At 37.5% G+C, this 57,671-nt stretch carries 58 protein-coding genes (1 of these 58 cut by a window edge); 16 read left to right on the top strand and 42 right to left on the bottom strand.

All coding sequences use genetic code 11. From position 1 onward, the window contains the following. Nucleotides 1-1,212: the 3' portion of a B12-binding domain-containing radical SAM protein gene (locus tag AC3A54_RS07930; RefSeq protein ID WP_487654073.1), read on the top strand. 525 nt of this gene lie to the left of the window's left edge; 1,212 of the gene's 1,737 nt are visible here — the last part of the coding sequence; its start codon lies off the left edge, out of view; its stop codon occupies nt 1,210-1,212. Nucleotides 1,213-1,234: 22 nt separating this feature from the next. Here the strand turns inward: AC3A54_RS07930 and AC3A54_RS07925 are convergent, their stop codons facing one another. Next, entirely contained in the window at nt 1,235-1,354 is a 120-nt protein-coding gene (locus tag AC3A54_RS07925) for a hypothetical protein (RefSeq protein WP_487654072.1), read from the bottom strand. After that, entirely contained in the window at nt 1,351-1,515 is a 165-nt protein-coding gene (locus AC3A54_RS07920) for a hypothetical protein (protein ID WP_308080386.1), read from the bottom strand. Before AC3A54_RS07920 ends, AC3A54_RS07925 begins: the two co-directional genes overlap by 4 nt. Nucleotides 1,516-1,648: 133 nt before the next feature. Here AC3A54_RS07920 and AC3A54_RS07915 point away from each other — a divergent pair, with 133 nt between their 5' ends. Next, nucleotides 1,649-2,005, top strand: a complete 357-nt coding sequence (locus AC3A54_RS07915; RefSeq protein ID WP_335527288.1) for a DUF3905 domain-containing protein — start codon at nt 1,649-1,651, stop codon at nt 2,003-2,005. A gap of 112 nt (nt 2,006-2,117) precedes the next feature. Beyond that, on the top strand, nt 2,118-2,321 hold the full coding sequence (locus AC3A54_RS07910) for an alpha/beta-type small acid-soluble spore protein (RefSeq protein ID WP_335544050.1): 204 nt from the start codon (nt 2,118-2,120) through the stop codon (nt 2,319-2,321). Nucleotides 2,322-2,362: 41 nt separating this feature from the next. Here AC3A54_RS07910 and AC3A54_RS07905 read toward each other — a convergent pair whose 3' ends face one another. From AC3A54_RS07905 to AC3A54_RS07890, 4 genes are all read right to left on the bottom strand, one after another. Then, the gene (locus AC3A54_RS07905; RefSeq protein WP_487654071.1) at nt 2,363-3,421 is read right to left on the bottom strand and encodes an anti-sigma factor domain-containing protein; all 1,059 of its coding nucleotides are present in this window, start codon (nt 3,419-3,421) and stop codon (nt 2,363-2,365) included. Continuing rightward, nucleotides 3,418-4,164 carry an RNA polymerase sigma factor SigI gene (sigI, locus tag AC3A54_RS07900; RefSeq protein ID WP_308080390.1) on the bottom strand — a complete coding sequence of 249 codons (747 nt, stop codon included), beginning with the start codon at nt 4,162-4,164 and terminating at the stop codon, nt 3,418-3,420. The genes AC3A54_RS07905 and sigI overlap by 4 nt, the downstream gene beginning before the upstream one ends. 295 nt (nt 4,165-4,459) lie before the next feature. Beyond that, nucleotides 4,460-4,933 carry a hypothetical protein gene (locus AC3A54_RS07895; protein ID WP_487654070.1) on the bottom strand — a complete coding sequence of 158 codons (474 nt, stop codon included), beginning with the start codon at nt 4,931-4,933 and terminating at the stop codon, nt 4,460-4,462. A 155-nt stretch (nt 4,934-5,088) separates the two neighbouring features. After that, nucleotides 5,089-6,669, bottom strand: coding sequence for a peptide chain release factor 3 (locus AC3A54_RS07890; RefSeq protein ID WP_487654069.1), 1,581 nt, complete (start codon nt 6,667-6,669; stop codon nt 5,089-5,091). A gap of 346 nt (nt 6,670-7,015) precedes the next feature. Here AC3A54_RS07890 and AC3A54_RS07885 point away from each other — a divergent pair, with 346 nt between their 5' ends. The 3 genes from AC3A54_RS07885 to AC3A54_RS07875 all read left to right on the top strand — a co-directional run bounded on the left by AC3A54_RS07885 (nt 7,016) and on the right by AC3A54_RS07875 (nt 9,859). Then, nucleotides 7,016-7,267, top strand: coding sequence for a hypothetical protein (locus AC3A54_RS07885; RefSeq protein ID WP_335544046.1), 252 nt, complete (start codon nt 7,016-7,018; stop codon nt 7,265-7,267). A gap of 133 nt (nt 7,268-7,400) precedes the next feature. Beyond that, on the top strand, nt 7,401-9,140 hold the full coding sequence (locus tag AC3A54_RS07880; protein WP_487654068.1) for an AAA family ATPase: 1,740 nt from the start codon (nt 7,401-7,403) through the stop codon (nt 9,138-9,140). A 296-nt stretch (nt 9,141-9,436) separates the two neighbouring features. Beyond that, complete coding sequence (locus tag AC3A54_RS07875) at nt 9,437-9,859, top strand: YkvA family protein (RefSeq protein WP_487654067.1); 423 nt, start codon at nt 9,437-9,439, stop codon at nt 9,857-9,859. 10 nt (nt 9,860-9,869) lie between these two features. Here AC3A54_RS07875 and AC3A54_RS07870 read toward each other — a convergent pair whose 3' ends face one another. From AC3A54_RS07870 to AC3A54_RS07860, 3 genes are all read right to left on the bottom strand, one after another. After that, entirely contained in the window at nt 9,870-10,421 is a 552-nt protein-coding gene (locus AC3A54_RS07870; RefSeq protein ID WP_487654066.1) for a cell wall hydrolase, read from the bottom strand. A gap of 166 nt (nt 10,422-10,587) precedes the next feature. Further along, entirely contained in the window at nt 10,588-10,731 is a 144-nt protein-coding gene (locus AC3A54_RS07865) for a YjcZ family sporulation protein (RefSeq protein ID WP_308080397.1), read from the bottom strand. A gap of 22 nt (nt 10,732-10,753) precedes the next feature. Next, complete coding sequence (locus AC3A54_RS07860; protein ID WP_308080398.1) at nt 10,754-10,858, bottom strand: YjcZ family sporulation protein; 105 nt, start codon at nt 10,856-10,858, stop codon at nt 10,754-10,756. Nucleotides 10,859-11,106: 248 nt separating this feature from the next. Between AC3A54_RS07860 and AC3A54_RS07855 the strand changes: the two genes are divergently transcribed. Next, entirely contained in the window at nt 11,107-11,916 is an 810-nt protein-coding gene (locus AC3A54_RS07855; protein WP_487654065.1) for a glycerophosphodiester phosphodiesterase, read from the top strand. Between the two features lie 44 nt (nt 11,917-11,960). On the opposite strand, the gene AC3A54_RS07850 is transcribed toward AC3A54_RS07855, so the two are convergent. Together AC3A54_RS07850 and AC3A54_RS07845 are read right to left on the bottom strand one after the other, a co-directional pair. Then, nucleotides 11,961-12,791, bottom strand: a complete 831-nt coding sequence (locus AC3A54_RS07850) for an undecaprenyl-diphosphate phosphatase (RefSeq protein ID WP_487654064.1) — start codon at nt 12,789-12,791, stop codon at nt 11,961-11,963. A 195-nt stretch (nt 12,792-12,986) separates the two neighbouring features. Beyond that, nucleotides 12,987-14,168 (bottom strand): response regulator transcription factor, encoded by a 1,182-nt coding sequence (locus tag AC3A54_RS07845; RefSeq protein ID WP_487654063.1) that lies wholly within the window; start codon nt 14,166-14,168, stop codon nt 12,987-12,989. Nucleotides 14,169-14,650: 482 nt separating this feature from the next. Here AC3A54_RS07845 and AC3A54_RS07840 point away from each other — a divergent pair, with 482 nt between their 5' ends. The 3 genes from AC3A54_RS07840 to AC3A54_RS07830 all read left to right on the top strand — a co-directional run bounded on the left by AC3A54_RS07840 (nt 14,651) and on the right by AC3A54_RS07830 (nt 16,324). After that, the gene (locus AC3A54_RS07840; protein WP_335544039.1) at nt 14,651-15,256 is read left to right on the top strand and encodes a DUF6230 family protein; all 606 of its coding nucleotides are present in this window, start codon (nt 14,651-14,653) and stop codon (nt 15,254-15,256) included. A 106-nt stretch (nt 15,257-15,362) separates the two neighbouring features. Then, nucleotides 15,363-15,731 carry a DUF6114 domain-containing protein gene (locus AC3A54_RS07835; protein ID WP_487654062.1) on the top strand — a complete coding sequence of 123 codons (369 nt, stop codon included), beginning with the start codon at nt 15,363-15,365 and terminating at the stop codon, nt 15,729-15,731. Between the two features lie 26 nt (nt 15,732-15,757). Continuing rightward, a complete protein-coding gene (locus tag AC3A54_RS07830; protein ID WP_487654061.1) occupies nt 15,758-16,324 on the top strand; it encodes a hypothetical protein in 567 nt (188 codons plus the stop codon). 155 nt (nt 16,325-16,479) lie between these two features. Here the strand turns inward: AC3A54_RS07830 and AC3A54_RS07825 are convergent, their stop codons facing one another. Together AC3A54_RS07825 and phaQ are read right to left on the bottom strand one after the other, a co-directional pair. Further along, the gene (locus AC3A54_RS07825) at nt 16,480-17,079 is read right to left on the bottom strand and encodes a hypothetical protein (protein WP_487654060.1); all 600 of its coding nucleotides are present in this window, start codon (nt 17,077-17,079) and stop codon (nt 16,480-16,482) included. Next, nucleotides 17,060-17,500, bottom strand: a complete 441-nt coding sequence (gene phaQ, locus AC3A54_RS07820; RefSeq protein ID WP_487654059.1) for a poly-beta-hydroxybutyrate-responsive repressor — start codon at nt 17,498-17,500, stop codon at nt 17,060-17,062. Before phaQ ends, AC3A54_RS07825 begins: the two co-directional genes overlap by 20 nt. A 148-nt stretch (nt 17,501-17,648) precedes the next feature. On the opposite strand from phaQ, the gene AC3A54_RS07815 reads away from it, so the two are divergent. Next, entirely contained in the window at nt 17,649-18,431 is a 783-nt protein-coding gene (locus tag AC3A54_RS07815; protein WP_487654058.1) for an alpha/beta fold hydrolase, read from the top strand. Nucleotides 18,432-18,487: 56 nt separating this feature from the next. On the opposite strand, the gene AC3A54_RS07810 is transcribed toward AC3A54_RS07815, so the two are convergent. The 9 genes from AC3A54_RS07810 to AC3A54_RS07770 all read right to left on the bottom strand — a co-directional run bounded on the left by AC3A54_RS07810 (nt 18,488) and on the right by AC3A54_RS07770 (nt 31,556). Beyond that, the gene (locus tag AC3A54_RS07810; RefSeq protein WP_487654057.1) at nt 18,488-19,567 is read right to left on the bottom strand and encodes an alpha/beta fold hydrolase; all 1,080 of its coding nucleotides are present in this window, start codon (nt 19,565-19,567) and stop codon (nt 18,488-18,490) included. 17 nt (nt 19,568-19,584) lie between these two features. Beyond that, a complete protein-coding gene (locus AC3A54_RS07805) occupies nt 19,585-20,151 on the bottom strand; it encodes a polyhydroxyalkanoate biosynthesis repressor PhaR (protein ID WP_487654056.1) in 567 nt (188 codons plus the stop codon). Nucleotides 20,152-20,171: 20 nt separating this feature from the next. Next, nucleotides 20,172-20,840: a hypothetical protein gene (locus AC3A54_RS07800; RefSeq protein ID WP_487654055.1), complete on the bottom strand. Its 669-nt coding sequence runs from the start codon at nt 20,838-20,840 to the stop codon at nt 20,172-20,174. Nucleotides 20,841-20,970: 130 nt separating this feature from the next. Continuing rightward, on the bottom strand, nt 20,971-22,602 hold the full coding sequence (locus tag AC3A54_RS07795) for a long-chain-fatty-acid--CoA ligase (RefSeq protein ID WP_487654054.1): 1,632 nt from the start codon (nt 22,600-22,602) through the stop codon (nt 20,971-20,973). A 43-nt stretch (nt 22,603-22,645) separates the two neighbouring features. Beyond that, nucleotides 22,646-25,249 carry a bifunctional acetaldehyde-CoA/alcohol dehydrogenase gene (adhE, locus tag AC3A54_RS07790; RefSeq protein WP_487654053.1) on the bottom strand — a complete coding sequence of 868 codons (2,604 nt, stop codon included), beginning with the start codon at nt 25,247-25,249 and terminating at the stop codon, nt 22,646-22,648. A gap of 262 nt (nt 25,250-25,511) precedes the next feature. Next, nucleotides 25,512-28,268, bottom strand: a complete 2,757-nt coding sequence (gene ppc, locus AC3A54_RS07785) for a phosphoenolpyruvate carboxylase (RefSeq protein ID WP_487654052.1) — start codon at nt 28,266-28,268, stop codon at nt 25,512-25,514. 145 nt (nt 28,269-28,413) lie between these two features. Then, on the bottom strand, nt 28,414-29,499 hold the full coding sequence (locus AC3A54_RS07780; protein ID WP_487654051.1) for a cadherin-like beta sandwich domain-containing protein: 1,086 nt from the start codon (nt 29,497-29,499) through the stop codon (nt 28,414-28,416). Between the two features lie 308 nt (nt 29,500-29,807). Continuing rightward, nucleotides 29,808-30,260: an SRPBCC family protein gene (locus AC3A54_RS07775; RefSeq protein ID WP_487654050.1), complete on the bottom strand. Its 453-nt coding sequence runs from the start codon at nt 30,258-30,260 to the stop codon at nt 29,808-29,810. A gap of 102 nt (nt 30,261-30,362) precedes the next feature. Continuing rightward, nucleotides 30,363-31,556 (bottom strand): LL-diaminopimelate aminotransferase, encoded by a 1,194-nt coding sequence (locus AC3A54_RS07770; RefSeq protein WP_487654049.1) that lies wholly within the window; start codon nt 31,554-31,556, stop codon nt 30,363-30,365. A gap of 190 nt (nt 31,557-31,746) precedes the next feature. On the opposite strand from AC3A54_RS07770, the gene AC3A54_RS07765 reads away from it, so the two are divergent. After that, nucleotides 31,747-32,400, top strand: coding sequence for a YczE/YyaS/YitT family protein (locus AC3A54_RS07765; protein ID WP_487654165.1), 654 nt, complete (start codon nt 31,747-31,749; stop codon nt 32,398-32,400). 132 nt (nt 32,401-32,532) lie between these two features. Here AC3A54_RS07765 and AC3A54_RS07760 read toward each other — a convergent pair whose 3' ends face one another. The 11 genes from AC3A54_RS07760 to AC3A54_RS07710 all read right to left on the bottom strand — a co-directional run bounded on the left by AC3A54_RS07760 (nt 32,533) and on the right by AC3A54_RS07710 (nt 43,845). Next, complete coding sequence (locus AC3A54_RS07760; protein ID WP_487654048.1) at nt 32,533-33,651, bottom strand: acyltransferase family protein; 1,119 nt, start codon at nt 33,649-33,651, stop codon at nt 32,533-32,535. Nucleotides 33,652-33,747: 96 nt separating this feature from the next. Then, nucleotides 33,748-34,932: an MFS transporter gene (locus AC3A54_RS07755; protein WP_487654047.1), complete on the bottom strand. Its 1,185-nt coding sequence runs from the start codon at nt 34,930-34,932 to the stop codon at nt 33,748-33,750. A gap of 137 nt (nt 34,933-35,069) precedes the next feature. Then, nucleotides 35,070-36,539 (bottom strand): CehA/McbA family metallohydrolase, encoded by a 1,470-nt coding sequence (locus AC3A54_RS07750; RefSeq protein ID WP_487654046.1) that lies wholly within the window; start codon nt 36,537-36,539, stop codon nt 35,070-35,072. Nucleotides 36,540-36,554: 15 nt separating this feature from the next. Then, nucleotides 36,555-37,856, bottom strand: a complete 1,302-nt coding sequence (locus AC3A54_RS07745; protein ID WP_487654045.1) for an ABC transporter substrate-binding protein — start codon at nt 37,854-37,856, stop codon at nt 36,555-36,557. A gap of 15 nt (nt 37,857-37,871) precedes the next feature. After that, on the bottom strand, nt 37,872-38,702 hold the full coding sequence (locus AC3A54_RS07740) for a carbohydrate ABC transporter permease (RefSeq protein WP_487654044.1): 831 nt from the start codon (nt 38,700-38,702) through the stop codon (nt 37,872-37,874). Between the two features lie 19 nt (nt 38,703-38,721). Next, complete coding sequence (locus AC3A54_RS07735; protein ID WP_487654164.1) at nt 38,722-39,576, bottom strand: carbohydrate ABC transporter permease; 855 nt, start codon at nt 39,574-39,576, stop codon at nt 38,722-38,724. A gap of 276 nt (nt 39,577-39,852) precedes the next feature. Beyond that, on the bottom strand, nt 39,853-40,623 hold the full coding sequence (locus tag AC3A54_RS07730) for a nucleotidyltransferase domain-containing protein (protein ID WP_487654043.1): 771 nt from the start codon (nt 40,621-40,623) through the stop codon (nt 39,853-39,855). Nucleotide 40,624: 1 nt separating this feature from the next. Continuing rightward, nucleotides 40,625-41,491, bottom strand: a complete 867-nt coding sequence (pabC, locus tag AC3A54_RS07725) for an aminodeoxychorismate lyase (protein WP_487654042.1) — start codon at nt 41,489-41,491, stop codon at nt 40,625-40,627. A gap of 1 nt (nt 41,492) precedes the next feature. After that, entirely contained in the window at nt 41,493-42,086 is a 594-nt protein-coding gene (gene pabA / locus AC3A54_RS07720) for an aminodeoxychorismate/anthranilate synthase component II (RefSeq protein WP_487654041.1), read from the bottom strand. 6 nt (nt 42,087-42,092) lie between these two features. Then, nucleotides 42,093-43,484, bottom strand: a complete 1,392-nt coding sequence (locus AC3A54_RS07715; protein ID WP_487654040.1) for an anthranilate synthase component I family protein — start codon at nt 43,482-43,484, stop codon at nt 42,093-42,095. Nucleotides 43,485-43,650: 166 nt separating this feature from the next. Then, the gene (locus AC3A54_RS07710; RefSeq protein ID WP_335527214.1) at nt 43,651-43,845 is read right to left on the bottom strand and encodes an IDEAL domain-containing protein; all 195 of its coding nucleotides are present in this window, start codon (nt 43,843-43,845) and stop codon (nt 43,651-43,653) included. A gap of 208 nt (nt 43,846-44,053) precedes the next feature. Here AC3A54_RS07710 and AC3A54_RS07705 point away from each other — a divergent pair, with 208 nt between their 5' ends. Next, nucleotides 44,054-44,902 (top strand): alpha/beta fold hydrolase, encoded by an 849-nt coding sequence (locus AC3A54_RS07705; RefSeq protein WP_308080432.1) that lies wholly within the window; start codon nt 44,054-44,056, stop codon nt 44,900-44,902. 49 nt (nt 44,903-44,951) lie between these two features. On the opposite strand, the gene AC3A54_RS07700 is transcribed toward AC3A54_RS07705, so the two are convergent. Both AC3A54_RS07700 and AC3A54_RS07695 read right to left on the bottom strand, forming a co-directional pair. Beyond that, complete coding sequence (locus tag AC3A54_RS07700; RefSeq protein WP_309865617.1) at nt 44,952-45,551, bottom strand: response regulator; 600 nt, start codon at nt 45,549-45,551, stop codon at nt 44,952-44,954. Next, nucleotides 45,548-46,687 (bottom strand): sensor histidine kinase, encoded by a 1,140-nt coding sequence (locus AC3A54_RS07695; RefSeq protein WP_487654039.1) that lies wholly within the window; start codon nt 46,685-46,687, stop codon nt 45,548-45,550. Before AC3A54_RS07695 ends, AC3A54_RS07700 begins: the two co-directional genes overlap by 4 nt. Nucleotides 46,688-46,895: 208 nt before the next feature. Here AC3A54_RS07695 and AC3A54_RS07690 point away from each other — a divergent pair, with 208 nt between their 5' ends. Beyond that, on the top strand, nt 46,896-47,675 hold the full coding sequence (locus AC3A54_RS07690; protein ID WP_487654038.1) for an alpha/beta fold hydrolase: 780 nt from the start codon (nt 46,896-46,898) through the stop codon (nt 47,673-47,675). Between the two features lie 82 nt (nt 47,676-47,757). On the opposite strand, the gene AC3A54_RS07685 is transcribed toward AC3A54_RS07690, so the two are convergent. The 6 genes from AC3A54_RS07685 to AC3A54_RS07660 all read right to left on the bottom strand — a co-directional run bounded on the left by AC3A54_RS07685 (nt 47,758) and on the right by AC3A54_RS07660 (nt 53,049). After that, nucleotides 47,758-48,825 (bottom strand): alpha/beta fold hydrolase, encoded by a 1,068-nt coding sequence (locus AC3A54_RS07685; RefSeq protein WP_487654037.1) that lies wholly within the window; start codon nt 48,823-48,825, stop codon nt 47,758-47,760. Nucleotides 48,826-48,844: 19 nt separating this feature from the next. Further along, entirely contained in the window at nt 48,845-49,411 is a 567-nt protein-coding gene (locus tag AC3A54_RS07680) for a polyhydroxyalkanoate biosynthesis repressor PhaR (protein ID WP_487654036.1), read from the bottom strand. A 13-nt stretch (nt 49,412-49,424) separates the two neighbouring features. After that, nucleotides 49,425-50,042, bottom strand: coding sequence for a hypothetical protein (locus AC3A54_RS07675; RefSeq protein ID WP_487654035.1), 618 nt, complete (start codon nt 50,040-50,042; stop codon nt 49,425-49,427). Then, nucleotides 50,026-50,505 carry a hypothetical protein gene (locus AC3A54_RS07670; protein WP_487654034.1) on the bottom strand — a complete coding sequence of 160 codons (480 nt, stop codon included), beginning with the start codon at nt 50,503-50,505 and terminating at the stop codon, nt 50,026-50,028. Before AC3A54_RS07670 ends, AC3A54_RS07675 begins: the two co-directional genes overlap by 17 nt. Before the next feature lie 112 nt (nt 50,506-50,617). Beyond that, complete coding sequence (locus AC3A54_RS07665) at nt 50,618-51,397, bottom strand: SDR family oxidoreductase (protein ID WP_487654033.1); 780 nt, start codon at nt 51,395-51,397, stop codon at nt 50,618-50,620. 17 nt (nt 51,398-51,414) lie between these two features. Continuing rightward, nucleotides 51,415-53,049 (bottom strand): long-chain-fatty-acid--CoA ligase, encoded by a 1,635-nt coding sequence (locus AC3A54_RS07660; protein ID WP_487654032.1) that lies wholly within the window; start codon nt 53,047-53,049, stop codon nt 51,415-51,417. Nucleotides 53,050-53,586: 537 nt separating this feature from the next. On the opposite strand from AC3A54_RS07660, the gene AC3A54_RS07655 reads away from it, so the two are divergent. Beyond that, a complete protein-coding gene (locus AC3A54_RS07655; protein WP_487654031.1) occupies nt 53,587-54,366 on the top strand; it encodes an alpha/beta fold hydrolase in 780 nt (259 codons plus the stop codon). Between the two features lie 93 nt (nt 54,367-54,459). Continuing rightward, nucleotides 54,460-55,263 (top strand): alpha/beta fold hydrolase, encoded by an 804-nt coding sequence (locus AC3A54_RS07650; protein WP_487654030.1) that lies wholly within the window; start codon nt 54,460-54,462, stop codon nt 55,261-55,263. Between the two features lie 59 nt (nt 55,264-55,322). Here AC3A54_RS07650 and AC3A54_RS07645 read toward each other — a convergent pair whose 3' ends face one another. After that, entirely contained in the window at nt 55,323-56,963 is a 1,641-nt protein-coding gene (locus AC3A54_RS07645) for a long-chain-fatty-acid--CoA ligase (protein ID WP_487654029.1), read from the bottom strand. Nucleotides 56,964-57,671: the final 708 nt, after the last annotated feature.

The following is a 57,671-nucleotide window of genomic DNA, read 5'->3' as shown; positions in this document are numbered from 1 at the left end:
CGGGTAACTTATATAGAAACTAGTAGAGGATGTCCATTTAGCTGCCAGTTTTGCCTCTCATCCATTGAGGTAGGGGTAAGGTATTTTGATAGAGAAAAAATTAAAGCTGATATACGGTATCTAATGGAAAACGGAGCAAAAACGATTAAATTCGTTGACCGTACCTTTAATATAAGCCGTAGCTATGCCATGGAAATGTTCCGTTTCTTAATTGATGAACATCTACCTGGAACAGTTTTTCAATTTGAAATAACTGCCGATATTATGAGGCCGGAAGTAATTGAATTCCTTAACCAAGAGGCACCAAAAGGTCTTTTCCGATTTGAAATCGGGGTTCAGTCTACAAATGACTATACGAATGAATTAGTCATGCGGAAACAAAACTTTGCCAAGCTTACCAGAACGGTAACAATGGTAAAGGAAGGAAACAAAATCGATCAGCATCTGGATTTAATTGCAGGATTACCTGAAGAGGATTATGCATCTTTCCGAAAAACCTTTAACGATGTTTTTGAGATGAGGCCCGAGGAATTACAATTAGGATTCTTAAAAATGCTTCGCGGCACTGGAGTTCGATTGCGTGCTGAACAACATCAATATGTATACATGGACCATTCTCCATATGAAATTCTAAGCAACAACGTCCTTTCCTTTGACGATATTGTAAGGATTAAACAAGTTGAAGATGTACTAGAAAAATATTGGAATGACCATAGGATGGATCATACAGTTGAATACTTGGTCAAAAATGTTTTTCCTTCTCCATTTGATTTCTTTCAAGAGTTTGGCAGCTATTGGGATGAACGCGGCTGGTCAAGAATTGGTCATCAGCTAGAGGACTTATTCCGTAGGTTATATTCTTTCCTTGAACAAAAAGAAGTGAAGAACCTTGATGTAGTTGCAGATTTAATGAAATATGATTATTTAATCAATCATAAATACAAACCAAGAAAACCTTGGTGGGAAGCAAGCTATGATAAAAATAGTCGAACAGAGTTATATAAAAAGTTTATTGAGAACCCTAACCTCTTAGGAAAAGATTTTATTGATTTAAACCTTGAGGAAAAGGAATTATTTAAACACACGATGCTGGAAGAAATTTCCTTAGATTTAAAAGGTTATTTAGCAACGGGCGAAATCAAAAAACAGCCTTCCTGTTTATTGGCTTATTTCGACCCTACAAAAAATCGAACGCTTATATTTACAACCTAACGATAAGCCGGGAGAACCCGGCTTATTTATTTTTTTTATTGGACTTTTTTGTTTCGTAAAGCGACTTCCCATTTACGTCTCCATATTCAACACTAAATTCCTCAACTGGTATACGCGGAGGAGTTTTTCTACGACTTTTCATTCACTTCTACCCTTCTTGCCTTGTTTAGAATTGCGATTTGCTCCTCTAATTGCGTTGTTGTTGTCGGCAAATTCAGCTGAGAATTCACTTTCCTGAACATTTTTATGAGGTGTTTTAGAATATTTGGTAACAGCATCAAATTCTGCTTTACGCTTTGCCATACAGAAACCCTCCTAAAAGTTAATTAGTACAGATATAGTTTTAACAAAATACGTTCATTCCTTTCCTTCCTTATTTTTCATAAATAAAAAAAAACTACAGGCAGAAAATAATAGTTAAAAGGAGTGATGAGTGATGAAACATTCTAAAGATACAAAACCGTCAATTGAAGACGTTGCAATTAACGAAACCATGCCACATCAAATAAATGCTCCAAGCTTTGAAGGAACTGGAATAAAGATGGAGGACCCCTTTGTCAACAAACATGGCGTTACGATCGGAGACAGTTTATACGCTTCTAAAAACTCACCATTAGAAAATTGGTCCAAGGATACAGACCCATCAATTATGGCTGGTGATGAATGGGTTCACCCAACGAATGATATTGGGTGGAATACAACCGAAAATCGGGAATTACTGGAAAGTAAACGAAAGCCACAGGCTGTTCCATTTATGCACCCTTCAAAGGATGTAAGTAAAGGGACAGACTAGAATTTAATATCCAATTACGAAAAACATTTCCACTCATGAAAACGATAAAAAAATTAAATAATACTTTTACAGAGGAAAGAAGCCTCTGGAGAAAAGAAGGAGTTGAATTGGAATGGCTAACAGCAGCAATAAACTACTAGTACCTGGAATTGAACAGTACCTAGATCAGGTTAAATATGAAATAGCTCAAGAGTTTGGCGTTCAATTGGGTTCAGATACAGTTTCAAGAGCAAATGGTTCCGTTGGCGGAGAAATTACTAAAAGGCTGATTCAACAAGCACAAGCCCAACTTTCCGGAAATTTCACGAAAGAATAATTTCATACAAATGGAAAAAAGTCCGGTTTTAATACCGGACTTTACTTATTTTTATTATTATTATTTTTATTGCTGTCATTATTACCATGATTATTACTATGATAATTTTCCTTTTCTCTCTGACTTGATTCCTTTTGCTCTTTAGTCTTGCCCTGTGTATTCGTTTGTTTCTTGTATTGACCTTGATTTTGCTTTAACTTTTCCTCTTCTACCCTTTTCAGATATCCAGGAGAAATCGCGTTTTTACCCAAATTACTCTTTTCACTTACATTACCATTAACAGACTCGTTAACGCTATTTTCTGTTTGCTTTTTTTGTTGTCCTGGAGGCATAGAATTATTAACAGTTGGAGATTGAGCCGGTATATTACTTTTTTCTTTTGTACCTTCTTTAGTCTTTACATTATCTAGCTTGGAATGATCTCTATAGGTCTGAAGTTTTTCTTCTTGGTACTTCCCAGCAGTCATACCTTGCTTATGCGCTTTTTGTAATTGCTTTTCAGTGGCCGTTAAAACTATTACTTCTACCTTTTCTTTATTAACAGTTTCTTCAATCTTATCTAATTTCCTCTGAAGTTGATCCTCTACTTTTTGTTCAGGTTGTTCAATTCGAACAGTAGAAATAAGGACTTGGTGATGTTCTTCTAAATATCCAGCCTTTTTCATTTCAGAAAGAATAGCCTTTGTTATTTCAGAAACATCCTCTTTCTTCCAATCTTTAAGGTGTGAAATAATCTCTTTTCCCTCTTTATTGTAGCCAGTTAGTTCCACAACCTTCATTTGTTTGTTCACACCAAGTTCAACACTTGGATTTACATCAATAGACATGTAGGCATAGGCCTTATTATTTTGATACGAAGGAATAAATGTTCCGATAAAAAGGAAAAGTGCTGCCATAACGGCCCATGCAGTTTTTAACTTAAACATATTTTTAATTGAACGTTTTGTTTTAAATCCAATCACACTTTCAATCGGAAAAAAATAAATTTCTTCTCCCAGAGAATAGGGCTGATTTTGTTTTCTTGATTGTAAAAACTCACCTTCGGGGGTTAAAAGCGTTAAAAAGCCTTCATTTATTTCCATTATAATTCCCTTTTTCATGTCTCTAACACCCCCTTAATATAATCCTTCATGTAAACATAATCACTCGATAAGATAAGAGCAATTGCTATAATATATTTCCTATTCCGCTCGATTGTCTTTCTGCTCACATTAACCATTGTTTCAAGTTGCTTAATAGGAAGACGTTTCTTTTCAAGTAAAAAATTCTTTAATTCCTGGTCAGCTACTAACAATTTGGCTGCGAGGATGGCATTCCTCCTGGCATCCACATGCTTCGGAGAATTTTCAACTAAATCACTAAAACTTAAATCAAAAGTTATTAATAGGTTTTGAAAATGAATAATTTCATCTTTTCTTAATTGTTCATCATTCTTTTTATGATAATCATCAAGAGAAAGCTCATTAACAATAATGGTTCCTGCTGTTTCCTCATCTTGGGCTGAATTAGTTAAATCAATACTAATATGTTGATTTTTAGTTTGTTTACGTATATAGTCAATGACTCTTCTTTTAATGATTACTTCAGAAAAACTTAACAACGAGCTTCCACGTTCTGGGGAATATTTTTCAATCGCTTCATTGAATGCAATAAGCCCTATGCTAAATTCATCATCAGTTTCATAGATATATCGTCTACATACGGAAGATACAGTCTTTGCAATAAAAGGTTTGTAGGCATCAATAATTTCGTCCAGTAGATACTGGTCGCCCTGTTGAATTTGAAGGACGGTTTCCTCCAAGGTTCTTTTTTTCTTCTTGGCCATAAACAATAAACTTAGCATTTGCTCACCTCTATTCGACCAATTATAACATACGAACGTTACCTTGGACTTTATGGGGGTAAAGCAATGTCAAAAAGATAACTCCAAGAATGGCTATCTTTTCCTTACTTATTGTTTAGGCTGGAACATAGTTATTATGTTAAATACGATCTGAACATCCCTCATTCTTTCGTTTATTGCGATCGCCTTTTCACTACATTATTACGTGACAGCTTAGACAGTTTTGGGGGTTTATTAAAAAATTTTCCCAAATAAAAAGCTTTAAATCAGATTATGCTGATCTAAAGCTCGTCCATTAACCCATTTGATTTTTGTTAAAAAAAGCCAATAAGTATTTAAAAAGAAATCCAACTAGTAACCCAGGAATTAAAAACAGCATTGGTAAAAAAACTGGACCGGGATGAATTTGAAAAATGGATACTTTAGGTGACACCATTAAACCAACCGTGACAAAATAAGCACAAGATACAAATGGCAAAAAAGAATATCTTTCATTATCAGGCATCGCAGAACGGTAGCCATCCCACATAGAAAACATATAAATACATGGATAGAACATAAGCCATTGATAGTCTATAACCGCTTCAGCCTTTTTGATTTCACCTAGGAAGCTGTACATAATCGCTCGGTTAAATCTGCTCATAACATTCACAACTATTTCTAATATGACAAACAACACGCCTTTAAAATATTGACCAATGATTAATTGGCTGAAACCTGGAAACGCTATATTCCATAAAACGGCCTCTAATCTGCTCAACTTTTTCATAGTGATATCCCGCTTCTTTAGGCTTTTTTTAAGTAAATAACTGTTCAATATAGCTTATCCAGTCTGATGCCAAATTAACAGGCTTGAACATAGATTTTCCCAACTTTATGTAAAAAACAGCGTGGATTATTTTCCCGCTGCTTTTTGAGTTTATTCTATTCGTGTTGATCCATAGGATTATATAATTTAACCGTAGGATTTTTCTCTTGGAACCATCTAAGGGCAAAGTCATTTTCAAATAAGAATACATAATGATCAAAGCGATCTTTTACCAGCATACTCCGTGAGCTTGATAAATTTTCATCCACTACATCACCCTCTACCCAACGGGCAATCTTTGAACCCACTCGTTCCATCAATACCTCGGCATTATATTCATTTCTCATCCGATGTTCAAAAACCTCAAATTGTAACTGTCCAACTGCACCTAGAAGGTACTCTTCCATCCTAACTGTTTTAAATAGCTGGATCGCACCTTCTTGAACAAGTTGCTGAATACCTTTATAAAAGGATTTTTGCTTCATTACGTTTTTGGCTGAAACCCTGACATACAATTCTGGTGTAAATTGAGGCAGTCTTTCATATTGAAAATTGTCCTTACCTGTTGTAAGGGTGTCACCAATCTGGTAGGTCCCTGTGTCATACAGCCCAATAATATCACCACTAACTGCCTCATCAACTGTATTTCTTTCTTCAGCCATAAATGAGGTAGATTGAGAAAGCTTGAGTTGTTTTCCTAAGCGCGGTATATTAACGGTCATTCCCCTTTCAAATTTACCAGAACACACGCGGATAAAGGCAATCCTATCCCGATGTGCTGGATTCATGTTTGCTTGAATTTTGAAAACAAAACCTGAAAATTGTTCTCCTAGCGGATCAATTTCTCCTACCGAAGAATTACGTGCTTTTGGTGGTGGCGCAAATTGCAAGTAAGACTCTAGAAACGTCTGTACACCAAAGTTTGTTAATGCACTTCCAAAGAACACTGGCGTCAGGGTTCCATCTGCAATTTTCTCTGCTGAAAATTCATTACCCGCTTCATTAAGAAGCATAATTTCATCTAATGTTTGATCGTAAAGCCCCGATGATTTTAACGGATGATCGCCCGCTATTTCACCTTCATTAGTTAAGGGAATAAATCGTTCGTCATCATTTACACGAAATTGTTCTACACGATTATTAAATCGATCATAGATACCAAGGAATTCTTTTCCCATTCCAATTGGCCAATTCATTGGATATGATTCGATACCCAAGACCTCTTCTAACTCCGCAAGAAGCTCAAGTGGTGATTTCCCTTGACGGTCAAGCTTATTCATAAACGTAAAAATTGGAATACCACGCATGCGACATACTTTAAATAGTTTAAGCGTTTGTTCCTCAATCCCTTTTGCAGAGTCAACAATCATCACTGCACTATCAACAGCCATCAACGTTCTATACGTATCTTCACTGAAATCCTGGTGTCCAGGGGTATCCAGAATATTGACTCGGAAATCGTCATAATCGAATTGCATTACACTGGAAGTGACGGAAATCCCACGTTGCTTTTCAATTTCCATCCAGTCACTGGTAGCAAACTTACCTGTCTTTTTAGCCTTTACTGTCCCTGCATCACGAATGGCTCCACCAAATAATAATAATTTCTCCGTTAGTGTCGTTTTTCCGGCATCCGGGTGGGAAATAATCGCAAATGTTCGGCGCGACAATACTTCTTCTTTAAAATTGTTACCCATCTTGTCTTCCTCTCTTTTGACAATAAGAAAAGCGCAAGCGCCTTGTTCAGCCCCGACAGGCAAATGTTCTTCGGCAAGAAAAGTCCGCCTTTTGACTTTTATTGCCGAAGGTTATTTGACCCAAGGGGCTAGGCGCTGGAGCTGGACAATTGTCGAAGTCAAATTTTATACATTCTTATTATGATTTAAATTTTTTGTCCATAAGTTCAATCTTATCTCTCAAACGTGAACTTTGCAATATTTCAATTCACCTGCTTTCATTATTTCTTTTATCCAGTTAAGGAAAAGAATATAATGTAGGTAAGCGGTTATTTAATGCCGTTAATGTTCGTATTTGGGAGGAACTATGGATACTACAACAATCGACTTAGATTTATTACGCAAAGCCTTTGAAGCTGTCCTAATGCAGAATAACGTGTCCTTCAAAAAAATTGGTATCGCCGAAGAAGGAGAGCAACTATTATTTTTGTATGAAGGAAAGGACGAAAAAGTTCATGTTTTTAAATGGAGTAAAGCATCTAGTGCAGGTGTAAGTATTGGTGTACTTGCTCAAAGTGTATTAATGCCAATTATTCCTCATCTTCGCTTATTATCCTAATTAATATTGAGGCTGACTGTTATGTTAGCCTCTTTTTTTAGCTTCAATGTTTGCTCTTCCACTGATTCCCACATCCATTTTATTGGAAATCATTCTATAATAGAGTCTGACTCTGTTATAGGAGATGAAAAATATGAACAAAAGTAAAAAAATAGTTTCCAAGTTTATACCGCTGTTCACAGCGTTACTCATAATTATTGGCGGTATCGTTTGGTTTGTTCAATCGACTAATAATGAGATTGCGATCCCTTTCTCTTCAGTAGAAGAAACAATTAAAGCACAACAGGGAAAGTCCGTTACCCTCATAGAACAACCTGATGGCAGTCTTTATTTAAAAGCTGGTAAAGAGGAATACACTTCACATATTCCACCTAACAGCCACATGGTAGAAAAACTAGTTGAAAAATATAATATTGAATATTCCTATACTACAAGTAGCCCTTACGGAAAATGGGTAATGCTCGGTGTGATTTTGTTACTAACTGGTGCTGCTATTACCCTTCAAAAAACAAAAGGCGGCTTCGGCCTGACTAACTCAATGAAAAGCAGTGTGGCTAAATCCCGCCCTTTACCGACAATTAGTCTAAAAGACGTTGGTGGACTTGGCGAAGAAATGAAAGAAGAAATACTACAAACTCTTTCTACATTGAAAGAGCCAGATCGTGCATTAAAATTAGGAATTAAACCACCAAAAGGAATTTTGTTGTATGGTCCTCCTGGGACTGGTAAAACATTGTTAGCACAGGCAATTGCTCGTGAACTAAATGCTTCTTTCTTCTCATCGAGTGGTTCAGCTTTTAATGAACTATTTGTAGGTGTAGGTGCAAGTCGCGTCCGTTCATTATTCCAAACAGCAAGAAAACATGCTCCTGCAGTTATTTTTATTGATGAAGTAGATGCACTAGCAGGGAGACGGAAAGCACATGGCGGCGAGGAAGCCGAAAAAACCTTAACTGAACTCCTTGTTCAGCTTGACGGTGGTCATGTAAATGATGGTATTTTATTTATCGCTGCTACTAACAGGAAAGACATGCTGGATGAAGCCTTTCTTCGCCCAGGCAGAATTGACTTCTCGTTCCATGTCCCACTGCCAGACACAAATGGAAGAAGAGAAATCATTAATATCCATACTCGGGGCAAAGCTCTAGGAGAAGATGTTTATTCTTCTTTAGATGATTTAGCAGAGAGTACATCTGGTTTTTCTGGCGCAGAGTTACAATCCCTATTTGAGACAGCAAGTAGACGAGCTGTTCGAAACGGTCAAGATAGAATGCAAAAACAAGATCTTGACTACGCCTTAGACCGAACCATCCTTGGAAGTACCTCTCGTACATTGAAGGACCAGGAAACAAAACGGAGGGTTGCCATCCACGAAGCTGGTCATGCAATTGTTGCTTCGTTAACAAAGCCTGGTTCTGTCAGAAAAGCCACGATTATTCCACGTGGAGAAGCACTTGGATATGTGGCACCGATTCCACAAGAACTTCACTTATCAACATACACTGATTTGCTTGACCGTGTTGCCATGGTGTTAGCCGGTGGTGTTGCCGAACGATTGATTCTGGGTGAACATAGTATTGGTGTGAGCGGAGACGTACAGCAGGCAAAACAACTCGTTGAACAAATGGTTGATACAGGCTTGCTTGAAGATGGTTTCACTTTGACTTTTAATAAATCAGATAAAGAAGCTAAAATGCAGGAACTTTTTGCAAAAGGCTTAGAAAAAGCAGAAAGCCTTATTAAAGTTCATCAATATCAGTATCATCAATTAGTTGATGCATTATTAAAGAACGAAACACTAGAAGGTTCAGAAGTGGAAGCCATCGTATGGAATTCCACGAAATCAAATGTTGATAACCTCGTATTAGCTTAAAAGAGACTGACTTTAAAATCAGTCTCTTTTATTTTTTTGGCTTTGTTAAACTTGCCTGTTGATTTCCGCTCCAGGCACTTCGCTTTCCGTGGGTGTTTCGGCGAGCCTCCTCGGCGCATACGCCTGCGGGGTCTCCCCTGAACCATACTCCCACAGGAGTCTTCGTGCCTTCCGCTCCAATCAACAGGGTGTAAAAATCAACATTGTTCTTAAACACAGCCATTTTTTTGGAAGTTTTGATTTATGATTTCCGTGGTAAACTATAGTGAAAATCCTGAATAAGGGAAGTGATGGGCTTGTTCGGTAAAAATTTCTTTTTCGAAAAGGAACAACAAGTTTACAACAAGGAAGCACGGAACTACATTGACAACCCGAAAAAAACACTTGGATTGCTTAATAAAGCAATGAGAATGGCAAATGAGAGGAAAGAAATTTTAGGGGAAGCACAAGAAAAGCTTCAGTTATTTTTTGATTTGATTAAAGCCTACTCTAAAGGTGAATATAAAGATGTTTCAAATGGTACCATTGTTACGGTTATCGGGGCTATTCTGTATTTTGTATCTCCACTTGATTTTGTTCCTGATTTTATCATTGGTTTAGGAATTATAGACGATGCAGCTGTAATTGGCTATACATTAAAAAAGATTAGCAAAGAATTAGAAGGCTTCCAAAGATGGAAAAATCTCTCGGTAAATAACAAAAACCCGCTCGATTTATAGCGGGTTTCTCTTAAGTGGCAAAGCGATGGTTTCCTATTTCTTCTGTAACAGGTCTTGTACGCAGCCATCTACTGTCCGTCTCATCAGGATTGAAAAAGTAAAGTGCATCCGTTACTTCTCCATCTTTATGAATTGCTTCATCTACTGCTTTTTTTGCTTCTTCACCTGCTGGTTTATTAATCATCCCATTATCAACGGGTTGAAATTGTTTATCTTGATAAATAACCTGCTGAATAGAATCTGGAAATTGTTCACTTTCTAAACGGTTAAGCACAACTGCTGCGACAGCAACCTTACCTTGATATGATTCTCCCTTCGCTTCAGCTGTCACTAACCTTGCTAACAAGTCCTTTTCTTTCTCAGTAATTTTCATTTTTATTAATTCATCTTTTGAATTACCGTATTGATTAGATATTTCCCTTAACGTTTCACGTTTGGTAACTTTATGAGCTTTCGTTTTATCGAGATTTTTAGCATTAACGTTTAAAGGTAAATTAAGATTATTCAGCAGGATGAAGAAGATGATGACAGTTAATAAAAAAGAAACAATACGCTTCATCATTATTATGTCCCCCTTTATCCTATAATTTTTTCAACCCATTAACCGTAACATGAATCTAAAGCTTGTCCAACCTCAAAAACTTTCCATGGAAAAAAAGGAAAAGCAAGGAAATATCCTTGCTTTTCGATATGTGGACACTTATAAAATGCCTCATATTCATTTTTTTCTACCATCTAAAGCAAGCTGCACCTACAATGATTAAAAGGATAAATAATACGACGATTAAAGCAAATCCGCCGCCAAAACCACATCCACCACCATAACCTACTCCACAACCGCCAAATCCGCCACCATAGCCATATCCAAACATTTAAATTCCTCCTTTTATAATATTAATAGAATGGGGTACACCAAGAAGCACCAATAATGATTAACAAAATAAATAAAACGACTAGTAGGGCAAATCCGCCGCCATAGCCACCTACTGCACCAGACATTTACATTACCTCCTTTTCTTAATTCCATATATCTATATTCACCTAGATAAAAATGTGCGATAGACATATATCCCTATTCGTACATTTTGAATAAAAAGAATAAGCCCAATATTAATGTACAAGGCAGATCTCACAGTAGTATGTCTGTCCGTTATTTCTGTTCAAATGAAGAAAACCATCAGAAAGTTGACATTTATTATCATTTTTCTTACCATGTTCACAAATCATAATAGTTAGGAGCCAATCGTTTGAGGTCAATTGCAACAATTATACTCTTCTTATTTATGGTGGCTTATCGTATGGTAAGCGGGATAACCAAAGAACGGAGAGGTCATTCTTTTATAAAAATAGGTCATCGAGGAGCAGCTGGATATTGTCCGGAGAATACTTTTGCATCCTTTAACAAGGCATTAGAGCTGGGATCTAATTACCTTGAAATCGATATTCAGATGACAAGGGATGGTGAATTAGTTATTATCCATGACCCAACAGTTAACCGTACAACCAATGGAAAAGGAAGAGTAAGGGATTTTACCTTAGAGGAACTTCAGTCACTGGATGCAGGAAGCTGGTTTCATTCGGAATTTTCTAAGGAACGGATTCCTTCATTTAACGAATTTCTAAATACCTATGCTGGAAAGGTTGGATTATTAATTGAGTTAAAAAAGCCAAACTTATATCCAGGTATAGAAGAGAAAATAGCTAATGAACTATTAAAAAGAGACCTTGCTTCTGGGGACAATAATCAAATCATCGTTCAATCCTTTGATCAAATCTCAATGAAACGTTTCCATTACCTTCTTCCCAAGATTCCAATTGGGATATTAATAAAGAAAACAAAGATTAACGGATTGTCAAATAAAGAATTAGAATCCTACGTAAACTTTGCTACCTATGTCAATCCTAAGATTACTATGGTTAACAAGAGACTTATTAGGCGAATTCATCAACATGGGTTTAAAACGATGGTTTGGACAGTGAATAAAAGAAGTGAGAAGAATTTGTTAAAGTATTATTCTGTAGATGGTATGATAAGTGACTATCCAGATTTACTGTAATAAAAAAGACAGCTCCCCATTTGGGTATTAGCTGTCTTTTTTCACTAAAAGAAAATTAGATAAATAACTATAGCTAGTACAATTCGATATATTGCAAATGGTAAAAGCTTAATTTTATCAATCAACTTTAAGAAAAAGCGAATAGATAATAACGCAAAAATAAATGCACTAATAAATCCAGCAATAAAAAACGGAAGAGAATCCATAGTCATATATTGCCAGTTTTTTAACAATGAAAGGAAACTTGCTCCAGCCATAATCGGTACAGCCATAATAAAAGTAAAGTCAGCTGCGGCGCGGTGACTCATCCCCATTAAAACACCACCGGATATCGTTGAACCTGAACGGGAGAAACCTGGCCAAAGTGAGAAACATTGAAAAAGTCCTATTGCTAACGCTTGTCCATATGAAATTTCGTCAACTGATTGTACTTTTGGATTTTTTGGTCCAATTAAATCAGCAAGAATCATAAACACAGCCCCAATGACTAACCCAATCAAAACAGTCGCTGTGGAAAACAAATGATCGTCAATATAATCATTAAAAAGGACACCTAATACACCTGCAGGAATTAAGCCGACAATCACTTGGGTTAATTTAAGACGGCTTTGTTTCTCCACGTGTCCCTTTCTGAATCGTCCTAAGCCTAACAAGTCAAAAAATCGTTCCCAAAAAGTGACGACAACTGCGAGGATAGAACCAAGTTGGATTACCACTTTAAAGGTATTAGCCCCGTGCTGTGTTAAAAACTTTTCAGATTGAAGCCATAAATCATCAACAATAATCATGTGCCCAGTTGAAGAAACTGGTGCAAATTCGGTTGCACCCTCTACAAGTCCCAAGATAATTGCCTTAATAAACAAAAGTAATTCCATGTTGTTAACTTCTCCTTACTTTTATTGCTTTAGAATGTTTAGTTATGACAAATAACTCCCCCATTTTACTCACTTATTAAGTGAATAGCAATAATTTTTTCGTATATAGTTTTTTGCTCCACTTTAGTATAACGTGGTTTGATCTATAATAGTTTCAGGTATTTTCTCCCAAATTCAACATGTTGTTTTTCTTTCTTATTGTATAATTCCCATTCTTATTGCCTTTACTGCTACTTCAGTCCTGTTTTGTGCATTCAGCCTTTTCATGATATTGGAAATATAGTCTCTTACGGTAAATTCACTTAAATAAAGCTTTAATGCCGCCTCAGCTGTTGATGCTCCGTCTGCGAGAAGCTTGATAATTTCAATTTCTCTTGGAGATAAGGAGATTACTTCACCTTCTGGTGATTCCGGCTTTTTAATATCCGCTTCAATAAATTTTGATAAAAGTTCTCCAGAGCTTTGGCCGAATTTCATTAATGCTGGGAATAGACTTGTATCCACTGTGAATCGCTTCTCAGGTCCTTTATCTAATACGACTCCACCAATAATTTTCCCCTCTTCGGGAACATAAATAGGGACAATGATTAAAGAAGTAAGTTGAAATTTCTTTACATATTTTTCAGGCAATGCTTTTTCAGCTAAAGGAATATAAATAGGCTGGAAATTTTTCATCTCGTGGCCCTGTGACTTTAATTTCACCAGACTCTCGTTAAGCACTGGAATATTACTAATTTTTTCTGCAATGGCTTGAATTTCTTCTGTATTAAGATGGTGACCAAATAAACCAACGCCAACACTTTCTTTATTGGTAAATTTAAATAAGGCACATCGTTCAAAAGGAAGAAAATAACCAAATCCAAAGGAAATATTTTCAACTGACTCTTGGAAGTTTTGAGAGCGGATAATCCATTCATTAAATAAAATAACAGCATCCTTCCAAATACTGCAGTTCTCCTTTTCTGATTGGAATAACATCACTTCACCAATCTTGGAGAATAGATAATGTACCGATGGATGTAGCTTCGAGGAGGATTCAATCCTTGATTTTAAAACTTTGTGAGCTGCATTTTCTAACAAGTTCAAATGAAAGATTAACGCCTCTGGTTCAGGACGCCTGCCAAAATGGGCATACCAATCATCTTGTAATTTGTCTAACATCAGGTAGATATCAACCGTCTCATCATTAATAAGCTGGAACGACTTCACTAAGAAACCACTGATAAATTCAAAAACTGCAGCTGATTTTTTTCTGGTATTTTTTAGGGATTGAAGCATTAATCTCCATTCCTCAATCAGATCTATTTGATAATGGTTTAACATTTTAACAGCATCATTTAAAAGATTATCCAAATGGCGGTTTAATGACTTGGACATTCCTAACACACTCCATTCAATGAACATCTACGCTGTTATTTTTTAGTAATAGGCTCTGCTAAACTTGCCTGTTGATTTCCGCTCCAGGCACAAGCGGTTCGTGGGTGTTTCGGCGAGCCTCCTCGGCGCTTGCGCCTGCGGGGTCTCCCCTGAACCATACTCCCACAGGAGTCTTCGTGCCTTCCGCTCCAATCAACAAGGTGTAAAAATCAACACTGTTCTTTAACACAGCCTAGTAATAATATCATAGATTGTATCTATACATAATTCATCGAATCACGCCAAAATTCCTGCTGTTATTCAATGAATTTCTCTTTTTCGCAGGATAATGTTCTTATTTCCTTACAAAGCAGTAGGATAAACTTCCTACAAATGTAGGGATTTCTTAATTTACTAACTTATCTTAAAATTGTGACGAGTGGTGTAAGCATTTACATTTTTAAATACTTACCTTTCAAAACAATAATAAAGGAGGAAAGAGAATGAATTTAGGAGCAGAAGCAGTCATTATTGGAGGACAAACGGTCAAAAAGAAACTAATGTTTGCATTATTAGGTGGATTTTTATTTTTAGGTTCTTTGTTAGCAATTTTTGGTATTACCGGTGTGGCTGTAGCAGCACCATTAAGCGGATTTGGTGAATTTACTGTCAAGTTCGACAAAATGGTTGGGGAAAACTTTCAACTATATGGTGGGGTTGCTGATGGTGCAACAACAAAAAATAATCCTGTTGCAGTTAACGCAATTGACAAGGCAACGATAAACGGATTAGAAATTTCCAAAGCGATCCCAGCACTTGGGATTCGAGTTGTTATTTCTTCTGATAAACCAGTTGTCATTAATGGACTCCTTCAAAAAGCTACCATGGTAAATGGTGATGCTAAGTTTGAAAACCTTACAATGTCCGAAAATTATATCGGAGATTATGATTTAACTGACCCAAAACAAAGAATGGAAGCACTGGCTAAAGAATTTACACAAAGTGCAAATACCATTACAATAGAAAACGGTAATTTACAAACATTATACCTTTTCCAAAAAACTGTAAGTCTCCCTGGAATGAAGGTTTACTTCGAAAAACTAAACTAACTTCATCATAGAAAATTGAGTAAGGATGATAAAAATGAACTCTACTTATTCAAAACGTGAGAGGTTTAGGAATTGGAGAACAAGGCGTCCCTTTTGGGGGGCGACCTTGTCTATTCTTTCTGGACTAATCATCTTATGGGTACCTGCAAAGCTATATGAAGTAGCTGCAGCCCCTGGAAGTATTTTATTTGTCGGCTTCTTTTTAGGTGGCCTTACACTGTTAATGGGCATTTTATCCTATATCATGCCAAGACTTTCCACTCTGCTTGGTGTTTTAGCTATTTTTGCTTCTGTCTTGTCGATCATGGGAGCATTAGGCGGCTTTCTTATTGGAACCATTCTTGGAATTATTGGTGGAGCTATGTTAATTGCATGGAAACCTGAAATGGCAGATCATGATTCAAAAACACAATCACACCTAGACCCTATTACTGAAAAAGAAGTGGCATCAGGAAAAGACATTTTACCAGATTAAAATTTGTAGCATTCGCAGAAATGGTGATGGCTTTGAAACATAGAAACAGTACTTATAAGATAATAATTATTTTGATTACTACATTAAGCGCACTTCTCTTTGTGACAAAAGATAGTTATGCAAGTAATCCATCCGTGGTTGGTTTTATTATTGAAGCCAGTCAAATGGAAGGAACCCTACAAACTCCAGAAATGTCTGTCGGGAATACCTCGATCGAAAAAAGTCGGTCTATGCTGAAACTAACTTTTGAAAACCTTACTTGTAAGGATTTAGTCATTAAAAAAATGGTTAAAACTTCAAAGGGTATAATTACAACTAGAATGACATCTAACGATAAGATTCTTTTTGAAAATTTAAGTTTATCTGTTACCAACGCAGAATATAGTGAGGCATATGTTCCTGAAAAAGGAAATATAGGTCTTAAAAACGCAAAGTTATTGGCACATAATGTAAAAACTGTTAGCTCTACTCTCCCCCAATTTCAATTAAGTTTTAATGAGGGTGGCGAGGTGGAGTTATCACCGAAAAGTGAGGCGGAACTTCTTCAAATGAAAGCAGGTTTAGAGTATTTTTTATCTAATAATCAACAATAAAAAGAAGCGATGCTAATGACAGCATCGCTTCTTTCATTAAAAAAACATAAAAAAACCACAATCTTCACTATTAAATAGAGATCGTGGTCCTAGCTTTTATGATGGATTTTTATGTTATTCAATGTTGTATTAACTCCTTATTTATCTAATAATAGTTACGGTGTTTTGACCAGTTCTTTTAAACTGTTTTTCCCTCGTTCAACAAGGTTTAAATGTGTATTTCGAGCAAATTTTATATATTCTTTTCTTACTTCAAGCCATGCATTTCTGCGTTCGCGGGCATAATTGATACTAGATTCAGCATTTCTTTCAAAGTTATCCTCCAAGCGATCAACCATATGGAATACAGATTTAATTGGAGTCAGAGCCAATTTTTCTAATTGTCCAGATACTTCTTTCAACTGATTTTTAAGCTCTTCACGATCGTTAGAGATAATCACTTCTTCTTTCGGTTCCTCTTTACCTTCATTAAATTGATGCATTAATTCTGAAATCATTTCTTTATTGGTTTTTTTAGTTTGATTATACAGTTTTGCAATTGAATTTCTGTACTGCTTATTGAACTTAATTACCTCTTTTAATGCATTAATATATGCATCCTCACGATTTTCCCTAAGTTGCAGCGCACGCTCACGTGACTGTTCAAACTGATCCCAAAATGTGTTTACAAACGAACCCTCATGTATCGATTCCTCTGCAAGCGGCATCACTTTTTCATCAACAGATGGAACCGTTTCATTCTTCTTCTGTGCCATCGTTCTTCCTCCTCCTTTTTCTATTATTTACTTTCTCTATGGGATCCTTCTTTTGAAATGAAGGAATATAGAGCTCAAGGAAACTGGTATACATCTTAAAAAATTGATCTAAGAGGGATTGGTATGTTTCTAGTTGATTGGCATAGCCTTTTAAATATGTAACCCCAGCTTTTGTAATAGAATATCTTCTTTTTGCCGGACCACTTCCAGTAGTATCCCATTCAGAGGATACAAGCTCATCTTTTTCCAGTTGTCTTAGTAGTCTGTATAGATTTCCCTGGTCAAGCGTTTTGAACCCGAATGCTTCCAACCTTTGGCTAAGTTCATAACCGTGCAAAGAAACTTTACTAAGAAGTAATAAAATAAATGGCAACACAAAATTTTTGGATGGATTAACTGTTGGATTGTCTTGATTCACCATATCTTTATCACCTCACCTATATGTATTTTACACCTATGAGTAATAAATTGTCAATGCTGTAAATAAATATGAATAAAAGTAAATTTTATCGGTTTACAATATACTAAACTTGGTTATAAACTTAATAAAAATGAAAAGGTGGTGTAAAATGGAAAAAGCCAAATGGAGTAAATCGGGTGTACCATACTTGCATTTAGGAAGAGGTGAACCCTTGGTCCTTATCCATGGTTTAGGCGAAGTGAAAGAAGGGTGGCAAAATCAGTTTGAGTTAGCCGATCAGTACGAGCTTATTATTCCAGATCTAAGAGGTCATGGAGAGTGTACAAAAACGGATGGTATTTCCATACAGAATTTTGCTTTGGATATCATCGGTTTATTAAAGGAGCTTGGAATTGAAAACGCTCACATTCTTGGTTTGTCAATGGGTGGAGCTGTTGCACAAGAAATTTACCGCCAAGCACCCAACCTCTGCCGTTCTCTCTTGTTGATTAGCACTTTTCACTTTTTCCCAAAAAAACTAAAAAAGTTGTTATTTAATAATCGAAAAGCTAAATTTGAATCCGTTACCGCTGCAGGTAAACAAACAGAGTATATCTCCAAAATGGCACTTTATTCATGGAATAAGGAACTGCAAGAAATATTTGGACACTCTTTTCACCCAAAACACCAGATTTTTCTACAATCCTTAAACACATGTCTGGATGTGAATAACTTATCTTTACTGCCAAAAATCAGCGTTCCAACACTAATTATTGGCGGTCAGTATGACTCTGTTCTACCTGTCTGGATTCAAGCATGCATGCACAAGCTAATTCCACATTCCGAGTTTATCATCATGAGAAATACTGGTCACATTGCCAAACTTGAAGCTAAAGCCCGGTTTAATAACTTACTGCGTAGGTTCCTCAATCAACAAAAGCTAATTGCATAAGAATAACGGGAAGGGCATTGTCCTTCCCGTTACTAATATATTTCATTCCTCTTATTTTATACAACTTCTTCTTGGATTTTTTGTGAATGAATAGAAAGCCACTGATCAGCAAATTTGGCAAACATACCAGTTAAAGCAAGTGCAACGTGCCCGCCCTCGAACACTTGATATGTTTTATCTTCACTTGAAATCATATCCATAATAGGTAGACTTTGCTGTTCTAATACAAGTGTATCTCTAGATGTCGAGAACACAAAAGTTGGACACTTAATATTCTTTAAATCTACCTTCCTACCGCCAATTTCCAACTCACCCTTTAGGAGCTTGTTATCTTTATAAAAATCATTAAATAACTGCTTAAAGGCTGAGCCTGCAAAAGAGGCTGTATCTTTTGTCCATTTATCCATCCTTCGCCATTTTTCCACATAGTGTGGATCGTGCGCGCGGGTGATTAGGTTAATCCATGGACTAGTATAGACGGGTGAAAGTCCCCTAAACATGAGGTACATAAATTCGGATGGAATGACCCCATATACATCTGAGAAGCGGTTAAAGTCGATGGTTCCCTGTTGAAGTCCTTTTAACCATTTATCCGGCACAATTCCCACACTAAAATCAATGGGAACTGTCGCAAGAACCAAGTTCACTATTGGTAGTTTTGTAATAGAGGTAAAGATGGCTGAAATGGTACCACCCAGGCAATAGCCCACCAATGATATACCCTCTGCACCAGAATGCCTAAGTGCACGCTTCACGCCATTTTCAAGATAATTTAAGATGTAATCATCCAGGGTAATATCACTATCTTCATACTCAGGTGAGCCCCAGTCTAAGAAGTATACATCATATCCGCGCTCTGTTAGCCCCCCCACAACACTGCTACCTTCACCAACGTCTAAAATATAAGATTTATTTATTAGCGAATAAACTAGGAATATAGGAATTTGATATTTTTTATCTTTTGCCGGGTGAAAATATAAAGTTGATTTATTCTTTTTCCAAATAACTTCTCTTTGTGTCGGTTTAATATCTGGTTTCGGTTCTGTGAGAACCTTATAAACTTGATTCCACCTTGATGCTTCCTTTTCAAGATCAAGCTGAGGAATAAAATTGAAACGCGCTGAATTTCCACTCATCTTTTTCTCTCCTTTCACTATGATTTAGATACTACTGAACCTGTGAGCACTGGCTCTTTATCTTTTCCTTTACCTTTTTGCATTAAATTCTTTATGGACGCTAGTTCCGCTTTAATTTCTGTTAACTGTGACATCTCCTGTTTTAAACTCTGAATCTCTGCTTTTAACGTTCTAGTATCCTCTATATCCTGGGCGATTTGATGATATTCAACTTTCATTTGTTTAACTAGACTGACCAGTTCCTGAAACATCTCCACATGCTCTTTATTTAATGCGCTTAAGCTATCCTGTACATTCCAAATTTGTTCTTCTAGAATATCCATTTTCTCCTCAGATTGAACAGTAAGTTTTGCTACATTAGCTACATCTTTTTTGGTCGGTATATTCATTAATCCTGCCATTAGCTCTTGGTTCTTCCTTAAAAGATCCATGTATCGCGCATGACTCTCAGTACCAACCTTCATTAACCGCACGAACTCATTGTTGTCAGTCATCATATACAATAGACCATTTAATTGTTTTTCCCACATTCCACTTATTCGCTTGAATCCTTCAAAAGGATCGTATGTTTTATCTTTAGTCATCTTGCTTCTCCCCTTTAATTCTATGATTTTGAAAGTTCTTCTGTTTTTTCCAAATATTTATTGAGAGGAAACATAACTGATTTAATCTGTCTGGCAAAAAGATTAACAAAGCCCCTCTGACTCTCATAAATTATATTCCCAGCTTGTTTAACCGTTTTAATATATTGCATTCTCCCTTTTTTCCGCAGTGCGATATATTGGTCTATCATTTCGAGATATTTTTCCATGGTTAAGTAATTATTTAATGTTTGACATGGGGCAGAAAGAATAGACATCGTTTTCTTCTGAATTTGATCAATTTGAGCATTAATATCCTCATAAGATCGAATCGGAAAAAAATGCTGCAGACTAGTTGTTGACATTAAAAATTCTTCTCTTGCCGTTCTTTCCCATTCAGCAAATTCTTTATTAAATCTCTCAGCTATGTCTTTTACGTTTCCCTGATTCCTTTTTATACTCTCGGCGAAATGCTTTGCTTCTTTTAAAAAGACCTCATCCCGAAATTCAGCGTGTTTAGCCCATTCATCTATCTCTCCGAAGGCATGCTGCCATAGAACGTCTAAACTAGAAAGCTGCTCCATATCCTCATTTTCAACTGGTTGCTCTTCTTCTACCGGGTTTGTCTGTAGAATCTTATTTGGTGAGTTTTCTTTCATTGATTCTTTTTCAACTTCCTTTTTGTCAGGCATTTTTATCTCTTCCCTTCTATAATTTCTTATTCAACTTACGATCAGAAACTAGTACATATTTTGGATTTTTCTTGGGTGGTTTTTTAAAAATGATCTTTGAAGTAGTTCATGTGGAAGTTAATTATTGTGGTTAAACTTGTAGTTTTTCTTCCTCTTTACGTAACATTCGCCTTAACAGCTTGCCGACAGATGATTTGGGAAGTTCATTAAGAATTTCAATCTCTTTTGGAACTTTATAAGGTGCTAGGTTAATCTTTGCAAATTCTATTAGGTTCACCGGTGTTTCTACAGCACCTGTCTTTAACTTAACAAATGCCTTAACTGTTTCCCCTCTATAGCTGTCCGGAACACCGATAACAATGGCTTCCTCAACTGCCTCGTGCTTGTATAGTACTTCCTCAATTTCTCGGGGATACACATTATACCCGCTTGCAATAATAATATCTTTTTTTCGATCCAAAATATAAAAATAGCCATCTTCATCCATTTTGGCTATATCCCCTGTAAAGAGCCATCCGTCCTTCAATACCATTTCCGTATCCCCAGGCCGTTTCCAATAACCCTTCATTACCTGTGGACCGCGGAGAATGAGTTCACCTGCCTCCCCAATTGGAACGTCTTCAATTCCTTGTGGGGTTTGTATAATAATTCTCGCTTCAGTATCTGGTAAAGGAATACCAACACTACCTAATTTTCTTGGTAAAAATGGAGGGGTAGAGATTGCAGAAGGTGCCGTTTCTGATAAACCATACCCATCTGCTAATCTTACACCCACTCTTTTCTCAAAAGACCTTACCTGTTCGACTGGAAGGGGTGCACCCCCACTGCTTAGATAATATATATCTCCAAGATTACTTGCTTCTAAGTCTGGGTGACTATTGAAAGCGAAGATCATTGTTGGGACAGCTGTCATTTGAAATGGCTTTTCCCTTTTTACAAGATCTAATACCTCATTGACGTCAAACCTTGGTAATATTAACTGATTACAACCAATTCTGATTGCCGAAAGTGCATTACATGATAGGCCATAAACATGGAACATAGGAAGGACACTTACGATTTTGAAGTTCTCTGGTTTCTCATCTACTGCATTATAAGTGAAATCACATACCTGAATTATATTTGCTAAAAGATTATGATGGGTTAGCATTACCCCTTTAGATACTCCAGTGGTGCCGCCTGTGTATTGTAAGATAGCAACATCTTCATGTATGTCAATTGGAATATCAGGAATGACATTGTCATGTGTTAGAAAATCCTCAAAGTAAATATCCCCGGCAGAAAGCTGAATTCGGTTCCCGCCGAAGCCCACGACAATAATCCTCTTTAATGATGTTTTTGGCTGAACCCGCTTGACTCTCGAATAAAAGTCTTCAAATACAACCATATATTCCGCCTCAGAATCATTTAACACGTATTCAATTTCTCGTTCGACATACATAGGGTTCACTTGAACAGCAATTCCACCTAATCTAAACCCTGCAAATAGACTAAAAATATAGTGAGGACAATTGGGCAGCATTATCGCTAAACGATCTCCCTTTTTAAGGCCAATTCGATACAATGAGGCAGCAAACCATTCAGATACCATTTTTGTATCTTTATAGCTCCAAGACCTCCCATAAAAGGTAAGGGCCGGTCTTTCATCATGAATATTGGCTGCCTGATTCAAAAGGTCAAATAATGAATCGTACTCAATGGATACATTTTCACTAACCCTTGGATCGTAAAATTTTAACCATGGCTTTTTTTGATATACCACATTTTCCCCCTCCTTATAATCCTTCTTCTTTATTCACAAAGGCCTATACACCTGTATAAGCTTGTCTGTAAATTTCAGCAAGTTCACTTACAAATGGCTGTTTTGGATTGGCAATGGTGTCTTGATCATCAAAAGCAAGTTCGGCAAGTCCAGCAACCTTACTTTCAAATTCTGACTTTGTTACCCCGTTAGCTTGAATACTCATGGAAATATCTAGTTTTTCAGCAAGCTTTATAATGGCCGTAATTAAGCTATCAATTCCTTCTTCTGTCGTACTGGCGGGTAGTCCAAGCATTTTGGCAATTTCGCAATATCGTTTATCCGCAATAAAGTATTCATATTTCGGATAGGTCATAAATTTATTTGGTTTGGCTGAATTGTAACGAATCACATGTGGTAAAAGTAATGCGTTTGCACGTCCATGTGGAATGTGAAACTCAGCACCAAGTACATGCGCTAAGCTATGGTTGATTCCTAAAAAGGAATTGGCAAAGGCCATCCCAGCTATAGTTGAGGCATTGTGCATTTTTTCTCGTGCTAATTCATCACTGCCATCCCTATAAGCTCTTGGTAAATACTCAAAAACCAACTGAATGGCTTTAAGTGCCAGCCCGTCCGTGTAATCATTTGCCAAAACCGAAACATATGCTTCAATCGCATGGGTTAGAACATCCATCCCTGTATCAGCGGTAACATCCTTTGGAACAGTCATTGCAAACTGCGGATCAATAATTGCCACATCAGGTGTTAGCTGAAAATCTGCTAGCGGGTATTTAATGTTAGCCTTTTTATCAGTAATAACAGAGAAGGCTGTCACTTCTGAACCTGTACCTGATGTCGTTGGAATCGCGATAAATTTAGCCTTTTGGCGAAGAATCGGGAATTTAACGACTCGCTTATTCGGATCAAAGAATTTTTGAGTTAAACTATGGAAGTCCGTTTCTGGGTGCTCGTAAAATAACCACATCGCTTTTGCCGCATCCATTACCGAACCACCACCGAGAGCAATAATGACATCGGGCTGAAACCTTCTCATTCTCTCAGCACCATTCATGACCGTTTCAATACTAGGCTCTGGCTCAATTTCAGAAAATGTCTCCCATTGAACCTTGTTTTGATGTTTTTCAAGATAGTATAAAACCTTGTCGACAAAGCCATTTTTCACAGAACTTCCACTTGTTACAATAAATGCTCTCGAGATATTTGGAATCGAAGCAAGCACTTGGATGGAATTTTTCTCAAAGAAAATCTGTGATGGAACTTTAAACCATTGTGTAAACGTTCTTCTTTTTGCAACTTTTTTAATGTTGATGAGGTTAGCGGCTCCAACATTCTGTGACACTGAATTCCCCCCATATGTTCCACATCCGATTGTTAAGGACGGAAGTGAAGTGTTATAAATATCTCCAATTGCGCCATGTGTGGAAGGAGTATTAACGATGATTCGACCAGCCATCATGCGTGCTGCAAACATATCAATAAGGCTTTGGTCTGCAGTATGAATGGCTGCTGAATGTCCTAGCCCCCCATACTCCAGTGTTTCTTCTGCAATTTTTAAGCCTTCCGTAAAATTAGTAACCTTATAGCATGCTAAGATTGGACTTAGTTTTTCACAGGAAAGTGGGTAGTTAGGACCTACTCCCTCTAACTCAGCAATAAGAATCTTCGTATTTACTGGAACGTTTATTCCAGCCATTTTCGCAATCACATACGCTGGTAATCCAACAATTAACTGATTAATAGAATTAGTTTTTTCAAATATAGCCACTTTTTCTAGCATCTTGCGTTCTTCTTCATTAAGAAAATAGCAATGATTATCTATCATTTCTTGTTTCACTTCATCATAAATTTCTTGATCGATAATCAATGCTTGTTCCGAAGCGCAAATCATACCGTTGTCAAAGGTTTTGGATAAGATTACATCGTTAACAGCACGCTTAATATGAGCTGTTTTCTCGATATAACAAGGTACATTCCCTGCTCCCACTCCAAGAGCCGGTTTACCTGAGCTATAAGCGGCTTTTACCAAATTAGGTCCACCTGTTGCTAAAATGAGCGATATCTTTGGATGCATCATTAGAGCTTGAAAAGCTTCATGGGAAGGCTCTTCAATCCATTGGATGCAGTTTTCTGGAGCGCCTGCTCTGATGGCGGCTTTCTTTAACAATTCGGCTGCCTCTTTGCAGCATTGTTGTGCATATTTTGGAAAGGCAAATATAATAGGATTCCTAGTTTTAAGTGAAATTAATGATTTGAAAATCACCGTTGAGGTTGGATTTGTAATTGGAATGACACCTGCGATGACGCCTACTGGCTCTGCCATCTCTACCATTCCCTCATTTTCGTCTTCACTAATGACACCAACGGTTTTCATGTTCCGTATATTGTTATAAATAAATTCTGTTGCAAACATATTTTTAAAAACTTTATCCTCATAAACTCCGCGGCGTGTTTCATTTACAGCAAGCTTTGCCAGTTCCTTATGGTTTTCAAGCGCGGTCAGTGCCATTTGCTTTACAATTTCATCAACCATTTCCTGGTTGTAACAACGGAAAGCACCGAGTGACTTCAAGGCATTGTTTGCTAACGAGTCGATCATCGCAGCAACCGTTTGAGTTTCAAGTACCACTCTTTCTTTTACAGACATTTTTGTCCCCTCCGAATCATCATCGAATACAAAATTTTAGAAATTAGGTATGTTTGGTTTCTCACAAAATCGTTTTTATTCACTCCCTTACTCCTGCTGGCTAAAATATATCATTTAAAAATTCCGAAAAATGTCGAATTGTGTTAAAAAACGAATGAGTACTCATTCATTTCAGGATAATTCATAAAAAATTCAAAATTACAGACACACTCTTTTAGAAAACAAAAAGAGACTGACTTTTGTTTGTCAGCCTCTCTTAATATCAACCAGTATTCCTTAAACCAGCAGAAATTCCGCTTATTGTAAGTAGAACTTGTGTTATTAATTCATCATTCGGATCATCTTGCGTCCTTAATTCTTTTATTAACTCAACCTGTAAGAAGTTTAATGGATCTACATAAGGATTACGTCTGTGTACCGACTCTTGAATATTTGGAGTATGATCCAGCAATTCCTTATCCCCTGTTATTTTCAACAAAATAACTTTTGTTCTTTCATATTCTTCTAAGATATTATTGAAAATTCTGTCTGCAATCGCCTTATCTTCAACAAGTGTTAAATATTCCTTCGCTGTCGTAATATCAGCTTTCATCAATGCCATGTGCAAATTATCAATTGTTGATCGGAAGAATGGCCACTTCTCATACATTTGTTGTAAGAGCTTAAGATTTTCTGTACTTTTAGAAGCGAAAGTATCTAATCCAGTTCCTGCTGCATACCATGCAGGGAGTAACTGCCTGCTTTGGGTCCAAGCAAACACCCATGGTATGGCCCTTAAATCCTCAAATCGTCCTCGATTTTTTCTACTCATTGGCCTTGACCCAATATTTAAGTCCCCGAGTTCCCTTAGAGGAGTAGCTTCATTAAAGTAAGTTAAAAAGTCTGGATCGCCAAATACAAGTGATTGATATTTCCCAAAAGAAATACCTGCGATTTCCTCAATGGTTTCTTCCCAAATTGGATCTCGGTGATATCCTGCCTCTTTTGATACATGTGTTGCCGCTAGCAGCAATGTAGACGTCGCTTGCTCCAAACTGCGGTAAGCAATATCCTCAAGCAAATACCTTGATGATAAAACCTCTCCCTGTTCGGTAATTTTAACGCCATCTCCAATGGTTTCTGCTGGTTGAGATAAGATACTCTTATTTAATGGACCGCCGCCACGTCCTAATGAACCACCACGTCCATGGAAGAACTTAAGACCGATTTCATACTCTTTAGCCATTTTATGAATTTCAATCTGCGCTCTGTATAGCTTCCAGTTGGCAGTTAATGTCCCGCCGTCCTTGCTGCCGTCAGAATAGCCCAGCATAATTTCCTGTTGATCCCCTAAAATTTGCAAGTGATTGCGATAAACCGGCATTTCAAAAAGGGTTTGCATGATTTTAGGACCAGCCACAAGGTCATCAATCGTTTCTAGGAGTGGGGCAACATTTAAATTACTTTCTAAAGTACCGTCTGCATGGAGTCGATAAATTCCCGCCTCTTTTGCTAAAACAAGGACTTCAAGCAAATCACTTGGTGATTTAGTCATACTTACAAGATAGACAGTTATAGCTCTCTTTCCAAACTCTTCATGTGCCTCTTTGATCATTTGGAACACTTTAATCATCTCCTGCGTTTCCGCAGAATAATCTTCATTTAATAATAGGAGTGGGCGTGGATCCATAAGGATGTTCTGTAAAATTTTTAATTTTTCTTCTTCAGGAAGCACTGAATAATTCTCAGTAATACGGACCTTACGTAAAATCTCTGAAATAGCTGCTTCATGTTCCCCACTATGGTTACGAATATCAAGAGTAGCTAAATGGAAACCAAACAATTGCACTTGACGGATTAGCTTTTGAATAATTTTTAATTCATGCGCAGTGGGATGATGCTTTTTTAAACTTCTTTTTATAATAAATAGGTCTTCTAATAATTCCTCTGCAGAACGATAACCTAGTTCTGAGTTCCCCACTTGCTTAACCCGTTCAATAATAAGCGCAAATGCACGGCGGTACACCTCTGATTTAATTGGCCATTTTTTTTCTTCCCTTAAGTAAGTATCTTCCTTCTCATTAATAAACGTAAGGAGCTCCTCACTTACCTCTACACGTTTAGTAGAGTGGCTGTACCTCTTCATTAGGTCAACTAAAACAGTCTTATACTTCTTTAACACCAATCTCCTTTGCCTGTTTAATGTTTCCCATGTGACATCATGAGTAACATTTGGATTACCATCTCGGTCTCCACCAATCCAAGATCCGAAACGTAGAAAATTAGGAACTTCCCAAGTAGTCGTTGAATAGTAACTCCCTAAGCAATTAGCCAATTCCTGGTGTATTTCCGGTAGGACTTCAAAAAGTGTTTGGTCAAAATAATAAAGTCCATTCCTTACTTCATCTAAAACAGTCGGCTTATGCTCACGTAATTCATCGGTTTGCCAAAGGATGGTCACTTCATTAAACAAGCTCTCTTCAAGCTTCTTTCTTTCTCTGCTTGTTAATAACGGATGATCTAAGCTTTTTAAGATGTCAGCAATTCGTTGTTGAATTTCAAGAATCGAGCGTTTCGTCGCCTCCGTTGGATGGGCTGTTATCACTAATTCCAACGAGAGTGTATGTAATACATTTCGAATTACTTCTTCATTAATATTGTTCTCTTTAAGAGAAAGAACCGCACTCTCTATAGAAGCAGGTTGTACAATAGTATCATCTTGAAGCTGATACTCTCTTCTTCTTCTAATACGGTGATTTTGTTCAGCAGCATTTATTAAATGAAAATACATTGAAAAAGCACGGATGATTTGCCTTCTCATCGGTGAGCTTAAATTTGCAATTTCAGCTTTTAAGTCAGCATAAATTTCCTGATCAAAGTGTGTTCTTAGTGTTTTAGTCATATGTCTAATCTTTTCCACTTTTTCGAACAGTTCGGAACCACCATGATTGACGAGGATTTCCCCAAGCATTTTTCCAAGTAATTTCACATCGCGTCGCAACGGAAGACTGCTGTCATTTACTTTTAATTCTGTAGCCATACTATTCACCTTCCTATAATCAAAAAATTCGCTAAATTTTTATTTATAAATATACCATAACTTTACCCATCATGTGAAAGAAATAACTTACTTTTTTAAAAAATAGAAAAAAACCTGCACATTGCAGGTTCTGATCATATAGGATTTATTCTTTTCTATCAATGACGAGGACATAAGTTTTTCGATCATCATCACTATAAGTTACAACAATTGAAATAACGGTTTTGTTATCATCGTCTAACTTGATCGTTTTGCTTGTGCCACCTTCAATTAAGATGGTTGAACTGCTGTAGCGTGCAGTTGGGCTTAATGATATGTAATCAACATCATTACCAACAGACACATGGTAAGTAAATTCATCAGTAGAAAATGCACTATCCCATGTTCCATTGTTAACTGTTAGTGAAGAAAGGGTTGCTTTACTGACTTTTTGTGCTGTGATTGTGGTATTACCTTGTTGGCTCATAGTTGGTTGGAATGTATTGGTTCGATTGTTTTGTGTTGGGATGGTTGTTTGTGAATTAGCCGAATTACCCCTAGCCACATTTATTGTATAGGTCTTTTTTTCCCCATTCTCTGCCGTAACAACAATAGTGATGATTGATTTCCCAATAGGAAGGTCCACCGAAACACTTCCTTCTTTAAGGCTAGTCCCATTTACCTGAATGGTTGATGTGGACTCAACTGTAGTTGGTGTAATCGTAAGAGAAGCCATGTCATTTGCTACTTTGATACTATAGTTGTTAATTTCAGATGAAAAGTTCGGTGATAGTTTTCCAGTAGATAATTCTATATTTTGCAAGAGGTTGTTCCCATTTTGTTTTCTAGTAACGGTAAGCGTATAGGTATTCTGTTGATGTGTACCGTCAGAAACAGTAATGAGGAATTTGTTTTCTCCTGTTTGAAGTGAAAATGTGCTAGCTACACCACTTTTGATAGACGTGTCATCTATGGTAATACTGGCATCTGGATTACCACTTTCTACAAGTAAATTTATTTCCTTTGTCTCATTTTCTACAGTGGTAGAATATTCTTTAACATCTGCAGTAGAATCATAATCGAGCTTAATCCCTTCAATTTCTAATTTTGAAAGTGTGTTTTCAGACTGATTTTCCTTTACAAGAACTGTACTTTCAGCAAATGCAATTGGTATGTAAAAATAGTTCCCCATCCCGATCATGGAAGCAACAAGTATGATATTTATTCCTCTTTTTGGTACCTTCGCAAACATGTCTTTTCCTCCCGCAACAATAATGTAGACTAAAGGTACCACTGGATGCTTAAGAAAACCTTAACTTTTTTAAAAGAAGATATCTTTTCTACGTTACCGGATCCTGTATTTTTTCGCTCGTTCGGGCACGTAGACCCACCAAATCAAATACGGTTTAGTCACAGCGACCTTTCGTAGGTGACTACAATCTCCTTTGGTTCGCACATTAATGACAGTAAAGCATAACAAGTATCAAGGTCGGTATTATAGCAAAGGGTTTTCTCTTTAAAAAAGCCGTAAATCTCTTTTACAAGATTTACGACTTTTTTCTATCTTCTATTGAATTCTTCCAGTTTAGAAGAGATGGCTACGGCTACTTCTTCATCAGACTTTTGAATGGCTTTTTTAAAAAGTGTATTAGCTAAAGAGCCCATAGGACCGGTTGCATTAATTTCAAGAAACCCTGTTACTCTTGTTTTGTTTCTATTTATTGCTTTAGCTTCGAAATATCCTTCACCTAGGTATTTTTCATTCGAGCGCTTTAATTCAAAACTTACCTTCAAAGGTTCATTCCATATGATATTATCAATGATTAAACTGACCTTTTTTTTCATAATGCCTAAGAGGTCGCTTTTAAATTCCCATGTAATTTGGTTATCATTTACTATTTCATGTTGAATATAACCTGGGACCAAGGGGGCCCAGTTATCCGGATCGCGTATAAATTTCCAAATCACTTCAATTGGGATATCTAATTCTACATGTTGAATTTCACTTGGCATTTATATCCCTCTTTCATAATCATTGTAAAAAGCCTTCAAGTATTTGAAGGCCTTTTTAAATATATATGTTTATAAACCAGTTTATAGAAGAAATATCCCAAACTAACGAATTGCGTCAAGAAAAATATTCTGTTTCATTATAAATTGATGGATTCGTTCTGCTGCTATCGATAACTGTTCTGGGGGCTGTACCATAGCTATTCGTACATACCCTTCTCCCAACCTTCCAAATGCGTCACCTGGAATGACTGCCACACCTGCTTGATCAATCAATTCAAAGGCAAATTCCCTTGATGTCCATCCAGCAGGTATTTTTGCCCACACAAACATCGTTGCAAGAGACTTTTCAACCTGCCATCCACTTTTCTTTAGACCAGAAATTAATGCATCCCGACGAAGTTCATATTCTTTCACTTGTTCTCGAAGAAAATGAAAGTCGGAGGTCAATGCCGTTACTGCTGCTTTTTGTATCGGATAAAAAATTCCATAATCAATATGAGACTTAAATGAAGCTAAAATCTCAATGGCTTGCCTATTGCCGACAACGTATCCGATTCGACAACCAGCCATATTAAAGGTTTTGGAAAGTGAATTGAACTCAATTCCGACCTCTTTTGCTCCTGGAATTGACATGAAACTAAGCTGTGGATGATCATCAAAAATCAATTCAGAATATGCAAAATCATGAACAATCAAGATTTCATGCTGCTTTGCAAAGGCCACTACCTTTTCAAAGAAACTTCTATCTGCTAATGCAGTAACAGGGTTTCCGGGATAACTGATAATCATCATTTTTGTATTCTGAAGAACTTCTAATGGGATTTCATCCAACTTTGGTTGAAACTTATTTTCGGCTAACAACGGTAGAGGATAAATTACTCCACCCGCAATGTTTACACTTGCTTCATAAATGGGATAACCAGGGTCTGGAATCAAAACATAGTCACCTGGATTAATCAGGGCTGTAGCCAAGTGTGCCAATCCATCCTGTGAACCCATTAACTGTAATACTTCATTTTCTTGGTTTAGTTCAACCGCATACCTTTTTTTATAAAAATAACTGACTGCTTCATGAAATTCAGATATTCCTGTCAGTGTATATCCATATCGACTTGTGTCCTTTGCAGCTTCAACTAATGAATCCACCACAAACGACGGTGGGGGAAAATCAGGAGACCCGACACTTAAATCAATGACATCTTTTCCTCTTTTTATGGCTTCTTTCTTACGATTCGCTACTTCTTGAAAAATACTTGCAGACATCTTTTGCAGTTTTTTCGATGCTATGAGATTCATAGTCCTTCCCCCACAATCATATTTTTTACAGAATCTTTCCTAGTATAATAATTTTATTTATTTTAACATAATTCAGATTATATCAGTCTAATGATTTGTATTCTATATTTCTAAATAACCATTGATTATTATCCCTTCATAAATTAAGATTTGTAGATAGGTAAAAAGTTCAGAATAGTCAATGCACTTTATGGAGGTAACTGAATTGAAATTCTTTCAGTATTGTTTATTCTTTTTGGGGTTAACCTTTTTTGGCTTAGGCAACGCTATTGCGGTTAAAGTTAAATATGTTGGCCTCCATCCCTGGGAAGTACTGAATGTAGCTCTTTATGAACATTTTGGTTTTACCATTGGTACATGGGGAGTGGTGTGTGGTTTGATTCTTATCCTCATTTCATTCTTCGTAGCTAGAAGCTATATCAATATTGGCACCATTTTAAACGCTTTATGCATTGGGCCCATTATGGATTTTTTTCTTTGGTTAGATATTCTTCCGAAGGCAACCCATTCCTGGGTAGATTATGTTATTTTATTAGTTGCAATTGTTATTACTGGAATCGGTGGTGGCATGTATGTGGCAGCGGGGATAGGGGCAGGTCCTCGTGACGGCTTTATGCTTTCGATTTCCGATAAAACAAGACTTTCAGTTAGCCAAGCAAGAATTATGGTTGAAAGCTTCGTCTTAATTATTGGATTCCTTTTAGGTGGTCCGGTATTTATCGCCACTTTTGTCTATACATTTATTCAGAGTCCTGTTTTTCAACGTTCCTTGAAGGTGTTTAAGTCATTGGTGAAATCCCTAAAAAAAAGAAAAGAACAAAGCCAGGAAAGCGTTGTTTTGTAATATTAAGAAGAGGCTGACTCATAAGGGGTCTGACCCCACTGAAAAAACAATATCTAGACTAGATTACTCTAAGTTTTAACTAGATATTAAATCGTGGGGTCTGACCTCTTTGCTTTTGAGTCAGCCTCATTTCTATAGTATTCTTTTTATTCCTGGAATCTTGCATACCCAGGCTGATAAAACAAATCCAGTAATGGGTCCGGTTACTGCAACGATTAAAAACTTCAAAAGGGCCGGAAGATCAAATTGGTGTAAATATAAACTTAAACTAACAAGAACAAGTGAATGGATGATATACAGGGTATAAGCTGATTCAGATAACGTTCTCCAAATCTTCTTCGTTACATTATGCCTTGTTTTAAACATTGAAAGCAGCCATAAGCAAATACCTATGCAAACAAATGGCTCCCACATCGCATATACCAAAGCCTGAAATCCCCAACCACCTGAAACATGCATATTTCCCTCTAAGGCACCTGTCGCTATTAATGCAATTGGTAAAATAGGGATGGTAATGACTGAGATCAAAGCCCAAAGTTTTACTGTTTTCACACTTATCTGATCTAACCAATTATGCTGATACGCTGTTGAACCGGCGATAAATAGTAAGATATACGAAGGAAAATAACCAAACTGTAAACCTAGAATTCCCTCTCCTGTTGGCCAACCAAAGCGAATTAAAAATGCTGCTATACCTAAGCTAATTGCCGTAAAGAATAATTTCCTATTTGAAGGAAAATCTTTTGAAGCTTGTTGGATTCCTAAAAAGAACTTACGAAAAGCAATATAAAGAATCGAAAAAATTAATAAAGCTTCAACAAACCATAATGGACCAATGTTAATGCTATGCAAGGTAAGGATCTCTTTTTGATAGAATTCACTAATGGAATATTCATTCTTAAATCCTACTATATATTGGATAAATGGTCCTATTAGAAAAGTATAAAAAATTAATGGAATCCCTAAGCGAATTAAACGGTCTTTTAAGAAAACTTTAGCTCCTTTCCGGTTAAAAGATGGAGGAGTAAAATATCCAGAAAGAAAGAAAAATAACCCCATAAAAAATGATTGATTAATAGCCGTAAAAAGAGTCAAAATAATAGCGGTCACACTTAAACCGTTGGTAGGTTCGACATCTTCATAAAGCCATGACCCATCTGCCCCGTAGGTTATTGCTGTGTGATGAACTAAGACCAAGACGGTTAGTACGACACGTAAATGGTCTAAATAGAATAACCTCTTTTTTTCCATTTATTTCTCCCCCCTAGAGGTTTACACCTTCTTCATTATCTGACTGAAAATCTAGGAAAAATGTTACAAAAAAATTCACCCAAAGGATGGAGCTACTTAGACCATATCTGGCACATTCACTTTCTTTAATCCTTTTAAGGTGAAACAACTGGCAAAGATGACGAGCGAAAATAGGAGAAATATATGGCTTACACCAATATTAGAGATTAAACTACCTGTTGTTAGGGCAGATGAAATTTTTACAATAGAAGCTAGGATGGTTCTTAAACCAACGACCCTCCCAATAAACTCTTTTGTTGAATTCAGTTGGATTAGTGATTGAGTAATAATTAGGTGGGACATTGTAAATAATCCGAGAATAAATATGAAAATTGCAGATGCCACTTTAAAGCTAGTAAAATGTAATAAAACAGCTGTTGTTGCCATTCCCACCATGGTAATAACAATAGACCATTGTTTATATCTTTTTAAAAAATAAGTTACAACAATTCCTGCGAGTATTCCCCCTGCTGCAAAAGAAATATCAAATACCGAATATAATCCGCTACCTCCTTTAAATACCTTTGCTAAGGGTAAAAGGATAGTTGTGGTCATTTGGATACTAATGCTATTTAAAATGGATAAAAAAAGAAGGTATTTCATTCCCTCACGATTCTTGATAAAATCCCATCCGGAAATCAGCTCTGAGTTGTATTGAATTTTACTCTGTTTCTTTTGTTTGGTATTGATTTGCTTCACCAAATAATAGAGAACTGCAGCTACTAGAAATGTCAGTGAGTTAATAAAGAAACTAAGGGCTAATGACAATTTTAAAAGCAGCACACCAGAAACAGCAGACCCTACAATTAAAGCACCTTCATTGAGTGATGAAGACTTGGAGATCACGAAGGGAATATCTTTATCTTGGAAAGATTCTTTTATAAAAGACTGCTCAGCTGGTTTATAAATGGTGTAACAGACAGCTAATAGGAACTGTAAAAAATAGATGAAAATTGTTGATTCAAAATGTAAAAGGATCAAAATAGACATGGTTAATACAATGATGAATCGAAAGATGTCTGTCATGACGACAATCACTTTTGATTGATGATGATCAACATATACAGAAACAATTGGTGTTAATAGTATGCTTGGCAAATAGTATATGGCAATCATCACACCTATCGATATTGCTTCACCTGTTAAATGGTAAATGTACCACATAATTGCAATTTGCTGTATTCCGTCTCCGAAATTACTAATCATCGAACCTAATAAATACGGTAATTTATTATTCGTCATTTGTATTCCCCCTTTTTCTACCTCCCTTATTGTAAATTCAATTCTTAATAAGTAAAATTACAATTATTTTATTACATAGCATAAAAAAAACTTATTAAAATAAAAAGCAGTTATCTACATAGATAACTGCTTTTAAATCATTTCACCGTATCTAACAGGTCTCCCCATGTTACTAGTCTTGGTGTTTTTTCACCGCTGAATATGGGATTTACAAAACTAAGTAACTTCCCGTCCTCAGAGCGAATTTCAAAGCGGATCCAGCTTACTTCTGATTTTTTTATCTTAAATTGGTTTTGGATAATTTTCCCCTCAGCAATCTTGATATCTTTTACTGATTGACCGTCTTGAATCCAATGAAGGGTCACATTCGCTGGGGTTTTCATTGGCATAATCTCATACCATACCTCGACCTCATCCTTTTCATCAAAACAATCGGTTAAATTACTACCCGGCAAATAGGACACTCCATCTACAAAAATATTAATAATAAATTCAGGCCCTCTTGATACATACGCTCGGCCCCTTCTTACCCCATTTAATAGAGACCTAGCTGTCAGTTCTTCACAATAGACAAATGTTGCAGGATCCCCAATGACAGATGGAGGCCCATCTTCCTCATATGACTCTGTAGGCAATAAATGTGAATCGGATCCGCCAATTCCATACATCCGATACCCATCATTCCACAACGTATTCCATAAAATAAGTGCCTGTTCTGTCGCTTCCGGGTTATCCTTGTAGGTTGGATCATTCCAAATTTCAATCACATCGATATCAGCTAACAGAGTTGTGCGATACTGCCACTCCCAAGGTTTTAGCATAGGGTGATTTATGCTGACTATGGCATCAGCTGTCTTGACCTCACGTATAATTCGGTTCATGCCTTCTTCTGTCTCCATACCACCATCTGCACAAGACGGACGCCAATCAATCCATTTGGTTAGGCCGAGTGCATTAAAGTGCCCTTTTGAAGAAGTAATTTCCACACCAGGAATCACCATAATTTCATCTTCTAGCCATTTTGTTGGAAGTATATTATGGTCAGTAGCTACAAAGAAATCCAAATTCATTTTTCTGGCCTGAGCCATTCCATTAAAAGGTGTCATCTTACCGTCTGATTCCGTTGTATGTGTATGAAAATCCCCTTTATACCATCGTATCTCAGAATTAAACACCTGATCTTTTTGATAATCGTTTAAAAGAAAGCCCTTTGCCATTCCGTCCTTTGACCAGGTTATACCTTCCACGCTATTTTCATTTTTTCGCCCAAAACCACCCATATATTCTATCGTATAGTGACGATTTTCAGATGTAGGGTTACTCAAAATTTCTATCGACCATGTTCCTGAAGCTAGTTTTCCAGTAACAGCACCAAAGCTTGTATCCTTCGAAGAAGTAGAAATCATAATTGTCTTGGGCTCATTAATGGCAAGGGATTGAGCCCTTAGATTTTGATTAGGATCCCATATTAAAATCGAGTACCATCCTTTAACCGAAAAAGAGATGGTCAATTCAAGCCAGTCAAATTCAGTATCTACATCAAACGGTACAGAGAAAGACGGTGCCTGTAACACACCGTCAATCTTTGTTGAGTACGAAGCAGTCAACGTCCATCCTCCTCTTTATTTTTTCACTACTTTATCTAGTGCCCTTTGTGCCTCTTTTTGGGCATCCTTCAATGCCTTTTCAGCAGAAACCCCTTCAATCTCTACTTTATCTGCAGCTTTTACTAGTGCATCGTAAATTTTGCCACCAGTTGGATCGACAAATGGTGGTGTAGCAATTTGCGCCTGCTGTAACGGCACATTAATTTGTGGATTCTTCTCAGCAAACTCCTTGTATGCTGGAACATCCTGTGCCGATTTTCTAACTGGAATATAACCAGAATTAATCGACCAATCAGCTGTGTTTTCAGCATTTGTGAAGAACTTCAACCATTTAAATGCAGCCTTCTTTTCTTTCTCAGATGCTAATACAGGAATCGCACCCATCTGTGCCCCTGCATGTGGAGCTGCTTGATGACCTTCCCATCCAGGCTGTGGATAAGCTGCTAGGATAGAGAAATCTAAATCTCCTTGGTCTCCACTTGAACCTGTGTAACCTGCCGCACGACCCTGCATAGCATCATCAATCGTCTTATACCAATATTCCCAGCCCTGACCATCGTGATGAATCGTCATCGTCTTATCCTCGTGAATTCCTTTTTTGAAAAAATCCCATGCTTTTACCCATTCTGGGGAATCAACTAACACTTTTTTGCCGTCTTCACTTAAATACTTCGCACCATTACTTAGTGCTGCATCAATCATGTTATCTGGTCCCCACATTGGAGCCCAACCATAGACCTCTGTTTTATCTCCACTTTTCTTAGTTAATTGTTTCGTTGCTTCTGCAAAGGATTCCCATGTCTTTAATTGTTCAGGAGCAATGCCAGCTTTCTCAAACATATCCTTACGATAATAAAGAACTTGTGTGGTTCCATAAAGCGGTAGTGCATATTGTTCTCCATTAATGGATCCTTGCTGATAAAAAGCATCAACAAAATCTTCTGGATGGAAGTCAGCATCCTCTTTTATGTATTTTGTCAGAGGTGCTAAAGTTCCTTTTTTTGCGAAAGCATCCATCGGGTCATTTTTCAAAAGAACTGCCGCTGGAACTTTTTTTGCTGCTATCGCTGCTTGCAGCTTTTGTAATGTTTCATCATATGAACCTTGAGCTACACCCTTAACCTTTACTTCATTTTGGCTAGCGTTAAATTCTTTAATTCTTTTTTCAACATTCTCACCAAGCTTTCCGCCTAGACCATACCAAAACTCAATTTCTACTGGTCCATTTGCAGATGACTTCTCTGAAGAACAACCTGAAATCATTGAGACTAGTAATAAAACAATCAAACTAAATATACCTATTTTTCTTGTAAACATTTTTTTCTCCCCTTTTTATCCTTTTAACCCCTGGTCACTAATGCCAGAGATAATCCACTTTTGTACAAATATGAATAATATCAATAATGGCAAGACTGCGAATGCGCTTGCAGCCATGATAAGTGGCCATTGAATTCCATATGCGCCTTCTTGAATAAAGAATTGCCTTAACCCAGTAGTGATTAACATTTTGCTTTCACTAGTGGTTATTAATGTTGGCCAGAGATAACTATTATAGTTTTGGACAAAGCTAATTAACGCAAAAGTGATGAAGGTAGCTTTCGTCGTAGGAAAAATAATCCTCCAAATGATGGTCCAGTGTGTTGCTCCATCTACTCTTCCAGCCTCAATCAATTCTTTTGGCACCTGAAGGAATGCTTGCCTAAACAAAAAGATCCCAAAGACACTGCAAGCATTTGATAAAATGAGCCCTTTATACGTATCTAGTAAATGAAAATCGGCTAAGATGACGTAGCTTGGTACATATGTAGCCGCAACAGGTAGCATATAGGAAATCAAAATGATTCCAAATAATAGATTTCTTCCTTTAAAATGCAATTGGGTAAAAGCATAAGCAATCAGTGCTGAGTTAACGATTTGAATAAGAACAATGCCCGTTGCGGTAAAGACACTATTAAAGATATATTGGTCAAATGGCGCCATGGACCATGCTTCGGTAAAATGGTTCCACATGGGTTTTTCTGGCCAAAGTGTGGGTGGAAACTGCCAAATTTCATCCTTTGTTTTAAGCGCACTTACCACCATCCATAAGAAAGGAAATACCATCATGATGCTAATGAAGATCAAAACTACATGCCTTGCTAGTAAAATAGGTACTTTTTTCAACTCACCAGCCCCCTTTCTTTTATTGGTAATGCACCCATCGTTTGGATAATAGAAACTGTAGGAACGAGAATACTGCAGTAATCAACACCAATATGATGGCCGTTGCAGTTGCCTTTCCCATGTTAAATTCCTCAAATGCTGTTTGGTAATAGAAATAAAGCATGGTTCGAGTACTTCCTGCAGGACCACCCTGAGTTAACACTTGAATCTGATCATAGGCCTGGAGTGCGTCAATCGAGGTGATGACTACCAAGAATAGGGTTGTTGGTGAAATAATTGGAATTGTAATATGTACAAATTGGCGCCATTTGCTTGCCCCGTCTAATGAAGCTGCTTCGTAAAGACTGACTGGAACCTTTTTCAAAGCGTTTAAGTAAAAAATCATTGCCCAACCTACACCCTTCCAAACACTAACGATAATGACAGCAGGCATCGCCCAAGTAGAGCTAGAAGTCCATTCAAGACCAGGAAGGTGAAGTAAGTTAAGAATCCAATTCGCAAATCCTACTTTCGGTTCATAAATCCATGACCAAACAATGGAAATGGCGACAGTGGGAGTAACCCACGGTGAAAATATCAAAGTCCGATAGATTCCCATTCCCTTACTCTTCCCACTTACTAACAAAGCAAGCAACAAACCTCCTACTACACAAGGAAGGACTACGCCCATTGAAAAAACGAATGTATTTAAGAGGACGGAGTAAAAGGTAGGATCTGTTAATAAATCCGTATAATTGCTAAAACCCACAAATTCGTATTCAGGGCTGACATAGTCCCAATTTGTAAAACTAATAAAGAAGGATTTTCCCATTGGATAAATCCAGAAGATTAGCAGCGGAATAATAGCTGGTAGGATAAACAACAAGGGAGCTATGGAGAGGCTTTTTCTCTTCTCCTTTTTTGCTATGAATCTCTTACTCTGATTTAGTTTTGCTACTGGTGTACTCACACGATCACCCCTTTCTTCAATTTATGAACTCATTTACATTTTATACATTCAATTTTTGAATACGTTTTAATCTTACCAGTGGTTTCCTTATATGTAAACAATAAAAGTAAAAAAATTGTCACATTTCCTGTTTTTTTGTCCCGGGAAATACTTTTCAACACAAAAAAACCGCTTGGATTCCAAGCGGTAAAATGACTGAAATTATAACCACACTTCCTCGAGAACTTCTCTAAATAACTCATCGAGTAATGGGGTGAAATTCTCCTTTGTTATCTTTAATGACTTTGTGTATCCCTCTAGTCGTATCAATTCATCTTCTAGAAATTCGTTTATCACTGTAACCTTGGGCTCAAGTTTCAGCTCATCCCCTCTTATTTTCCTTTCTAGCAAGGTAAGAATTTCTTTTTTAAGCTCACCCTCTCCAAGTAAATCCATAATCAAATCTTGAAACAAAATTGGGGGAACAGTATTATATTTTTCAATCCACATACAGGCCAATATGGGCCGAAGGACATAAAAATATTTTTTTATTTTCACCTGATCACCTTGAAGATAATCACGATAATTGCCCCTCGCCATGTTTAAATAATGATAAAGCGAAGAATGGGGCTGGAATACCTTCTCTTGGATTTCCTTCATTTTATCTACAAGGGAGAACGCTTGGTAGTAGACAATTCCAGAATGTAGCCACTCCATTAACGGCGGATTAGATTTTCTAAAGAGCTTAAGGGCTTTACGTAATTCCCAGCCGTTCATATCAAGCAAGTCATTGATTGGAAGTTCAATCACATCCCGTTTTTGATCAATGCTCAAATACCACTCTTTTCTATGAACATAGATAAAACGGACATCATAATCACTATCCTTGGATGGAAATCCCCATGCCCTACTGCCTGACTCAACTACATAACAGATCTTTATATCATGCAATTCTTCAAGTCTTTTAATTTCTTCAAGTATTCGCTCTTTCATACTACTCTCTCCTTACAGAGTTTCTTGACAAAAGATACTTACAATACTGCCGATAATCCTGATGAAGCAGCTGTACATAATCCCCCTTTTTACCAGGAAAACTGTGTCCTTCAAAACAAGTAATTGGCACAAGCTCTTGAATGGAATTAGTGACAAACATTTCATCTGCCTTAAGCGCTTGCTCAATTGAGTAGAATCCTTCTTGCACCTGCAAATTATTTTTTCTGGCTAGCTGAATCACAAACTGGCGGGTAATTCCATTCAGAATACCTGTCTGAATGGTAGGAGTATACAAGACATTTTCTTTTATCCAAAAAAGATTTGAGACAATTCCCTCCGCTAGGTATCCTTGCTCATTAAGGAAAATCCCTTCTACGTCTGGCTGGTTGCCAATTTCTCTTTTTGCCAATACATTATTTAAATAATGATGGGATTTTAAACGTTGATTCCCTTCAGGGCTGTTCCGCTTTACCTTCAACAGTACTGCCTTTTTTTCAATTAATTCCCCTGCAGGTGGTAATGACTTAGGAAAAATAATCAAATTCGGCTGGAGGTAAGGTTCTACCTGTAATCCCACTTCGCCTAATCCGGCAGAAACATTTAAGCGAATGTAAGCATTTGTCAGCTGGTTTTTTTCTAATAATTCCTGCAAAATATTATTGATTTCTTTCCGTGTATATTGCTGCTGTATCGAAAGTTCTGCTAACCCCCGATTAAGCCGCTCTAGATGGTCATCTAGTAAAAATGGATGCCCGTCATACACCCGGAACGTTTCAAATAAACCGATGCCATATAAGAATCCATGATCAAAGGGGGAAATTCGCGCGTCTTCTTTACTAATAAATTGACCGTTTAAGTAAATCAACATGTTAATTTCCTTTTAGGATTGCAGCGTGTTTATAGTGATTAACGAAGTTTTGCAGCAGCTCTTTCCCACAGGTCGTCATAATGGATTCTGGATGAAACTGTACTCCCTCGATTGGAAGGTCCTTATGGCGAATCGCCATGATTTCCCCTTCTTTCGTCCAAGAGGATATCTCAAAGCAATCCGGCAACGTTTCTCTTTTAACAATTAACGAATGATAGCGTGTGGCTGGAAAAGGGTTCGGAAGCCCTTGGAAAATTGTTTTTCCATCATGGTACATATCTGAGGTTTTTCCGTGCATAAGTCTCTCTGCCTGGACTACTTGTCCTCCAAAAGCCTGAGCAATGGCTTGTTGACCGAGACAAACACCGAAAATTGGAATTTTTCCACCGAAAAATTTGATTGCATCTAAACTAATTCCCGCCTCATTTGGACTGCATGGACCAGGTGAGACCATTAAGAATTCAGGACTTAGATTTCCGATCTCCTCAATTGTGGTTTGGTTGTTTCGTTTTACAACTAATTTTTCTCCAAGCTCACCTAGGTATTGTACTAAGTTAAAGGTAAAGGAATCATAATTATCAATCATAAAAATCATCGCATTTTACTCCTCTGCCATTTCTTTTGCTTTCCATAAAGCCGCTGCTTTTTTCATAGATTCTTTGTATTCATGTTTAGGATTAGAATCGATGACAATACCTGCACCTGACTGGACATGTGCCATGCCATCCTTTACAAGCATGGTTCGGATAATAATATTTAATTCTAAGTCACCGCTAAAATCAATCCAACCAAGTGATCCCGTATACACTCCCCGTTGAACCGGCTCTAGTTCTTCTATGATTTCCATCGTTCGAATTTTCGGAGCACCTGTTATCGTTCCACCAGGGAATACTGCGTCAATAATCTCAATGCAAGATTTCTCTTCATCCAATTCCCCTCTAACATTGGAAACGATGTGCATGACATGAGAGTATTTTTCAATCGTCATAAATTCATTGACCTCAACCGAACCGTACTTACACACTCTACCAAGATCATTTCGTTCTAAATCCACGAGCATGACATGCTCTGCTCGTTCCTTTTCGTTTTCAATTAATTCATTAGCGAAGGCGAGATCTTCTTCGTGGTCCTTTCCTCTTGATCTCGTCCCTGCAATTGGCCTTGTGCTTACTTCAGTTCTATCCTTTTTCACAAGTAGCTCTGGTGATCCACTTACCAGCTGAAATTCTGGAGTATGTAGGTACCCCATATATGGGGATGGATTCAAGGCTCTTAATTGTTCATACACCTCAATCGCCTGAACCCCAATTGGTTTTGATTGACGAACCGCTAGATTTACTTGGAATACATCACCTTGTGAAATATAGTGTTGAACTTTCCTTACAGCCTGTTGGAACTCTTCTTCTGTCATCGAAACCTGCAATTGATTCATATCGTTTAGACTTGTTTTAACAGGTGGGACGGATGGCAATTCCTCAAGCCAGCGTTTTTCCCAATACTCTAATCGCTGATCTATACCTTCATCATTTTCCGCCAAAATGAAGGTCCAAAGAAGGTCCTCTTCATGATCAAATACAAACCATTCCTTTACAATAAAAAAGTAGATTTCCGGTATGCCAATGTCGTCTTTGGCTAGGTTAGGGAGTTCTTCTATGTAACGAGCATAATCGTAGCTTATGTACCCAATCGCTCCACCAAGGAAGCTCGGCAAGCCTTCCATTTTATCAACATGAAAACGATTCATCCATTCTTTGAGTAGGTGAAGTGGATTCCCTTCCAACTTTTGGGTACCACTTTCATTTTGGATTTCCAATTCATAATTTTTCCCTTTCATAATTGTTTCAGGTTGAAATGCAGCAATGCTGTATCTCCCGCCGCGCCCACTTTCTAATAGCACATGATGGGTCTGATTTGCCGCTATTGAACTGTATTGTCTAAAAAAACCAGAATAGGTATAGGGAATTTTTTTACTATATAAATGAAGTTTCTTCAATCCATTCACTCCTAATCTTTACTCTTTTTTCATCATACTTGAAAAGGGTGTCAGGCACCACATAAAGTGTGGTGTCTGACACCCAAAATGCTACTAAAGCGGACAAGAAGCCCTATCCATTTCGGATAGGGCTTCCTTTAAGTGAGTAAGTTCATTAGTAAATGTTTTAAGAAATTTTCTTTAATTCTTCAGTTAGTTTCAAGAATAGGTCCTTGTTTCCATCTTGTAATGTTTGGTCGATTTCCTTTCGGATTTTTTCCCTCTTGAATTCAAGCAGGACATTGTTTAGAAACATCTCAGCAACTACAGCGTCTGCGTTCTCATCCGAATGTTGTGGTGAATTTAATAATTTCTTTTCCATGGAAATCAACTCCTTGAGCTTTTTTTCATTATACAAGGAGTTTTCTAAAAATTCAAACATTTTATTTTAGAAATTGTAAAAAAATTTTTTTAGGGGATATGGCTTCAAATATCATTTTGATTTTATCTCGAATTTTTGGTGTGAAGGGTAAATATTTAGGGAACATTAACTTCAACTATCATTTTGAGGGAACAGGAGGAAAATATGTATGGAACAAGCTGCATTAACTGGCTATCATCCCGTAAATAACATTGAAGTTTATTATGAGTTTTATCCGAATCCAAAATCAGATAAGACATTTGTTTTATTGCATGGTTTTCTTTCTTCCACCTTTACCTTTCGCCATCTCATAACACTAATGAAAAAGGAATATCAAGTGTTGTCAATTGATCTTCCCCCCTTCGGAAAAAGTGCAAAATGCAATCGATATGTATATTCTTATAAAAACCTTGCCCAAACCGTTATTAAACTAACTGAGTCATTAGGTTTAAAAAAAATGACCTTTATTGGCCATTCCATGGGTGGTCAAATTGTGTTGAATATTCTTCATATGATGCCTGAACTTGCCGATAAGGCGATTCTTCTTTGCAGTTCAGCTTATCTCAAACGCTCTAAATTACCATTAATTCTGACAAGCTACATTCCCTATTTCCACCTTTTTGTGAAGTACTGGTTTGCAAGAACTGGTGTGAGGAAAAACCTACAGGATGCTCTCTATAATCACTCCATCATTAATGATGAAATGATTAATGGCTACCTGCAGCCCTTTTTACAAGATGAAATCTTCATTGCACTTACAAGGATGATTCGGGATCGTGAAGGAGATCTTCCACCTGAGGCTCTTAAGCAAATAAAAACACCCTGCTTATTACTTTGGGGGGATCATGACAATTCCATGCCACTTAAAGTTGGAGAAAAGCTAAACAAGGATTTAGAAAACTCTGAGCTAGTTGTATTAAAAGAAACAGGCCATGCCCTTCCAGAGGAACGCCCTTTTGAAGTATTCGAATATATCAAAGGCTTTTTAGAAAAATTTCAAACAGCAGCCGATTATTGATAAAAGAAAAAAGGTGTAATGAACCGGTGGCTGCACCGGTCATCACACCTTATTTAAACCAACCCTTTTCTTTCGATTGAGTAATCGCTTCGATACGATTTTTCACTTCTAACTTATCTAAGATAATTGAAATGTAGTTGCGAACCGTTCCCGTTTTAATACTGAGTTCTTCTGCAATCTCTTTTGTATTCTTTCCATCAGCAACTAGCTCTAACACTTCTCTTTCTCGGTCCGTTAAAGGATTTTCTTCTCCATATACATCATCCATTAATTCTGGCGCATAAATTCGTCTTCCTGCCATCACACTTCGGATAGAGTTTGCCAGTTCCTCACTTGGACTATCCTTCAATAAATAACCGCTTACCCCTGCCTTCAATGCACGTTGGAAATAACCTGTTCGGGCAAAAGTAGTTAAAATGATTACTTTACAGCCAGAGCCTTTTAATTCTTCTGCTGCTTCCAGTCCGCTCTTTCCAGGCATTTCAATGTCCATAATACAGACGTCCGGCTTTAATTTTTTTACAAGCGTGACAGCTTCTTCCCCATTTGACGCCTTCCCGACTACTTCCATATCATCCTCTAAATTAAGCAGTGAACCAAATGCTCCTAATAACATTTGTTGATCTTCAGCGATAACAATATTAATCATTTCCGGTCCTCCTTCTCTATAGCTTGTTTCACATCATTCGGTACTCTGATAATTAATGTTGTACCTTCCTTTGTAACAAGCTCTAGGCCGCCATTTATAAATTCCAATCGTTCTTTCATGCCAATTAGACCATGTCCTTCAGCCAATTTTTCAGTGTCTCCTTTAAATTTACCGTCATCGCGGATTGTTAGAACCGTTTCTTTCGAGGATTGCTCGATGGAAATAATACAGTTTTTAGCACCGCTGTGTTTGACCACATTGTTCACGGCCTCTTTCAAGCACATACTTAATATATTTTCGGTTAACAGGGAAACATTCGATAAAGTAAATTCACCTTCGCTGATAAAATGAATTTGAGCAGCCTTAATGATTTGTTTCACTCGTTGAATCTCATCCTTTAGACGAATTCCCCGCATGGAAGAAACCATCTTCCTTACCTCACTTAAAGCTGTTCTAGCCGTTTGCTGAACATCCTTTAATTCAGATTTCGCCTGTTCCGGATCTTTTGAAATTAGTTTCCTTGCCAAGTCCGTCTTCAAACCAATTAGTGACAGCTTTTGTCCAAGGGTGTCATGAAGGTCCCGTGCAATGCGTTGACGCTCCTCTAGCTTAACCAGTTCAGAAATCCTTTTGTTCGCATCTTCCAGTTTTACCTCAAGCTGCCCCCTCTCCTTCCGATTGTAAATGCTAAAAGGGAGTAGAATGACACTGATCCAAATGATGATAACGAAAGGCAACTGCTGTAGAAATAGCTTCTCTTGCATGACAATACTGTAGTTGATTGATGCCGATGTACTGATTAAATGAATAAAGTATAACGTGAGGAAAGCAACTCTGTCTTTAATATTGCCAATAAAATAGGCCAGAAAAAAGGCAAAGTAAACGTAGCTGAACAGGTTTGTCGCAGTAATCGAAATGGCAATTAAAATTAGTGTCCAAAGATAAACGGGCCAACCTTTTGAAATAAAGGCAATTCGGTAAAGGATAAAAAATATCAGAGTTAGTAAAATTCCTACAACGATTTCAATAGTGGATGGTGCTTGAAATATAAAATAAAAAGGTAATATGCCAAGAACGGTCCAGATATACGGAGCAATCCCATTATTTTTTTGAAATGTCATATACCTTTTAATCATAAATAAAACCTCATTTTCACATGTACTTTCCATTTATTATAACTCAAAAGTATACATCTCAACAGCTTGTTTAATATATGTATTTTACATATATATGTAATAATATAAGCACTACTTTTATATATTTAATTAGTCAGAATTTTGTAAATGTTTACACATAGCAAATCTTGGCAACATATGTTTATAAAAACATTAGGAGGAATCAAAATTGGGAGAAGTAAATAACCATTGTTCCAAAATTCCTTATTTGCGATTTGGTATGGGTGAGCCTTTAGTATTTATTCATGGACTTGGAGAGGTAAAGGAGGGATGGTCTAACCAATTTGAATTTGCCGATCAGTATGAGTTAATTATTCCAGATTTACGGGGACACGGTGAATATCAATCACCAGGTGAGATAACCATTCCAAACTTTGCTCAAGATATTATTTGTTTGCTAAAAGAACTCGGAATTGAAAGCGCACACATTTGCGGGTTATCGATGGGTGGCATGGTAGCTCAGGAAATATATCGTCAAGCCCCTGAGATGTGCCGTTCATTAATGCTTGTTAGTACTTTTCATTATGCTCCTAGACGATTGGGTAAGTTATTTTTAAAGTTCCGTCAGGCTCGAGTTGAAAATAAATCTCCCGATGTCCTTAGAGAAACGGCCGCAAAGGTGTGCCTCTATTCGTGGACAAAAGAAAACTTTGATACCTTTTATCAATTTTATCAGCCGAATAAAGAATTCTACTTCAAATCGATGGAAGCATGCCTTCATGTGAATAATTTAAGCCTGCTACCAACCATCAAGGTTCCAACCTTAATTATTGGCGGACAGTATGATTCAGTCATCCCCGTGTGGGTTCAATTATTCATGCATAAACAAATTCCTCATTCAGAGTTTGTCATTTTCAGAAATACGGGTCATATCGCTAAACTTGAGGCGAAGGATCAATTTAATCAAGTGCTACGTAACTTTTTAATTAAACATAAAAAGGCAAGCTAGTGGGAAGGAGAATTCCTTTCCCACTCCCGTTGCCCATACATAGTTTATATGTTCTTGTACCTAATTTTATGACTAACTCTTTTTACAAGGTTTTTGATCTCTTAGAAGCCCATTGGTCCACAATCCCTGCAAATAAACCAGAAAGTGCAAGGCTAACATGTCCTGCCTCCACACTAATATAAGTCTTGTCTTCACTGGACACCAAATCCATAATTGGTTTACTTTGCTCTTCTAGAATTAAATTGTCTCTAGAACCTGACACAACGTATAAATTTGCCCTAATATTTTTTAGGTCAACCTTTTTATTTCCTAAAACTAATTCCCCTTTAACCAGCTTGTTCTCCTTAAAGAGATCATTGGCTAATTGTCTGTATGCTTCACCTGCAAATGGAACCTGATCAAGTGTCCATTTATTCATCCGACGCCATTTTTCAACATATCGGCTGTCGTATGCTCGACTTAAAAGCATCGTATAGTTAGTAAAATAAACAGGTGCCCCAATCGCTCGGAACATCCCCGTTACTAAATCAGGTGATACAAGCCCGTACACGTCGATAAACCGGTCGATATTGATATCGCCGTTTCGCATACCTTCAGCCCATTTTTCAGGACCAATAAATGGCTTGAAGTCAATTGGAACAGTAGCAACAATTAAATTTTTAATAGGTTCTTCTGCGATTGCTGCATAAATGGCGGCAATTGTTCCACCTAAGCAGTAACCAATAAGGGTGATTTCTTCTGCTTCAGAATGTCGAATCGCCCGCTTAACTGCTGTTCTTAAGTACTTATCAATATAAGTATCGAGCCCCATTGTCTTATCTTCATATCCTGGTGAGCCCCAGTCTAAAAGATACACTTCATAACCCTTGTTCGTTAAACCTTCTATCACACTTGCTTTTGGAGCAATATCTAATATATATGGTTTGTTAAAAAGAGAATACACAAAAAACAAGGGTATTTCATATTTTCTCTGTTTGGCAGGGTAATGCCATAATACGGATTTATTTTTCCTCCATACTTCGTTTCTTGGAGTATGGCCGACTTTCGGTTCGGGTTGACTAAATACCTTGAACAGATGCTCCCAGCGCTTCATTTCTTTTTCAAAATCAAAAGTTGAGAGTACTTCTTTGAATGGTGCCTCAGTCCCCACTGTACTTCACCCCCTCCTATTAAATTGTCGTACCAGCTCCTGTTAACACAGGCTCAGTTTGTTTGTCTTTTTCAATAAGGTTTTTAAGCGTTTCAAACTCTTCCTTAAAATGATTTAATTTCATCAACTCAAATTTCATTTCCTGAATTTCTTCATGTAAATCCTTTGTATCTGCCAGTTCTTTTTTCGTTTTAACCAGTTCTGTTTTTAGTTGTTTTGTAAGTTTAATAATCTCCTTGGAGACCTCAACAACACTTCCAATTTCCTTGCTCTGAGATTTCATACTATCTTGTAAATCCCATATTTGCTCTTCTAGTGCTTCTATTTTTTCTTCCGTTTGTATCGTTAATGCAGCTACATTGGACACATCGTTTTTTGTTGGTAAATTTAATGCACCTGCCAACGCCTCTTGATTCTTTTTAAACGCTTCTAGGTACCGGGAATGAATTTCAGTGCCTAAATGCGACATTTTCACAAATTCCTTGTTATCTGTCCAAAGGTAGATAAAATCATTCATTTGCTTTTCCCAAGCTTGGCTGAACTTGTGTAGATATTCATATGGATCGTAAGGTTTTTGGCCTGTCATGTTTTTCACCTCATTATGATTTGCTATATTCTGTCATATTTTTCATATATTTTTGAAATGGTAACATCGTGTTCTTAACTTGCTTAGCGAATAGATTCACAAACATCTTTTGATTTTCATATAACACATTTGTTGTTTTCTTTACGCTATCAATATATTTTTCTCGCGCACTTTTTCTAAAAGCAACGTATTGTTCAACTGTTTCCACATATTTGTCAAGTGCTTGCAATTGACCTGTGGTTATCGCTTGTGCAGGGGTTAATAATAGATGAGCGGTTTTATTTTGAATATCATCTACTACCCTATTAATTTCTTCATATGACTTAACTGGGAAAAAATACTGTAAAGTAGTGGTGGTTGCTAATAGCTCTTCACGGGCTGCTTTTTCCCAATCCTTCAGTTCCATACTAAATTGAGCAGCTATCGTGACAACATTCTCTTGATCTTTTTTTACCTTCTCCACATAGTTTCTTACAGACTCAAGGAACCGCTCATCCCTCTTGTTAAAGCGATCCTTCCATGCATCCAATTCATCAAAACCAAGCCTCCAAAGCATATCTAAACTAGTTAAGTCCTTTTCCACCGCATCCTCAGATTTTTGATCCAACACTTGTTCATTTTTTTCTGTCATTGTCGATCTCCTCCAAATCAGATTCTTCCTTAAATAATTGCTTTAATTCTAGTAATTCTTTTTCTAAGTTGGTCATTTTACTGTTATGTTGATCCTTCATTTCATTTCTTAAAAAGGCTACCCATTCCTCCAACGAATGATGAATGGAGTTTAGCAGGAGTTGATTCTTATGCTGGCTTTTGTTAAGGGTATACACCTGGTCATCAAGACCATCAATTTTCCCCTCATAATCAACGATTCTGACAGATAGTGCCGCTAGTTCATCTTTATTCATGAGGCCTAACTGATTTAGCCATCTAGTTGTTAACCTTCTGTGAATCTTTACCCTTTTCAGATGTGCATCGAGCGCTCTGCCAGCTGCCAATGTAAAAGCTCGATTATCGGTACTGGCATGGATTCTTTTATTCAATTGTGCTTCTATTTTTTTATAATAAGCTTCCCTATCACGTTGCATAGAATCCATATTAATCCCTCTAACTAACCGGTTGGTATGTTAAATAAAACATATAATTTACAAGTCTTCAAGGTGTTTTATACTAAATTCACAAAATTTTAAAATAATCCTAGAGTAACGCTTATTGAACTCCTGCAGTTGTTCCTCCATCCACCACCAGCACATGTCCAAATACATAGTCAGATGCATCGGAAGCTAAAAATAGTGCAGGTCCCTTCATATCGTCGTCTGAACCAAATCTTCCTGCCGGTGTTCGCTCAAGAATCTTTTCACCTGAATAGTCCAAAATCGCCTTAGCCATTTTTGTTGGGAAGAAACCTGGTGCTATTGCGTTCACATGTATATTGTATGGAGCTAGTTTTACAGCTAGGTCTTTCGTGAAGGTAATGACCGCTCCCTTACTTGCTGAATAACCAATCGCATCCATCACCAATGGATCCTGTCCACCCATTCCAGCAATAGAAGCTATATTAATAATTTTTCCTGAACGTTGTTCAACCATAATTTTTCCAACAGCCTGTGAAAATAAGAAAACAGCTTTTAAGTTAATATCCATAACTTTATCCCATTTATCGGCAGGCATTTCTAATGCTGGTGCTCCCCAGCTTGTCCCGCTGTTATTCACTAGGATATCAATTCGACCAAATTCCTTCACTGTTTCATCGACCACATGCTGAATATCTTCAGGATTGGACACATCACATTTAAATGCTAGGGCACGAACACCCTTTTCTTTTAAAGCATCCGTAAACTGTTGGCAGGCATCGAGGTTCCTTGAACAAACCACCACGTTAGCACCAGCTTCTGCGTACGCTACGGCAATTTGCTGACCCAGACCTCTTCCTCCACCGGTTACAATGGCTGTTTTTCCTTTTAAACTAAACAATTCTTGAATATTCATCTTCTCCACCTCATTTATTAAGCTTTTACTTTGGCTTTCTCTTGATCTCTTAAAACTCTTCTTAGTAATTTACCAACAGTTGATTTTGGTAGTTCCGAAAGGATTTCTACTTCTTTTGGCGCCTTATATGGAGCAAGGTTTTCTCTGCCAAACTGTTTAATTTCTTCCTCCGAAATGATTGCACTCGCTTTCAATTTGACATATGCTTTTACGGTTTCCCCTCGGTACGGGTCAGGTACACCCACTACAAGTGCTTCTTCAATCTCCTCAAGCTGATAAAGCACTTCCTCAATTTCACGTGGATACACGTTGTAACCGCTAGCAATAATCATGTCCTTTTTACGATCAAGGATATAAAAGTACCCATCTTCATCCATTTTGGCAACATCACCTGTGAATAACCACCCATCCTTGATGACTGCAGCTGTTTCTTCAGGAAGATTCCAATAGCCTTTCATTACCTGTGGACCCTGAATGATTAACTCCCCAGCCTCTCCAACAGGCGCATCGACAAATCCCTCATCTGTTTCTTGAACAATTCTAGCAATAGTACTTTGAACTGGAATACCAATACTTCCATATTTCCTTGGCACAAATGGCGGGTTAAAAATAACCGTTGGTGCTGCTTCAGAAAGCCCATATCCATCTAAGAGCTTGGCTCCAGTTCTGACTTCGAAGTTTTTTGCAGTCTCTACTGGGAGTGGGGCTCCGCCACAACTAATATAATAAAGTTCATTAAACCCATAATCTTCTAGGTCTGGTTGACTATTCAGTGCTATGAACATCGTTGGCACACCAGACATTTGGAACGGCTTTTCACGTTTGACGGTTTCCATTACTTCTCTCGGATCAAAGCGCGGCAACAGGATTTGATTCGCACCCTCTCTGATTCCACAAAGTGCAACACTGGAAAGTCCGTAAACATGAAACATTGGTAAAACCGTAATCATTTTAAAATTCTCAGGCCTCTTAAGACATGCCTTATAGGAGAAATCGCAAACTTGATTGAAGTTTGCTAGTAGGTTCGAATGAGTAAGCATGACTCCTTTGGAGAACCCTGTTGTTCCACCTGTGTATTGCAGAAGGGCAACATCTTCATTCCGATTAATTTCAATTTGAGGAATGGTTCCCTCACTGTCTATGAAATCATCAAAATAAAAATCACCGTCATCAAGTTCCATTTTAGTGCCGCCAAAGCTAACGACAAGAACTTTTTTAATAGATGTTTGTGGTTGAACTTTTTTTACTTTTGGATAAAGTGTATCGAGTACAACTATGTATTCTGAGCCGGAATCATGTAATACATGTTCTATTTCTCTCTCTACATACATTGGATTCACTTGAACAGCGATTCCACCTAGGCGAAAAGTACCGAATAAGGTGAATATGTAATGCGGGGAATTAGGAAGCATAATAGCTAAACGATCGCCTTTTTGAAAGCCGTCCTTATGGAGGGCTGCCGCAAGCCGATCGGTTAGTATTTTTGTTTCATGATAACTCCACACTCTTCCTAAAAAGGTGAATGCAGGCTTGGTATTATAACGGTTTACTGCGTCTTGTAAAAAATCGTAGAGTGATTGGTGGTCAATACTAACATATTCATTAATTCTTGGGTCATAAATGTTCAGCCATGGCTTTTGCTGGTAAACCATAAAATCAGATGCCTCCTCAGGATTTTTCTTATCAATATCCCTACTAAACCTGGTGCATATCTTAGAACATAGTTGACTACTCTATTAATTAGAATATTAATATAATTATGATTATTGTATTAAAATTTAGATTTGTAAACCCTTCCTTGTCGACATTTTTCCACAATCATCTAGTACCTCGGGTGACTCGTTTACAATCGAGTTCCTTTCCTCTAGATATTTATCCCTTTCGCCAAAGCTAGGTTTTTACAAGAAAAAAGAAAAAATATCGAAATTTGTCGTAATATTTCTCGATTTATGCCAAATTGCCGTGGTCCCCCTCTTCCATTCCAATTACAAACTAAACCACCAAACCAACCCTAGTTCCCGCCTATTCACTAAAAATGATATTCTTATATAAGACTATCTATGGTGTCAGGTACCAAAAAGGACATTTGCTCTCACAGGGTAATTCTTTTTTCTAAATTTTATGAATTTTCACACTTTACAAATAGTGGGAAGGGGATTTATGATAATAGCAATAGGAGGGATTGAAAATTGGATCAAGTATTTACTAGTTGCTCTGGTATTCCATACTTGCGCTTAGGTGTTGGTGAACCATTAGTATTGATTCATGGGCTTGGTGAAGTAAAAGAAGGCTGGAACAATCAGTTTGAGTTTGCAGATCAGTATGAATTGATTATTCCTGACTTAAGAGGTCACGGTGAGCATACAACTAATAAAGATATTTCTATCCCACACTTTGCCCGTGATATTATTTCCTTACTGAAAGAGCTTAGAATTGAAAACGCTCACATATGTGGTTTGTCTATGGGTGGAATGGTGGCACAAGAAATATATCGTCTGGCCCCTCAAATGTGCCGTTCCTTATTGCTTGTCAGCACGTATCATTATATGCCAAAACGTCTCGCGAAACTATTAATCACCTACCGTAAGGCTCGATCACTATCTACTCGCCCCAGCATGTCAAAAGATACCGCTGCTCGCATTTCTTTTAGCTCTTGGAACAACAAGACCTTCGAAGAATTTCATCAATTCTATAAACCTAATCATGATGTCTTTCTAAAATCCGTTCAGGCCTGTCTTCAAGTAAACAATCAAAAACTACTTCCAAAAATAGAAATTCCAACACTCATCATTGGAGGACAGTACGATTCAGTAATCCCTGTTTGGATGCAGTTATTCATGCATAAAAAAATACGCAACTCGGAGTTTGTCATCTTCAAAAACACAGGACATATTGCCAAGTTAGAGTCAAAAGAGGCATTTAACAGAATCGTTCGCAACTTTTTGAAAAAACATAGAATAGTAAGTTAAGTGGGAGGAATTTTTTCCTCCTTTACTCTTGTTCTTTGCTGGCATAATCTCTCATATAATTTACCATTATCTAACAGGGAGGAGTAGTAAACTATGCCTACTACAAAATCAAATGGAATCAATCTTTATTATGAGGTTCATGGTCAAGGTGAACCTTTACTATTAATTATGGGGTTATCACTTAATTCTAAGTCCTGGTTTAGGACACTGCCTGCTCTAAGTGAGCACTACCAAGTGATTATTTTTGATAATCGCGGGGTAGGATTAAGTGATAAACCAAATACTCCTTATTCAATTGAGCTTATGGCAGAGGATGCTAGAGCTGTCTTAGATGCGGCTGGGGTAGAAACATCCCATGTATATGGCATTTCCATGGGTGGTATGATTGCCCAAAAATTGGCTATTAAGTACCCTGATAGGATTCGGTCACTGATTCTTGGCTGTACCACATCGGGAGGTGTTAATCATGTACAACCAGGTGCAGATGTCAGCATGCTCATGCTTTCGAGAGGCTCTTCCATTGCAACACCAGAAGAAATGGCTTGGGCTACCGCTCCGATTCTCTATAGCCAATCCTTCTTGGAAGATCAACGTGAGTTGGTTGCTGAAGATATCCAAAAACGCATTGAGATCCCAATCCTGCCATATGCTTACATGCTACAGCTCCAGGCCTGTCTCACCCATGATACCTACAATGAAATAGACCAGATACAAGTTCCTACCCTAGTCATCCATGGTGATGAAGATAAACTGGTACCATATGAAAATGGTGTCACATTAGCCGAAAAAATCCCAAATGCAGAATTCTTAACGATTCAAGGTGCAGGTCACATTTATGTTACCGAAGCGAATGATTTTGTAAATGATAGAGTGCTAGACTTTTTAAAAAATAAATAATGAGAAAAAAATGCCCGAACTCGCAAAGTGATCGGGCATTTCTGTGAACCTTCCTTCTATTAAGCTTTCACTTTCGCAAGCTCTTGGTCTCGAAGGACCCGTCTGAGTAATTTACCAACAGATGATTTTGGCAGCTCGGAAAGGATTTCCACTTCTTTTGGTGCCTTATATGGTGCAAGGTTATCCTTAGCATACTGGAGAATTTCCTCCGTTGATAGAGTATATCCTTCAATCGGCTTAATGAACGCCTTTACCGTTTCCCCGCGATAATCATCAGGGACACCAATGACAATCGCTTCCTCCACGCCCTCCATTTGGTAAAGAACTTCTTCAATTTCTCGTGGATAGACATTATAACCGCTCGCAATTATCATATCCTTCATTCGATCAAGGATATAAAGATACCCTTCTTCATCCATTTTCGCAATATCTCCGGTAAACAGCCAGCCATCCTTCAACACATCTTCTGTATCTTTTGGACGGTTCCAATACCCCTTCATAACCTGCGGACCCATAACGATTAATTCTCCCGCTTCACCAACAGGAACATCTACAAATTCCCCGTCTTCCGTCTCCCGAACAATTCTCACTACAGTACTTTGAACTGGAATACCAATACTGCCATATTTCCTAGGTACAAATGGCGGATTAAACGCGATGGTTGGAGCTGCTTCAGAGAGGCCATATCCATCCCTTAGTGTAGCTCCAGTTATTTTTTCAAAGGTTTTTGCTTGTTCAACCGGTAGTGGTGCGCCACCGCTGCCTACATACCACAATTCTTTTAAATCACAATCCTTTAGTAATTCTGGCTGACTGTTTAATGCAAAATACATGGTCGGGACTCCTGCAAAGAGAAATGGTTTCTCCCGCTTAATGGTTTCTATTATCTCCTTCACGTCAAAGCGAGGAAGGATGATTTGATTGGCTCCCTCTCTAATGCCACATAGCGCCACACTAGAAAGGCCGTAGACATGAAACATCGGAAGAACCGTAATCATTTTAAATGATTCAGGAATCTGTTCACATGTGTTATAAATAAAATCACAGACCTGATTAAAGTTTGCTAGCAGGTTATAATGTGTCAGCATGACACCTTTAGGCACACCTGTTGTTCCACCTGTGTACTGTAAAACGGCAACATCCTCATGTGGGTCAATCTCAATTAATGGAATCTCTTCACCAGCTTGAAGGCATTCTTCAAAATAGTAATCCCCTTCAGCGAGTTCCTTCCGTTCCCCACCAAAGCTGACCACTATCACCTTTTTCAAGAAGGTGTCGGATTGAACCTTCTTCACTTTTGAATAAAAGGCATCCAGCGCAACCATAAACTTGGCACCTGAGTCATCCAATACGTAGGCGATTTCCCTTTCTACGTACATTGGATTGACTTGGACCGCAATTCCACCTAAGCGGAAAATAGCAAATAATGTGAAAACGTATTGCGGACAGTTCGGCAGCATAATGGCCACCCTGTCACCTTTCTTTAAACCTTCTTTATGTAATGCAGCAGCTAGCCGATCAACCATCATTTTTGTTTCATCGAAACTGAATACCTTTCCATAAAAGGTGAATGCAGGTTTATCCCCAAAACGATTGACAGCACTTTCTAAGAAATCGTAAAGTGATTCGTACTTTACACTTACATGCTCATCCACTCTAGGGTCATAAAGCTTCAACCAAGGCTTTTCCTGGTACATCATACATACATGCCTCCTTCTTATTTATTAATACACCTAAATTATTGTAAGGAATGGAAAATTTGTAAACGCACGAATCTCGACACCTTTCCTCATTTGCATTTGTTGATATTTCATGTAACTTAGATTAATATTTCATTTTTGCGCAGGTTTCCATAGAAGCAAACTAGAATTCCGTCGAATCATGTCAGAATCGTCCCTGTTGTTCACAAATACTTAACATGAAAGTGTGAAATTTTTGTGATAAATTTAAACTTACTGCCTCAAAAAAGTCCCATAGGTACTTCGGACAGTGTAAGCGAAAAAAACAGAAACTCTGTCAGAAGTCACGGCATCTTCGGACAGTATTAGCAGAAATAATAGAAACACTGTCAGAAGTCACGGCATCTTCGGACAGTGTTAGCAGAAATAATAGAAACACTGTCAGAAGTCACGGCATCTTCGGACAGTATTAGCAGAAATAATAGAAACACTGTCAGAAGTCACGGCATCTTCGGACAGTGTTACCTGAAAAAACAGTCAAGCCCATTGTCAGAAGGCACGGCATCTTCGGACAGTGTTAGCAGAAAAAATAGAAACACTGTCCGAAGTCACGGCATCTTCGGACAGTGTTAGCGGAAAAAACAGAAACACTGTCAGAAGTCACGGCATCTTCGGACAGTATTAGCAGAAATAATAGAAACACTGTCAGAAGTCACGGCATCTTCGGAC

It is taken from the genome of Neobacillus sp. Soil_C_43 (genome assembly GCF_057656715.1).
Note: the sequence above shows the minus strand (reverse complement) of the source record. Positions and strands in the feature narration are given on the sequence as shown.

What these genes read in the sequence shown, in the direction of transcription:
- AC3A54_RS07645 (WP_487654029.1), bottom strand. Translation starts at nt 56,963, where the DNA reads ATGATGTACCAGGAAAAGCCTTGGTTGAAGCTTTATGACCCTAGAGTG.
- AC3A54_RS07865 (WP_308080397.1), bottom strand. Translation starts at nt 10,731, where the DNA reads ATGTTTGGATATGGCTATGGTGGCGGATTTGGCGGTTGTGGAGTAGGT.
- AC3A54_RS07755 (WP_487654047.1), bottom strand. Translation starts at nt 34,932, where the DNA reads ATGACGAATAATAAATTACCGTATTTATTAGGTTCGATGATTAGTAAT.
- AC3A54_RS07850 (WP_487654064.1), bottom strand. Translation starts at nt 12,791, where the DNA reads ATGGAATTACTTTTGTTTATTAAGGCAATTATCTTGGGACTTGTAGAG.
- AC3A54_RS07775 (WP_487654050.1), bottom strand. Translation starts at nt 30,260, where the DNA reads ATGCCAAGTGAAATTCAACATGTAGAATTAGATATCCCAATTGAAGTG.
- AC3A54_RS07860 (WP_308080398.1), bottom strand. Translation starts at nt 10,858, where the DNA reads ATGTCTGGTGCAGTAGGTGGCTATGGCGGCGGATTTGCCCTACTAGTC.
- adhE (WP_487654053.1), bottom strand. Translation starts at nt 25,249, where the DNA reads ATGTCTGTAAAAGAAAGAGTGGTACTTGAAACTCAAACGGTTGCTGCG.
- AC3A54_RS07895 (WP_487654070.1), bottom strand. Translation starts at nt 4,933, where the DNA reads ATGAAAAAGTTGAGCAGATTAGAGGCCGTTTTATGGAATATAGCGTTT.
- AC3A54_RS07670 (WP_487654034.1), bottom strand. Translation starts at nt 50,505, where the DNA reads ATGGATTCTATGCAACGTGATAGGGAAGCTTATTATAAAAAAATAGAA.
- AC3A54_RS07710 (WP_335527214.1), bottom strand. Translation starts at nt 43,845, where the DNA reads ATGGAAAAGAAATTATTAAATTCACCACAACATTCGGATGAGAACGCA.
- AC3A54_RS07695 (WP_487654039.1), bottom strand. Translation starts at nt 46,687, where the DNA reads ATGATTAAAAGGTATATGACATTTCAAAAAAATAATGGGATTGCTCCG.
- AC3A54_RS07925 (WP_487654072.1), bottom strand. Translation starts at nt 1,354, where the DNA reads ATGAAAAGTCGTAGAAAAACTCCTCCGCGTATACCAGTTGAGGAATTT.
- AC3A54_RS07660 (WP_487654032.1), bottom strand. Translation starts at nt 53,049, where the DNA reads ATGGTTTACCAGCAAAAGCCATGGCTGAACATTTATGACCCAAGAATT.
- AC3A54_RS07760 (WP_487654048.1), bottom strand. Translation starts at nt 33,651, where the DNA reads ATGGAAAAAAAGAGGTTATTCTATTTAGACCATTTACGTGTCGTACTA.
- AC3A54_RS07880 (WP_487654068.1), top strand. Translation starts at nt 7,401, where the DNA reads ATGAACAAAAGTAAAAAAATAGTTTCCAAGTTTATACCGCTGTTCACA.
- AC3A54_RS07745 (WP_487654045.1), bottom strand. Translation starts at nt 37,856, where the DNA reads ATGTTTACAAGAAAAATAGGTATATTTAGTTTGATTGTTTTATTACTA.
- AC3A54_RS07780 (WP_487654051.1), bottom strand. Translation starts at nt 29,499, where the DNA reads ATGTTTGCGAAGGTACCAAAAAGAGGAATAAATATCATACTTGTTGCT.
- AC3A54_RS07845 (WP_487654063.1), bottom strand. Translation starts at nt 14,168, where the DNA reads ATGTCCAAGTCATTAAACCGCCATTTGGATAATCTTTTAAATGATGCT.
- AC3A54_RS07910 (WP_335544050.1), top strand. Translation starts at nt 2,118, where the DNA reads ATGGCTAACAGCAGCAATAAACTACTAGTACCTGGAATTGAACAGTAC.
- AC3A54_RS07730 (WP_487654043.1), bottom strand. Translation starts at nt 40,623, where the DNA reads ATGAAAGAGCGAATACTTGAAGAAATTAAAAGACTTGAAGAATTGCAT.
- AC3A54_RS07805 (WP_487654056.1), bottom strand. Translation starts at nt 20,151, where the DNA reads ATGACTAAAGATAAAACATACGATCCTTTTGAAGGATTCAAGCGAATA.
- AC3A54_RS07920 (WP_308080386.1), bottom strand. Translation starts at nt 1,515, where the DNA reads ATGGCAAAGCGTAAAGCAGAATTTGATGCTGTTACCAAATATTCTAAA.
- AC3A54_RS07885 (WP_335544046.1), top strand. Translation starts at nt 7,016, where the DNA reads ATGGATACTACAACAATCGACTTAGATTTATTACGCAAAGCCTTTGAA.
- AC3A54_RS07650 (WP_487654030.1), top strand. Translation starts at nt 54,460, where the DNA reads ATGCCTACTACAAAATCAAATGGAATCAATCTTTATTATGAGGTTCAT.
- AC3A54_RS07825 (WP_487654060.1), bottom strand. Translation starts at nt 17,079, where the DNA reads ATGGCACAGAAGAAGAATGAAACGGTTCCATCTGTTGATGAAAAAGTG.
- AC3A54_RS07870 (WP_487654066.1), bottom strand. Translation starts at nt 10,421, where the DNA reads ATGATGAAGCGTATTGTTTCTTTTTTATTAACTGTCATCATCTTCTTC.
- AC3A54_RS07915 (WP_335527288.1), top strand. Translation starts at nt 1,649, where the DNA reads ATGAAACATTCTAAAGATACAAAACCGTCAATTGAAGACGTTGCAATT.
- ppc (WP_487654052.1), bottom strand. Translation starts at nt 28,268, where the DNA reads ATGGCTACAGAATTAAAAGTAAATGACAGCAGTCTTCCGTTGCGACGC.
- AC3A54_RS07680 (WP_487654036.1), bottom strand. Translation starts at nt 49,411, where the DNA reads ATGACAGGCCAAAAACCTTACGATCCATATGAATATCTACACAAGTTC.
- AC3A54_RS07700 (WP_309865617.1), bottom strand. Translation starts at nt 45,551, where the DNA reads ATGATTAATATTGTTATCGCTGAAGATCAACAAATGTTATTAGGAGCA.
- AC3A54_RS07770 (WP_487654049.1), bottom strand. Translation starts at nt 31,556, where the DNA reads ATGAATCTCATAGCATCGAAAAAACTGCAAAAGATGTCTGCAAGTATT.
- pabC (WP_487654042.1), bottom strand. Translation starts at nt 41,491, where the DNA reads ATGTTGATTTACTTAAACGGTCAATTTATTAGTAAAGAAGACGCGCGA.
- phaQ (WP_487654059.1), bottom strand. Translation starts at nt 17,500, where the DNA reads ATGGTGAATCAAGACAATCCAACAGTTAATCCATCCAAAAATTTTGTG.
- AC3A54_RS07665 (WP_487654033.1), bottom strand. Translation starts at nt 51,397, where the DNA reads ATGAATATTCAAGAATTGTTTAGTTTAAAAGGAAAAACAGCCATTGTA.
- pabA (WP_487654041.1), bottom strand. Translation starts at nt 42,086, where the DNA reads ATGATTTTTATGATTGATAATTATGATTCCTTTACCTTTAACTTAGTA.
- AC3A54_RS07830 (WP_487654061.1), top strand. Translation starts at nt 15,758, where the DNA reads ATGGCTTTGAAACATAGAAACAGTACTTATAAGATAATAATTATTTTG.
- AC3A54_RS07765 (WP_487654165.1), top strand. Translation starts at nt 31,747, where the DNA reads ATGGAGGTAACTGAATTGAAATTCTTTCAGTATTGTTTATTCTTTTTG.
- AC3A54_RS07840 (WP_335544039.1), top strand. Translation starts at nt 14,651, where the DNA reads ATGAATTTAGGAGCAGAAGCAGTCATTATTGGAGGACAAACGGTCAAA.
- AC3A54_RS07890 (WP_487654069.1), bottom strand. Translation starts at nt 6,669, where the DNA reads ATGGGTAACAATTTTAAAGAAGAAGTATTGTCGCGCCGAACATTTGCG.
- sigI (WP_308080390.1), bottom strand. Translation starts at nt 4,164, where the DNA reads ATGCTAAGTTTATTGTTTATGGCCAAGAAGAAAAAAAGAACCTTGGAG.
- AC3A54_RS07810 (WP_487654057.1), bottom strand. Translation starts at nt 19,567, where the DNA reads ATGAGTGGAAATTCAGCGCGTTTCAATTTTATTCCTCAGCTTGATCTT.
- AC3A54_RS07905 (WP_487654071.1), bottom strand. Translation starts at nt 3,421, where the DNA reads ATGAAAAAGGGAATTATAATGGAAATAAATGAAGGCTTTTTAACGCTT.
- AC3A54_RS07705 (WP_308080432.1), top strand. Translation starts at nt 44,054, where the DNA reads ATGGAACAAGCTGCATTAACTGGCTATCATCCCGTAAATAACATTGAA.
- AC3A54_RS07675 (WP_487654035.1), bottom strand. Translation starts at nt 50,042, where the DNA reads ATGACAGAAAAAAATGAACAAGTGTTGGATCAAAAATCTGAGGATGCG.
- AC3A54_RS07815 (WP_487654058.1), top strand. Translation starts at nt 17,649, where the DNA reads ATGGAAAAAGCCAAATGGAGTAAATCGGGTGTACCATACTTGCATTTA.
- AC3A54_RS07800 (WP_487654055.1), bottom strand. Translation starts at nt 20,840, where the DNA reads ATGCCTGACAAAAAGGAAGTTGAAAAAGAATCAATGAAAGAAAACTCA.